The 55,669-nt window shown below is 69.5% G+C and carries 50 protein-coding genes (1 of these 50 cut by a window edge); 31 read left to right on the top strand and 19 right to left on the bottom strand.

Going from position 1 to position 55,669, the window contains the following annotated elements:
- The 5 genes in view from motA to flhB are tightly spaced (each overlapping or abutting the next) and all read left to right on the top strand, a layout consistent with a single transcriptional unit that may run on beyond the window.
- A protein-coding gene (gene motA / locus LOS78_RS18830) for a flagellar motor stator protein MotA (protein WP_230377779.1) crosses the window boundary here: on the top strand, positions 1 to 596 show its 3' portion. 271 nt of this gene lie to the left of the window's left edge; 596 of the gene's 867 nt are visible here — the last part of the coding sequence; its start codon lies off the left edge, out of view; it ends in the stop codon at positions 594 to 596.
- Entirely contained in the window at positions 593 to 880 is a 288-nt protein-coding gene (locus LOS78_RS18825) for a hypothetical protein (protein ID WP_230377778.1), read from the top strand. The genes motA and LOS78_RS18825 overlap by 4 nt, the downstream gene beginning before the upstream one ends.
- On the top strand, positions 877 to 2,964 hold the full coding sequence (locus LOS78_RS18820) for a flagellar biosynthesis protein FlhA (protein WP_230377777.1): 2,088 nt from the start codon (positions 877 to 879) through the stop codon (positions 2,962 to 2,964). Before LOS78_RS18825 ends, LOS78_RS18820 begins: the two co-directional genes overlap by 4 nt.
- Positions 2,961 to 3,719: a flagellar biosynthetic protein FliR gene (locus tag LOS78_RS18815; RefSeq protein ID WP_230377776.1), complete on the top strand. Its 759-nt coding sequence runs from the start codon at positions 2,961 to 2,963 to the stop codon at positions 3,717 to 3,719. The genes LOS78_RS18820 and LOS78_RS18815 overlap by 4 nt, the downstream gene beginning before the upstream one ends.
- Positions 3,716 to 4,819: a flagellar type III secretion system protein FlhB gene (gene flhB, locus LOS78_RS18810; RefSeq protein WP_230377775.1), complete on the top strand. Its 1,104-nt coding sequence runs from the start codon at positions 3,716 to 3,718 to the stop codon at positions 4,817 to 4,819. Before LOS78_RS18815 ends, flhB begins: the two co-directional genes overlap by 4 nt.
- 698 nt (positions 4,820 to 5,517) lie before the next feature.
- Here flhB and LOS78_RS18805 read toward each other — a convergent pair.
- Entirely contained in the window at positions 5,518 to 6,648 is a 1,131-nt protein-coding gene (locus LOS78_RS18805; protein ID WP_305802571.1) for an MFS transporter, read from the bottom strand.
- Positions 6,649 to 7,296: 648 nt separating this feature from the next.
- Between LOS78_RS18805 and LOS78_RS18800 the strand changes: the two genes are divergently transcribed.
- Entirely contained in the window at positions 7,297 to 8,406 is a 1,110-nt protein-coding gene (locus LOS78_RS18800) for a cytochrome P450 (protein ID WP_230377773.1), read from the top strand.
- Between the two features lie 325 nt (positions 8,407 to 8,731).
- Positions 8,732 to 9,274, top strand: coding sequence for a flavin reductase family protein (locus LOS78_RS18795; protein ID WP_230377772.1), 543 nt, complete (start codon positions 8,732 to 8,734; stop codon positions 9,272 to 9,274).
- Between the two features lie 230 nt (positions 9,275 to 9,504).
- Here the strand turns inward: LOS78_RS18795 and LOS78_RS18790 are convergent, their stop codons facing one another.
- The 4 genes from LOS78_RS18790 to LOS78_RS18775 all read right to left on the bottom strand — a co-directional run bounded on the left by LOS78_RS18790 (position 9,505) and on the right by LOS78_RS18775 (position 13,714).
- The gene (locus LOS78_RS18790; protein WP_230377771.1) at positions 9,505 to 9,756 is read right to left on the bottom strand and encodes a hypothetical protein; all 252 of its coding nucleotides are present in this window, start codon (positions 9,754 to 9,756) and stop codon (positions 9,505 to 9,507) included.
- 836 nt (positions 9,757 to 10,592) lie between these two features.
- Complete coding sequence (locus LOS78_RS18785; protein WP_028711566.1) at positions 10,593 to 10,847, bottom strand: hypothetical protein; 255 nt, start codon at positions 10,845 to 10,847, stop codon at positions 10,593 to 10,595.
- Between the two features lie 5 nt (positions 10,848 to 10,852).
- Complete coding sequence (locus LOS78_RS18780) at positions 10,853 to 12,412, bottom strand: S8 family serine peptidase (protein ID WP_230377770.1); 1,560 nt, start codon at positions 12,410 to 12,412, stop codon at positions 10,853 to 10,855.
- Between the two features lie 198 nt (positions 12,413 to 12,610).
- A complete protein-coding gene (locus LOS78_RS18775; protein ID WP_230377769.1) occupies positions 12,611 to 13,714 on the bottom strand; it encodes a glycosyltransferase 61 family protein in 1,104 nt (367 codons plus the stop codon).
- A 270-nt stretch (positions 13,715 to 13,984) separates the two neighbouring features.
- Between LOS78_RS18775 and LOS78_RS18770 the strand changes: the two genes are divergently transcribed.
- From LOS78_RS18770 to LOS78_RS18750, 5 genes are all read left to right on the top strand, one after another.
- Positions 13,985 to 16,033, top strand: coding sequence for a glycosyltransferase family 2 protein (locus tag LOS78_RS18770; protein WP_230377768.1), 2,049 nt, complete (start codon positions 13,985 to 13,987; stop codon positions 16,031 to 16,033).
- Positions 16,034 to 16,287: 254 nt separating this feature from the next.
- Complete coding sequence (gene selA / locus LOS78_RS18765; protein ID WP_230377767.1) at positions 16,288 to 17,676, top strand: L-seryl-tRNA(Sec) selenium transferase; 1,389 nt, start codon at positions 16,288 to 16,290, stop codon at positions 17,674 to 17,676.
- 152 nt (positions 17,677 to 17,828) lie between these two features.
- The gene (locus LOS78_RS18760; protein WP_230377766.1) at positions 17,829 to 18,707 is read left to right on the top strand and encodes a putative selenate ABC transporter substrate-binding protein; all 879 of its coding nucleotides are present in this window, start codon (positions 17,829 to 17,831) and stop codon (positions 18,705 to 18,707) included.
- A 9-nt stretch (positions 18,708 to 18,716) separates the two neighbouring features.
- Positions 18,717 to 19,376 carry an ATP-binding cassette domain-containing protein gene (locus LOS78_RS18755; protein WP_028711563.1) on the top strand — a complete coding sequence of 220 codons (660 nt, stop codon included), beginning with the start codon at positions 18,717 to 18,719 and terminating at the stop codon, positions 19,374 to 19,376.
- Entirely contained in the window at positions 19,342 to 20,901 is a 1,560-nt protein-coding gene (locus tag LOS78_RS18750) for an ABC transporter permease (RefSeq protein ID WP_230377765.1), read from the top strand. Before LOS78_RS18755 ends, LOS78_RS18750 begins: the two co-directional genes overlap by 35 nt.
- A gap of 4 nt (positions 20,902 to 20,905) precedes the next feature.
- Here LOS78_RS18750 and LOS78_RS18745 read toward each other — a convergent pair whose 3' ends face one another.
- Positions 20,906 to 21,811, bottom strand: a complete 906-nt coding sequence (locus LOS78_RS18745; RefSeq protein ID WP_230377764.1) for a LysR family transcriptional regulator — start codon at positions 21,809 to 21,811, stop codon at positions 20,906 to 20,908.
- A gap of 83 nt (positions 21,812 to 21,894) precedes the next feature.
- Between LOS78_RS18745 and LOS78_RS18740 the strand changes: the two genes are divergently transcribed.
- Positions 21,895 to 22,359, top strand: a complete 465-nt coding sequence (locus LOS78_RS18740; protein WP_230377763.1) for a PACE efflux transporter — start codon at positions 21,895 to 21,897, stop codon at positions 22,357 to 22,359.
- Here LOS78_RS18740 and LOS78_RS18735 read toward each other — a convergent pair.
- A complete protein-coding gene (locus LOS78_RS18735; protein WP_028711559.1) occupies positions 22,356 to 23,240 on the bottom strand; it encodes a LysR substrate-binding domain-containing protein in 885 nt (294 codons plus the stop codon). The two genes, LOS78_RS18740 and LOS78_RS18735, sit on opposite strands and share 4 nt — an antisense overlap.
- 104 nt (positions 23,241 to 23,344) lie before the next feature.
- On the opposite strand from LOS78_RS18735, the gene LOS78_RS18730 reads away from it, so the two are divergent.
- Positions 23,345 to 23,605: a hypothetical protein gene (locus LOS78_RS18730; RefSeq protein WP_230377762.1), complete on the top strand. Its 261-nt coding sequence runs from the start codon at positions 23,345 to 23,347 to the stop codon at positions 23,603 to 23,605.
- 4 nt (positions 23,606 to 23,609) lie between these two features.
- Here the strand turns inward: LOS78_RS18730 and LOS78_RS18725 are convergent, their stop codons facing one another.
- Positions 23,610 to 24,563: a GlxA family transcriptional regulator gene (locus LOS78_RS18725; protein WP_230377761.1), complete on the bottom strand. Its 954-nt coding sequence runs from the start codon at positions 24,561 to 24,563 to the stop codon at positions 23,610 to 23,612.
- 86 nt (positions 24,564 to 24,649) lie between these two features.
- Between LOS78_RS18725 and LOS78_RS18720 the strand changes: the two genes are divergently transcribed.
- From LOS78_RS18720 to LOS78_RS18690, 7 genes are read left to right on the top strand one after another with little or no spacing between them, the layout of a single operon-like run.
- The gene (locus tag LOS78_RS18720; protein WP_230377760.1) at positions 24,650 to 25,537 is read left to right on the top strand and encodes a 3-keto-5-aminohexanoate cleavage protein; all 888 of its coding nucleotides are present in this window, start codon (positions 24,650 to 24,652) and stop codon (positions 25,535 to 25,537) included.
- 44 nt (positions 25,538 to 25,581) lie between these two features.
- Positions 25,582 to 27,141, top strand: coding sequence for an ABC transporter substrate-binding protein (locus LOS78_RS18715; protein WP_230377759.1), 1,560 nt, complete (start codon positions 25,582 to 25,584; stop codon positions 27,139 to 27,141).
- The gene (locus LOS78_RS18710) at positions 27,138 to 28,592 is read left to right on the top strand and encodes a carnitine 3-dehydrogenase (protein ID WP_230377758.1); all 1,455 of its coding nucleotides are present in this window, start codon (positions 27,138 to 27,140) and stop codon (positions 28,590 to 28,592) included. The genes LOS78_RS18715 and LOS78_RS18710 overlap by 4 nt, the downstream gene beginning before the upstream one ends.
- On the top strand, positions 28,589 to 29,566 hold the full coding sequence (locus LOS78_RS18705; RefSeq protein ID WP_011751292.1) for an ABC transporter permease: 978 nt from the start codon (positions 28,589 to 28,591) through the stop codon (positions 29,564 to 29,566). Before LOS78_RS18710 ends, LOS78_RS18705 begins: the two co-directional genes overlap by 4 nt.
- A 4-nt stretch (positions 29,567 to 29,570) precedes the next feature.
- Positions 29,571 to 30,389 carry an ABC transporter permease gene (locus tag LOS78_RS18700; protein WP_028711553.1) on the top strand — a complete coding sequence of 273 codons (819 nt, stop codon included), beginning with the start codon at positions 29,571 to 29,573 and terminating at the stop codon, positions 30,387 to 30,389.
- Between the two features lie 3 nt (positions 30,390 to 30,392).
- Positions 30,393 to 32,009, top strand: a complete 1,617-nt coding sequence (locus LOS78_RS18695; protein WP_230377757.1) for an ABC transporter ATP-binding protein — start codon at positions 30,393 to 30,395, stop codon at positions 32,007 to 32,009.
- Complete coding sequence (locus LOS78_RS18690; protein ID WP_230377756.1) at positions 32,006 to 32,881, top strand: alpha/beta hydrolase; 876 nt, start codon at positions 32,006 to 32,008, stop codon at positions 32,879 to 32,881. Before LOS78_RS18695 ends, LOS78_RS18690 begins: the two co-directional genes overlap by 4 nt.
- Here LOS78_RS18690 and LOS78_RS22055 read toward each other — a convergent pair.
- The 7 genes from LOS78_RS22055 to LOS78_RS18650 all read right to left on the bottom strand — a co-directional run bounded on the left by LOS78_RS22055 (position 32,878) and on the right by LOS78_RS18650 (position 38,941).
- Entirely contained in the window at positions 32,878 to 33,879 is a 1,002-nt protein-coding gene (locus tag LOS78_RS22055; RefSeq protein ID WP_305802570.1) for a glycosyltransferase, read from the bottom strand. The two genes, LOS78_RS18690 and LOS78_RS22055, sit on opposite strands and share 4 nt — an antisense overlap.
- 130 nt (positions 33,880 to 34,009) lie before the next feature.
- Positions 34,010 to 34,171: a hypothetical protein gene (locus LOS78_RS18675; RefSeq protein ID WP_230377755.1), complete on the bottom strand. Its 162-nt coding sequence runs from the start codon at positions 34,169 to 34,171 to the stop codon at positions 34,010 to 34,012.
- A gap of 262 nt (positions 34,172 to 34,433) precedes the next feature.
- Positions 34,434 to 34,589, bottom strand: coding sequence for a hypothetical protein (locus LOS78_RS18670; RefSeq protein ID WP_198019304.1), 156 nt, complete (start codon positions 34,587 to 34,589; stop codon positions 34,434 to 34,436).
- 144 nt (positions 34,590 to 34,733) lie between these two features.
- Positions 34,734 to 36,251, bottom strand: coding sequence for a tripartite tricarboxylate transporter permease (locus LOS78_RS18665; protein WP_230377754.1), 1,518 nt, complete (start codon positions 36,249 to 36,251; stop codon positions 34,734 to 34,736).
- A gap of 3 nt (positions 36,252 to 36,254) precedes the next feature.
- Positions 36,255 to 36,749 carry a tripartite tricarboxylate transporter TctB family protein gene (locus LOS78_RS18660; protein ID WP_230377753.1) on the bottom strand — a complete coding sequence of 165 codons (495 nt, stop codon included), beginning with the start codon at positions 36,747 to 36,749 and terminating at the stop codon, positions 36,255 to 36,257.
- A complete protein-coding gene (locus LOS78_RS18655; protein WP_028711547.1) occupies positions 36,746 to 37,687 on the bottom strand; it encodes a tripartite tricarboxylate transporter substrate binding protein in 942 nt (313 codons plus the stop codon). The genes LOS78_RS18660 and LOS78_RS18655 overlap by 4 nt, the downstream gene beginning before the upstream one ends.
- A 174-nt stretch (positions 37,688 to 37,861) precedes the next feature.
- Positions 37,862 to 38,941, bottom strand: a complete 1,080-nt coding sequence (locus LOS78_RS18650) for an ABC transporter substrate-binding protein (RefSeq protein WP_230377752.1) — start codon at positions 38,939 to 38,941, stop codon at positions 37,862 to 37,864.
- Between the two features lie 78 nt (positions 38,942 to 39,019).
- Between LOS78_RS18650 and LOS78_RS18645 the strand changes: the two genes are divergently transcribed.
- The 5 genes from LOS78_RS18645 (at position 39,020) to LOS78_RS18625 (ending at position 44,036) form a co-directional block, all read left to right on the top strand.
- Complete coding sequence (locus LOS78_RS18645; protein WP_028716366.1) at positions 39,020 to 39,691, top strand: response regulator transcription factor; 672 nt, start codon at positions 39,020 to 39,022, stop codon at positions 39,689 to 39,691.
- Positions 39,688 to 41,118, top strand: a complete 1,431-nt coding sequence (locus LOS78_RS18640; protein WP_230377751.1) for a sensor histidine kinase — start codon at positions 39,688 to 39,690, stop codon at positions 41,116 to 41,118. The genes LOS78_RS18645 and LOS78_RS18640 overlap by 4 nt, the downstream gene beginning before the upstream one ends.
- Positions 41,119 to 41,252: 134 nt before the next feature.
- On the top strand, positions 41,253 to 42,347 hold the full coding sequence (locus LOS78_RS18635; protein WP_051416132.1) for a DUF475 domain-containing protein: 1,095 nt from the start codon (positions 41,253 to 41,255) through the stop codon (positions 42,345 to 42,347).
- Positions 42,348 to 42,437: 90 nt separating this feature from the next.
- Positions 42,438 to 43,379 carry a hypothetical protein gene (locus tag LOS78_RS18630; RefSeq protein ID WP_230377750.1) on the top strand — a complete coding sequence of 314 codons (942 nt, stop codon included), beginning with the start codon at positions 42,438 to 42,440 and terminating at the stop codon, positions 43,377 to 43,379.
- A 144-nt stretch (positions 43,380 to 43,523) separates the two neighbouring features.
- On the top strand, positions 43,524 to 44,036 hold the full coding sequence (locus LOS78_RS18625; protein WP_230377749.1) for an AmiS/UreI family transporter: 513 nt from the start codon (positions 43,524 to 43,526) through the stop codon (positions 44,034 to 44,036).
- Here LOS78_RS18625 and LOS78_RS18620 read toward each other — a convergent pair whose 3' ends face one another.
- From LOS78_RS18620 to LOS78_RS18605, 4 genes are all read right to left on the bottom strand, one after another.
- A complete protein-coding gene (locus LOS78_RS18620; protein WP_230377748.1) occupies positions 44,037 to 46,121 on the bottom strand; it encodes an NAD-dependent epimerase/dehydratase family protein in 2,085 nt (694 codons plus the stop codon).
- A gap of 9 nt (positions 46,122 to 46,130) precedes the next feature.
- Entirely contained in the window at positions 46,131 to 47,093 is a 963-nt protein-coding gene (locus LOS78_RS18615) for a glycosyltransferase family 2 protein (RefSeq protein ID WP_230377747.1), read from the bottom strand.
- Between the two features lie 98 nt (positions 47,094 to 47,191).
- Positions 47,192 to 48,376 carry an HPP family protein gene (locus LOS78_RS18610; protein ID WP_230377746.1) on the bottom strand — a complete coding sequence of 395 codons (1,185 nt, stop codon included), beginning with the start codon at positions 48,374 to 48,376 and terminating at the stop codon, positions 47,192 to 47,194.
- Positions 48,377 to 48,481: 105 nt separating this feature from the next.
- Positions 48,482 to 49,150 (bottom strand): GntR family transcriptional regulator, encoded by a 669-nt coding sequence (locus tag LOS78_RS18605; RefSeq protein ID WP_230377745.1) that lies wholly within the window; start codon positions 49,148 to 49,150, stop codon positions 48,482 to 48,484.
- Positions 49,151 to 49,483: 333 nt separating this feature from the next.
- On the opposite strand from LOS78_RS18605, the gene LOS78_RS18600 reads away from it, so the two are divergent.
- The 5 genes from LOS78_RS18600 to LOS78_RS18580 are packed head-to-tail and all read left to right on the top strand — an operon-like array spanning position 49,484 to position 55,656.
- The gene (locus LOS78_RS18600; RefSeq protein ID WP_028711536.1) at positions 49,484 to 50,719 is read left to right on the top strand and encodes an NRAMP family divalent metal transporter; all 1,236 of its coding nucleotides are present in this window, start codon (positions 49,484 to 49,486) and stop codon (positions 50,717 to 50,719) included.
- Between the two features lie 56 nt (positions 50,720 to 50,775).
- Positions 50,776 to 51,549 (top strand): LamB/YcsF family protein, encoded by a 774-nt coding sequence (locus tag LOS78_RS18595; RefSeq protein ID WP_230377744.1) that lies wholly within the window; start codon positions 50,776 to 50,778, stop codon positions 51,547 to 51,549.
- Entirely contained in the window at positions 51,546 to 52,337 is a 792-nt protein-coding gene (locus LOS78_RS18590) for a putative hydro-lyase (RefSeq protein WP_230377743.1), read from the top strand. Before LOS78_RS18595 ends, LOS78_RS18590 begins: the two co-directional genes overlap by 4 nt.
- Positions 52,338 to 52,339: 2 nt before the next feature.
- Positions 52,340 to 53,893 carry an urea amidolyase family protein gene (locus tag LOS78_RS18585; RefSeq protein ID WP_230377742.1) on the top strand — a complete coding sequence of 518 codons (1,554 nt, stop codon included), beginning with the start codon at positions 52,340 to 52,342 and terminating at the stop codon, positions 53,891 to 53,893.
- Positions 53,890 to 55,656 carry a biotin carboxylase N-terminal domain-containing protein gene (locus LOS78_RS18580; RefSeq protein ID WP_230377741.1) on the top strand — a complete coding sequence of 589 codons (1,767 nt, stop codon included), beginning with the start codon at positions 53,890 to 53,892 and terminating at the stop codon, positions 55,654 to 55,656. Before LOS78_RS18585 ends, LOS78_RS18580 begins: the two co-directional genes overlap by 4 nt.
- The last annotated feature ends 13 nt before the right edge of the window (positions 55,657 to 55,669 follow it).

Here is a 55,669-nt window from a genome sequence, read left to right as displayed (position 1 = left end):
CGCGGTCCAGCCCGGTCGAACTGGAGGAGCATATCGAGAACCCCGAATCCTCGCCGATCTTTCAGGCCTATCCCCGGATCATGGCCGACGAGAACGCGGTGACGCTGATCACCGACACCCTGCGCTCGGCCAGCCTGAACTACGACGATCCCTATCAGGTCGAGGAGATGCTGTCCCAGCGCATCGGCCTGATGAACGAAGAGGCCATGCATGCGCCGCATGCGCTTCAGAACATGGCCGATGCGCTGCCGGCACTGGGAATCGTCGCCGCCGTCCTGGGGGTGATCAAGACCATGAGCGCCATCGACCAGCCGCCCGAGGTGCTGGGCAAGATGATCGGGGGGGCGCTGGTCGGCACCTTCCTCGGCGTGTTCCTGGCCTATGCGATCGTGGCCCCCTTCGCCCAGCGGCTCGGGGCGGTGACGAAGCAGGATCAGGCCTTCTACGACGTGATCAAATCCGTGCTGGTTGCGGGCCTGCACCAGCACGCCACCAATCTTTGCGTCGAGGTGGGCCGCCAGTCGGCGCCGGAACATGTCCGCCCGTCTTTCGGGGATGTCGAGAACGCGCTGCGCGAGTTGAAGAGGGCATCGTGATCGCCGTCCTCATCCTGTCCGCGGCGCTGGCCGCCGAACCGGCCGGCGGCGCGGACTCGACCCGGGACGGCCTGATCCGCGAGGCGACGGGCTGGCTGCTCAACGGCGAATCCCTGCCGCGCGACATCGATGAAAGGCTGATGCGGCTGCCTCCGTCCGACCGGATCGAGGTGCTGATCTTTCTGCGCCGGTCGGGAATGCTGATCGGACCCGGCTGGACCGTCGACCGCCTGCTGGCGCCAGCCAAACCCACAGGAAACCAGGCCAGGGGAGCCCAGGAATGAGCATTGCCGAGACGGGCCAGGGCACGGGCTGGGCGGCGCGCCCGCTGATCATCACCGGCGTGCTGCTGCTGATCGTGCTGTCCATGGTGATCCCGATGCCGGCGCGCCTGCTGGACCTGGGAATCGCGCTTTCCATCGCCAGCGCCGCCTTGATCCTGGTCATGGCCTCGCTGGTCGAGAAGCCGACGGATTTCCAGGCCTTTCCGGTGCTGCTGCTGATCTCGCTGCTGATCCGGCTGTCGCTCAACATCTCGTCCACGCGGCTGATCCTGACCGACGGCCAGAGCGGGACCGCCGCCGCCGGCCATGTCATCCAGGCCTTCGCCGAATTCGTCGCCGGCGGCTCGCTGCTGGTCGGGCTGACCGTCTTTGCCGTGATCACGGTGGTGAACTTCATGGTCATCACCAAGGGCTCCGGGCGGATGGCCGAGGTCTCGGCCCGGTTCGCGCTGGATTCCCTGCCCGGCAAGCAGCTCGCCATCGACGGCGACCTGAACTCCGGCGCCATCGACCATGAGGAAGCCAAGCGCAGGCGGGCCCGCGAGCAGCGCGAGATCAGCTTCTTCGGCTCGCTCGACGGGGCTTCGAAATTCGTCAAGGGCGATGCCATCGCCGGCCTGGTGATCACGCTGATCAACCTGTTCGTCGGCCTGGCTGCGGGCGTGCTTGTGCACGGCATGCCGGTGGGCGAGGCGATGACCACCTATTCCAAGCTGACCATCGGCGATGGGCTGGTCAGCCAGGTTCCGGCGCTGATCACCTCGATGGCGGCGGCACTGCTGCTGTCGCGGGGCGGCGCCACCGAGACGACGGCCGACCTGCTGTCGCAGCAATTTCTCAGCAACTGGCAGGTGCCCTTCGTCAGCGGGGTCGGGATGCTGGTCATCGGCCTGGTTCCCGGCATGCCGACGCTGGTGTTCTTCGGCCTGGCGGCGGTGCTGGGCACGGCCGCGTGGTTCAGCCGCAGCCGCCAGGGCAAGCCCCCGCCGGACAAGGCCGCGATGCCAGAGCCGCAGGCCGTCGCCCCGGCCCCGGCGCGCATCGGCGACGTGCTGGACACGGACGAGATCTGCGTCGAGATCGGCGCGGGGCTGATCCTCGGCGCGCTCGATCCGGCGCGCGGGCTGGGCCAGCGCATCACCAACCTGCGGCTGCATATCGCCCGGACCTATGGGCTGATCCTGCCCGATGTCCGCATCACCGACGGCACCGGCTTCGAGGATGGCGAATATGTCATCCGCCTGCAGGGGGTGGTGCGCGGCAAGGGGGTTCTGCGGCCGCAGGGGGTGCTGGCCCTGGGCGCCGATTCCGCCCTGGAGGGGCTGGTCGGCGAAAGCGTGCGCGAGCCGGTCTATGGCAGCGCGGCGCGCTGGATCGCGCCGGACTGGCAGGACGAGGCGGCGATTGCCGGCGCCACCGTCGTGACCCCGATGGAGGTCCTGTCCACCCATCTGATGGAGGTGGTCAAGACCAACCTGCCGGCGCTGCTGACCATGTCCTCGATGCAGCGCATGATCCGCGAACTGGGCAGCGTTTCGGACGAGCACCGCGCGCAGCTGAACCAGCGGTTCTTCGACAGCATGGTGCCGGACAAGGTCTCGCCCGAGATGCTGCTGGCCGTGCTGCGCGGCCTGCTGGAGGAGCGTATCTCGATCCGCAACCTGGTGCTGATCACCGATGCGGTGCACGAGGCGCGCAATGCCGCCACGCCCGAAGCGGTCTATGAGCAGGTGCGCAAGCGGCTGCGCGGCCAGATCACCGAGCAGTTCCTCGACGCCGAGGGTCAGCTCGGCATCCTGCAGTTGCACCCGCAATGGGAGGCCGAGATCACCCGCGCCGAAGCCGAGGCGGCCCGGTCGGGGGCAAGCGCCATCCCGCAGATCCAGAAACGGCTGGCCGAGGCGGTGCAGGCCGCCTTGCGCGACCAGCGGCCGGGTCCGGAGGCGGTGCTGGCCGTGCCCGATCACCGCCGGCGCCTGGTGCGGATGATGCTGGCCTCGGCCGGGATCGCGATGCCGGTTCTGGGGCTGGACGAGATCGACCCGGCCGCGCAGGTGCGGCTGCTGGGCTCGGTCGAAGCATGAGCCAGCTGCTGGCAGATCCGCGCATGGCGGCCGCGCTGACCGCGCTGCTGCTGACCTATTGCCGCGCGCAGGCCTGCTTCCTGATGCTGCCGGTCTTTTCCGAGCGCGCCATGCCCGTCAGGCTGCGCGCCGCGCTGGCCATGGCGGTCACGCCGCTGCTGGCCGAGCATGCGCCGCCGCCGGGCGAGATCGGCGGCCTGCTGCCCCTGGCCGCCCTGGCCGGGGCCGAGATCCTGTCGGGGCTTGCCCTGGGCGGGCTGGTGCGGCTTTTCGCCAGCGCGCTGGACATCGCCGCGACGGCTATCGCCGCCACGGCCTCGCTGTCGCAGCTGGTTGGCGCCGCCAATGAATATTCGCCCCATCCGATCGGCAACCTGATGCATGTCGCCGGCCTGGCGCTGCTGATGGCGCTGGGCTTTCCGGTCCTGGCCTGCGACCTTTTGCGCGAAAGCCTGGTACTGCGGCCGCTGGGGGCCTGGCCGCAGATCCCGGACATCCTGCCTGGCGCCGTTTCCCTGACCCGGCAGAGCTTTGTCCTGGCCATGCTGCTGGCCGCGCCGTTCATCCTGGGCGGCTTTCTGTTCCAGGCGCTGTCGGGGATGATCAGCAAGGTGATGCCCGCCCTGCCGGTGGTCTTCATCGCCGCGCCGGGGGCGATCCTTCTGGCGCTTCTGGCGCTTGTCGTGCTGACGCCCACCATCCTTTCGGTCTGGGCCGAGGCCGTCCTGGCCATGATGGAAACCCTTCTCCGATGAGCCAGGACAACGACGACAAGCAATTCGACCCTACGGAAAGCAAGCTGCGCAAGGCGCGGCAGGAAGGCGACGTCCCGCGCTCGGCCGAGCTGCAATCGGCGCTGATGTATCTGGGCTTCTGGCTGGCGGCGCTGTTCGCCATGGGCTGGGCGGCCCCGGCCTGGACCGGCATGGCCGCCCGCGCCCTGGGCGGCGAGCCCTGGCCCGATGCCGAAGGCCGGGCGGTCGCCGATCTGGCGCGCGCCCTGGCCGGCCAGGCGGGTCTGGCCACACTGGCGGGGGTGGCGATCATGGCGGTGCCGGTGGTGCTGGGCATGGTGGTGCAACGCTCGGTCGTGCTGACGCCCAAGAAGCTGCTGCCCGACGTCAAGCGCATCAATCCGGTCAAGAATGCGGCGCAGAAATTCGGGAAAAGCGGGCTCGTGACCTTCTCGATCTCTCTGGGCAAGGCCCTGCTGGTGGGTGTCGGGGGGTGGTTTCTCTATGCCTCGCTGCTGTCCTGGCTGCTGAACTCCGGCGTCATGGCAGATCTGCAATGGGTCGAGGGGCTGGGGCTGATCCTGCGCCGGGCGGCTTTGCTGGCGCTGGGCATCGGCGCGATCTTCGCCGGCATCGACCTGATCTGGAAGCGGCGGGAATACCTGAAGCGGCATCGCATGTCCCGGCAGGAAATGCAGGACGAGCACAAGGAAAACGAGGGCGATCCCCACCTGAAGGCCGCGCGGCGGCAAAAGGGGGTCGACATCGTGCTCAGCACCATGCTGGCCGATGTGGAAAAGGCGGATGTGATCATCGTCAACCCCACGCATTACGCGGTGGCGCTGGAATGGAAACGCGGCAGCGGCCGGGCCCCGGTCTGCCTGGCGAAAGGGGTGGACGAGGTCGCCCGCCGCATTCGCGAGCGTGCGCATGAGCATCGGGTCCCGATCTGGTCCGATCCGCCCTGCGCGCGCGCGCTGCACGCCACGGTCGAGATCGGGCAAGAGATCAAGGCCGAGCACTTCGCCCCGGTCGCCGCCGCCATCCGCTTTGCCGAAGCCATGCGCAAGAAGGCGCGCGAGGGCTGGGGCGGCCTGCCGCGGCGCAAGGAGGGAACATGAGTCGCAGGCAGGACGCGCTTGGCGGGCTGGAACGCATCGCGCGGTTGAAGGCCGATCTGGAGATGCGGCGCCTTGCCGCCTTTCGCGCCCATGTCGAGGCCGCGCGCCATCGCGTCAGGCAATTGGAGGATGAGCTCGACACCCTCTATCGCACCGAGCGGCCGTTTTCGATCGCCGAGGCGCGGCTGGCCAATGCCCTGGCGGGCGAGCGCAGCCGGGCGTTGCTGAATGCCGAACAGGAGCTTGCCCGGCTCCTGCCCGGCTACGAGCAGGCGCGACAGGCTGCGGCGCGCGAATTCGGCCGGGCCGAGGCTGTCCACTCCCTGCGAAGGCAGCTGATCGCCGAGGCGCCAGAACAGGCTGCGGCGCGGTGCGCTGGCCGATCCTGCAGGGCCGGGCGGCGCCTTGGGCCCTGCGTCCTGTCCCGGCGCCGGATGATGCGATGCCGGGCCGATCTCCATGGCGATCCTTGCCACGATTTCCGAGGGACGAAGGCGTGGCGATCAGCGCCACCGATGCCGACTCCGATGCTTCTCGCAGCACAAAAGCGCGCAGTTCATCTTACGCAGCCCTTTGCCGGCGGCCGAGAGATCGCCGACGTTGCAGCGCGGCTTTCCCGGACCGGACGCCCGGCTTGCCGTTTCCCAGGCCAATGCCACCGATACGGGACAAAGCTTCCATTGACGCATCAGGATCTTCTACCCCTTCCGCGGCGCCCGGTGGCCGAGCCCTGTGCCAAGCGGCCGCCATCCGATCGCAGTGACCAGCGAGATACCGGCTGCGGCCACCCAGAATGGGGCGGTCAGGGCCGACTCGCGGGCGACCACCGCCTCGGCTGTGCGCACGACGATGCCGGACAGCAGCAGGCCAAGCGGCATCATCCCCCAGGCCAGCAGCCGGTAGAGGCTGTTGACGCGGCCGAGCAGGCGGTCGGGGATCATCCGCTGCCGGGACGAGACCGAAACCGTGTTCCACACCAGCCCGCAGAACTCGAAGATCGCAAGGATCAGGCCCAGCACCCACGCGCTCGGGACCAAGGCGATGGCTGCAAAGGCGGGAATCGAGGCGAAGAGCATCCATTGGGCCGCCGCTCCGGCACCCATCCGCCGCACGACGCGCTCGCCGATCAGTCCGCCAGCGATGCCGCCGACCGCCCCCGCCGCCAGCACCAGCCCATAGCCGGTGGCGGACAGGCCGAGATTCTCCTGCACATGCAGGATCAGGCCGATCTTCACCATCTGGGAAAACAGGTTCCAGAACCCGGTGAGCCAGGCGAGCAGCCCCAGGATCGGGGCAGCGCGCAGAAAAGCCATTGCCTCGGCCAGTTCACTGCGCCAGTTCCTCCTGTCCGCGTGGCGTGGCCGGAAGCTCCCCGCGATCCCCGCAACGATCAGCGCCGCAAGGCCGTGGCTCACGCCGTTGACGACGAACGGCAGCGGCAGCGCCATCGCCACCAGCATTGCGCCGAGCGGGGGGCCGACAAGCGCGTTGCCGGTCAGTTCCACGCTCCACAACCTGCCGTTTGCCGCCTCCAGCCGCTCATGCGGCACCAGCGAGGGCAGCATGGTCTGCGCGGCATTGTCGCGAAAGACCTCGGCCCCGCCAACGGTCAGGGCTGCAAGGATCAGCGCCGCGAAAGCAGGCATCGAGGAGACCCCGACCTGCGGCGCGTCCGCCAGCGGCAACGCCGACCAGAGCGCCACGGCCGCCCCGCCGAAACCCGCAGACCGAAGCACATCCATGCCGAGGATGAGCCTGCGCCGGTCGGCCCTGTCGGTGACGATCCCGGCCGGAATCGCGAAGATGGCCCAGGGCAACCGCAGCGCCACGGCAACCAGGGCGATCAGCAGCGGGTCACGCGTCAGCAGCGACGCCGTCCAGGCCTAGGCGACGGTAGCGATTCCGTCCGCCAGATTGGTCAGGCCGCTCGCCGCGATGAACCGCGGGAGCGGCCCGCCGCTGATCGTTGCGGGTGGCTGCCGAACATGCTGCCCCATGATCCCTCCCTCGGGCTTTCGGCCGGTTCCGCGGATCGTGCATCCTCAAATCCCCTGGAAATCAAGCCGAATGTCGCAGGCAGAAGGCAAAAAATCCCGCGGGCCTGACCGTCGGGCAGATGTCGGCACGCTCATCCTCGATCGGGAGCGATCCCCGACATGAACGATGCATGCTCGCGGCTTGAGCGCCATGCTTTTGCGCTGGGGATAGTGGAGACAGAAACGGGGAAAGGCGGCAGGAAGCCCTCCCGCATCGGGCGCACCGCGTGCGGCATCGGTCGAAGCCTGATTGGCGGGCATTCACACGCATGCCGGATGGTTCTGCCACGCCTCTTGCCCGGGCAGGGCCGGCGTCCTATCTTCCGGGGCGAAAGGACGATTACATGCATCAGTCGATCCGCAAGCGCTAAGGACCCGGTTTCCGGTTTCGCCACCCTGCCTGCCGGCGGGGGGTCTTCTTGCACTTGCTGGACTGATATCATGAAAACCTTCCAGACTTTCGACAATCCCGATGGCTGGGCTTCCGCCGCCGAGGCCTTCCGCGACGACTTCGCCGCCGGCGAGCGCATCCAGATCGCGCCATGGGGAGGCTATGCCATCCTGGGCCACCGGGAACTGGTCAGCCTCGCCCGCAATCCTCTGGCCGACGGCATGGCGCCCGATCCCGCCGCGATGGCGGAGACGCCCGCGCTGCTGGCGCTGCTCGACCGGGCGCTCTTCACCAAATCCGGCGAGGTCCATCGGACCGAGCGGGCCGCGCTGATCGCCGCCTTCAACACCGTGCCGCTGGCCGGCATCACCCGCGAAGCGGTGCGGCGGGCGCTGCCCTCCGGCCCGGCCAGAATCGACCTGAGGACCGGGCTGATCGCGCTGGTCGTGTGCCGGGTCTGGGGCGAGATCATCGGTCTTGACGCGACTGCGGCCCTGCAGATGGAGGATGCGGTGCGCGACCTGGCCCATGTCCTGTCCCTCTCGCCCGATCCGGCAAAGGCCCATCTGGCCGAAGCGGCGGCCGGCAGGGTGCGGGACCTGTCGCTGGCGGCGCTGGAGGGAGGGGCGCCCTTCTCGCGGAACCTGCGGGACCGGCTGGGCGACGGGCTGGCCGCCGACCTGATCGCCGGCATGGCCTTCGACGCGATCGAGTCCGCCGCCCTGGGCCTGGACGCCGCGCTGCGGGTGGCCTTCGCGCATCGGGGCCAGGTGACGCCGACGGCGCAATGCGCCAATGAATGCCTGCGCCTGGCCAGCTCCACCCCGATGACCATGCGGCTGGCGACGGGCAGGATTGCCCTGGGCGATCTGGTGGTGGAGGCCGGGGCCGTCCTGTCGATGGTCTGGGCGGCGGGCAATCACGACCCGCTGGCCTTCTCTGCGCCGGAACGGTTCGATCCCGATCGCGAGGGCGCGCGCGCGCTGATGTTCGGCATGGGCCAGCACGCCTGCCTGGGCCACGCGATCATCCGGGCGACCTTGGTGCAGCTGCTGGGCGTCCTGGAAACGCTCACCCCCGAGACCGGCACCCTGCCAGCGCGCTGGTCGCCATTTGCGAAGGACTATCTTCCCGCCCTCGGCATCCGTTTCGAGGGCTGATCGAGGGGGGCGGGTCGCAGCTTGGCCGTGGTTCTTTCCTTGGGGTGATGCAGATCGCGCCTTGCTTGCGCCGCACCTCGCCCGAGGGCCCGGCCTGACGGCTTTCGCCGCAGGGGCTGCGGCCGATGCGCGATTGGCAGCCCGCATCGGCCGTGCCAGAGTGAGGGCGGATGCGCCTTACAGAAGGGGGCGATGACGACCGCATGCAGCATGGTCCCCGCCGGCCGGATGGGCGCCACGCTCGTGCGGCGGGCCCCGTCTCGTCGCCATCCTCATGCGTCAGGTTGAAGGGAAGGCGGATGAGCGAAACAGGAAGGATAGCATCATGAAGGAACTGCCGCTGAGCCGCGCCTTCACCCTGATCGAGCCGGGACCGGTGACGCTGGTCACCACGCATGACGGCGCAAGGGACAACGTGATGACCATCACCTGGACCATGGTGATGGATTTCACCCCGCGTTTCGCCATCACCACCGGGCCATGGAACCATTCCTGGACAGCACTGCGCGAGACCGGGGAATGCGTGATCGCCATCCCGACGCTGGACATGATCGACACGGTGATCGGCATCGGAACCTGCTCGGGCGCCGAGGTGGACAAGTTCCAGCGGTTCGGCCTGACGCGCCTGCCCGCAACGCATGTCCGGGCGCCGCTGATCCGCGACTGCCTTGCCAATATCGAATGCCGGGTGGTCGATATCGTCGAGCGGCACGGCATCGTCGTTCTGGACGGGTTGGCGGCCTGGTTCGACACCAACCGCACGGAAACGCGAACCCTGCATGCGGTGGGCGACGGCACCTTCGTCATCGACGGAGACAGGCTCGACCGAAGGGAGGCGATGCGATCGAAGCTGCCCGAGGGGGTATAGGCAGAACCTTGCGGAGACAGTCGGCCCTGGCAGCAGGGCGCACGCGGTTTCCCCGAAACTGCCGCCTGAACCTGGCGCAGCGAAAACGGTCCGAAGGTCACCGCCTGTCCGCACCGCTGTTAAGCCCGGCCCGTTACCCATTGTTCGGAAAGGAAAGAATTGGTGACCAGCATCGTCGGAAAATCCGACGGCGCGCTCCCCGCCGTCCAGTTCCCGGGCGTTCGTTTTCGCTATGGTCTCATGCAGTCGCGGATGGGCGGATTGCCATGCATCGAGCGTGCCACGGCCTGGTCGAGCGCCGTCTTGTCCAGCCCATCGAATTGAGGAGCCGCCTCCTTGATCGCCCAGTAGAGCCGGCGCATCACCGGGCTGTCGCCCCGGCGCGCATAGCCCCTGGCATAGCGCGGCATCTCTGCCTTCGGCACATCGACATGGTGCTTTGCAGCCCCGGCGGCTGCAGGGTTTTGCAGCGCCTCGGGCATAGGGTTCGCCGAAGGCACGAGCGCCAATGCAGCCCAAGAAGCGGATGCTGATATTCGAACAGGACCGCTCGCCTTGGCCCGGCATGGGCTGCCGGTCCTGCAGCCAGCGCATCAGCGTGCCGTCGTCGCCTGCCTCGTCCGGCAACTGCTGCAGTAGGCCGCCGGTCTGCTGGGGGGCAAGATCCATCGGCGACACAGAGCCCATCGCGCTGCCTTTCAGTTCCGGCAGATGCACCGCGACGGGCGTGCGAACTGGCCGGACACCTGTACAGGGCCGAGGATTTTCTGTCGGTGCACCGTGCGGCGCTGCATCATCCCTTGCGCGGACAGGATCGCGACGCTGGTCGGTGCCGTGGCGGGAACCTCCGCGGCCCGGTGCTGATCGCGGCAGCCGGGATAGGCTTGGCCTCTTTCCGGGAACGGATCGCCGAGCGGCGGCTGAAGCAGCCGCGGATGACGTCCGCGGACCGGGGAGATCCTCGCCTAGGAAGGTCGGCGCCGCAAGCCGGTGCGCCGGGTGCTCTCGCCGGGGCGATCCCGATCCTGATCCCGAGGCAGATCGGCGGCTGAAGCAGGGAAGGGAGGGGAAATACGCCCGGCCCATGGCGCGCGAAATGACCGCCGCGCGGGCGTTTCGCCTGATCCCCTCCAGCCGAAGGCGCGACCGGCCGGCTTTCCCGGCATGGCGAAAAGGCGACCCGCCCAGGGCCGATGCCCGCGCCTTGCCGCCGCCGCTTCGGTCCGCCGGAAGCTGGCAGCGCCGGTTTCTCTGCCCGGGGATGCCGGTGCCGGCCGGGGCAAGGCCGCCGCCCCGCCCGCGGCCGGCCGGCGGCGCGTCAGCGCAGCTGCGCCTTGTGCGGGGGATTGAGCTTGAAGATCCGCTCTTGCGCCAGCCGCCAATGCGCCAGGTCACCGACGCATTTGCGCACCTCGCTCAGGCTGCCCTCGACCCGGATCGTGCCCGGCACGACCTCTTCGGCCGGCAGCGGCTTCAGATGGTCCAGCATCTCGGCCGTTTCCTCGCGGCTGGGATCGCGGTCGTCGGAATAGACGAGCATGCAGCTTTCGGTCTTCTTGCGTTGCGCCTTCATTGCCATCATCCTTGGCCCTGGTTCTGGTCGATCAGCCCCGCACCTTCGTATTCCGGGCCGAAGCCGATCGGAACGGCATGGCTGTTCGCCATCTTGATAATGTCGTCGGAACGCTGCTGGTTGCGCTCGGCCGACAGGAGTTCCGGGGTCGCAGACAGCAGCCGGGCAATCAGCCCCGCCACCGCGGGACAGGCCATCGAGGTGCCGTCCATCACCCCTTTCGAGGTCTTGCTGACCCAAGATATAATCCCCACGCCGGGCCCGATAAAGTCCACTTCCGGTCCGATATTGCTGAATCGGGCGAAAAAGCGGTCCCCGACGGGGGCGGGATCCGTTGCGACGTTGCGCCCGGTGATCGCGCCCTCGGGCCAGGCGTCCAGCACCCCGCCGGCCGAAACCGCCACCACCGTCCCCGAGCGCGCCGGGTATGAGACCGGCGACATGTAGTCGTTGCCCGAGGCGGCGACGCAGACCGCGCCCATCGCCCGCGCCCGCCGCACCTCGCGCGAGATCGAGACCGGCTCGGAGCCCTGGCCGAGGCTGAGATTGATCAGGTCGCAGCCGTCGTCGACGGCCTGGCGGATGGCGCGGGCGATGGCGAATTCGCTGGCCCCGCCCGCATCCTTTTCGAAGACGCGATAGGAATGCAGCGCGACCTCGGGCGCCACGCGCGCCACGATGCCCGCGACATGGGTGCCGTGCCCGGTGCCGTTGTCGAACCATTCGTCGGCGGGCTCGGTGCCGGTGGTGTTCAGCCCGCGTTCGAGCTTCAGCCCCTTCGCGGGATCGACCCCGGTGTCGACGATGGCGACGCGGACGCCGCGCCCGTCGGCCTTTTCCGCCGGCGCCAGCATCCGCGCAAGCCCGTCGGGGAAATCCGCCCGGATGGGCGCCAGCGACAGGGTCAGCTCGGTCGGGCCCTTGTCCCTGACCGCGATATCCTCGGCCCCGCCCGGCCAATGGTCCGCGAAGGGCTGGCAGATCACCGCGTCGATGCGGGTCTGCCCGGCCGGCAGCGCGGTGCGGTAGCGCCCGTCCCGGTCCGTCACCCCGTCCGAGATGCCGAAGCCGCGCCGGCTGTCCAGCACCACCACGACCGAGGCCCCGGCGACCGGCTTGCCGCTGGCCGCATCGACGCAGCGCAACTCGAGCTCCTTGGCCGAGCGAAAGGCCGAGGGCTTGGCCTCCTTGCGGATGATGTCCATCTGGCCGTAGCGCAGCGGGTAAAGCCGCAGCTCGCGCCGCACGCGCAGGCCGGGATAGGCGCGCTGCAATTCGCGCGCCTGCTCGGGCCTCATGCAGACCAGCGATGCCTCGTTCTCGCCGATCGAATCGATCAGCCGGATGCGGCCGACCTCGGTATCGAGCAATCTCAGGCGCGGCCGGATCGCGGGCGCCGAGCCCTCGCCGGCGCCCTGCGCCACGCTGCCCGCGGGCCGGGCGCCCGATGCCCGGAACAGCCGGTGATGCATGGCGCGGAACAGCCGGAAGCTGCTGGTCTCCATGCTGTCGTTGAAGACGTTGTCATCGGGGACGATGACATAGCGGGCGGTCTTTCGGGACATGCGCTTGTGCTCCTTCCTGCCACCGCAAGGCTACACCGCCCGGCCGGTTTCGCCAAAGAATTGTCCATCACGGCCCCGGCCGCCGCTTTCGCGGAGGGCCGGAACCATGGAACCGGGCTGGTTTGTCGAGAGGTGTCGACCAGGCCGGGGGCGGCGCGGGGGAATACGGGCCCCGGCCGGGCGGCGGCGGGTCCGGGTTCAGTCGGCGGGAGCGGGCTCCGGCACCGGCTTGCGGACGTATTTCGCGTTCATCCCGGCCTCGATGACCGCGATCTGCGCGGCGATCTCGTCCTCGGTCAGGTTGCGCCAGCCCGACGTGTCCTCGATGAGGCCGAGCGCCTTCAGTTCCTGCCCGACCTGCCCCAGATCCACCTCGCCCCAGGACGAGCGGCCGATGCGGGGCAGGCGTGCATGCACGTGATTGGCGACCAGACGGTCGATCACCGTCACTTGGCTGCCGCCGAAGGATTCGAGATGCTGCACGATGTCGTCGACCGCATTCATCGAGCGCCGCTTGATGATGGCGATCTGCTGATGGGGCTGGGCGACATAGGCCAGAAGATGCAGCGGCGACGCGTCGACCGAGATGATCTGCCGGGCGGCGCGATATTGCGCGACCTGCTCCTCCTTGCTGCAGCGATGCGGCAGCCAGATCCGGTAGCCCTCGCGCTCCAGAAGCGCCTCGATCAGCGTTTCGCCCAGGATGGTGCCGCGGTCAAAGGGCAGGTCGCGGCGCGAGATGTAGAGCTTTTCCGCACCGGCCGGCGCGACCTTCTCCGCCGCGCTGCGGGCGAAGGCGACAAAGCGTCCGCTGCCCGAGATCAGGTCCGGGCCCAGGCCGAATTCCTGTCGCGGCACCACCAGCCGCTCGACCCGCGTCGGCCCCTTGGCGACCCGGATCTCGGCCGAGATGCCCAGGGCGGCAAGCAGCGCGGTCTGGGCCTTGATCGCCGCATCGTTCACCGGCCCGGCCTTGGGGATGTAGAGCGCCGAGCGGGTTCCGAAGGCCGGATCGTCCAGCGCCCAGAGCCTGCCGGTCGATTCCGTGATGAAATGGCCGAAATGGCCAAAGAAGATGCCGCCGAAGACATGGGTGCCCGGAATGAACTCCGGCGCCTCGGGGGCGCTGTATTCGACCGGGGCGTGCCGGGGCCGGCCATGGGTCAGCGAGACCGCGATGTCGACCGGCCTGCCGTCCCTGTCGAAAACGCCCGAGGCGTTTTGCAGGCGGCCGTTCTCATCCTCGCTGGGCGGCAGAATTATCGCATCGTCAACAATGATATAATCAACTGATTCGGACATATGGGCACCTTGAACGGCTTTGGCGCCACATTAGCCACGCGCGCGGCCATCGGCCAGCGGTAAAGGGCCGCGCATGCCGGCACGCCCCCGGAAAGCCGCGGAACGCGCCGGCCCAGAGGTCGGCGAAACTTGACCGTGCCGCGGGAATGCGGGATCAATCCTGACGGGTCCGGCCCCCAGTAGGGCACCATCTGGAGAAGAAACCTCTTGGCTAGCGGCGCACAATCGGTTCGGCGGACAGGCGATCGGCTGCGGACGATCGTCTGCACGGTGAAGAACGAGGGGCCATTCTTTCTGGAATGGCTGGCCTATCACCGTCTGATCGGCTTCAACCGCTTCGTCATCTTCTCGAACGACTGCACCGACGGCACGCACGAGATCCTGCAGGCCCTGGACGGCGCCGGGCTGATCCATCACTTCGACAACAGCGAGCTGTCCACAGACTTGCCCGAGGACCCGCAGGTCCGCGCCTATACCCGCGCCAACCGCATGGAGATCGTGCGCGAGTCGGACTGGATCATGGTGATCGACGGCGACGAGTTCCTGCAGGTCAAGGTCGGGGACGGCACGCTGGACGCGCTGTTCGCGGCCATGCCCGACAACGCCGATGCCATCGGCCTGCCCTGGCGGATCTTCGGCTCGGGCGGGGTGATCGAATTCAGCGACCGGCTGCAGATCGACACCTTCCGCCGCGCCGCGCCGCTGGACTTCGCCCCCAGCCCCAACCATCTGGCGATCAAGACGCTGTTCCGCCCCGACCTTGTGCGGCGCTTCGGCGTACATCGCCCGGTCTACAAGGGCTCATCGGGCACGCCGCGCAATCCGCTGCTGTTCGTCAACGGCTCGGGCCAGGACGTCACCGAGCATTTCCTGCGCGGGCGCTGGTGCATGTCGCCGGCGCTGGCGGGGTTCGATCTCGCGCAGGTCAATCACTACATGATCCGGTCGCACGAGGTCTTCCTGATGAAGAAATGGCGCGGCACGGCGAACAGCGCCAATGCGCAGCGGATCAATTTCGAATATTTCGACAAGTACAACAGCAATCACGACGTCGATCGCGGCATGCTGCGCTGGGTGCCCGCCGTGACGCAGGAAATCGCAAGCCTCACCGCCGCGCTGCCCGAGCTGACGGCGCTGGGCCGGTCGGCCTTCGATCTTTATGCCGGCCAGATCGCCGAGCTGAAGTCCCGGCTGCTGCGGGAATCGCCGCAAGAGCACGACCGCCTCTTCGACCCCGAGGTGGTGCAGGCCGAGATCGAGGCGCAAGAGCGGCGGATCGCGAAGCTCCGCGCCACCGTGCCCGCCGCGGACCGGGTGCGGATGATGCCGCCCGAGCGGCCCTCGCAGGCCGGCCCGGCGCCGCAGGCCGGCAAGGGCGACGCCGCCGCCCGGGCCGCGGGCGGGGACGATGCCGCGCCGCCGCCCGTTCCGGCGGCACCCGGCTGGCTTCTGGAGCTGCGCGGCGATCCGGCGCGGCGCGGGTTCTTCCAGTCCTTCGAACAGACCGGGCTGCATTACGTCCAGCGCGACACCGACCAGCTGGTGATCAGCTTCGACAACCTGTCGGCGGTCAATATCGACCCCGTCGACCGCGAAAGCTGGGGCTACGGCTTCATCAGGAAGAACGGCTGGTCGCATCTGGGCGTCTTTGCCTATGCCGCGAAATGGTTCCGCGAGGATGCGCTGTTCGACTACCTGTCCGGGCTGGCGCGGGACGGGTTCTTTGCCCGGTTCCGGTCGGTGGCGCTGATCGGCACCTCGATGGGCGCCTATGCCGCCACCGCCCTGGCGCCGCTGGCTCCGGGCTGCACGGTGGTGGCGTTTTCCCCGCAATCGACGCTGAAGAAGGCGCTGGTGCCCTGGGAGAAACGCTTCAGCTCGGGGCGCAAGGCCGACTGGTCGGGCGATTTCGCCGACGGCGCCGAAGGCGCGCGGGCCGCGGGCAAGCTGTGGCTGGTCTACGATCCGCGCATCGAAGAGGACCGCCTGCATATCGAACGCTATCAGGGCGAGAACGTCTCGTTCCTGAGGGCGCGCTATGCCGGGCACAAGACGGCGCTGTTCCTGCGCCGGGCCGGCCTGCTAAGCACGGTGGTGCGCGAGGCGGTCACCGGCACGCTGACCGAAAGCCGGTTCTACGACCTCTATCGCCAGAGCCGCTCGATGCCCTGGTATCTGAACAGCACCGCGAACCGCATCGCCGAATCCGCGCATCCGCGGCGGCTGCAGCGGCTGGACGCCTATCTGAAGAAGGTCGAGAAGCCGCAGATTTCCCGCAACCTGCACGCCCGCTTCCCCGAGATCATGTCCTCGGCCTGATCCGCCGGGGCGGCGGCTTCGGCCAATGGCCGCCGTTCGTCACCAGGATCCGCGCGGTCTTGGCGTCCGGCGCCGCGACCATACCGGCCGCCGGCTCGCGCTGCCGAAGATGCGGCCGACCGTCTGGACATTTCCCCTGACCGGGCGAAGAGGTCGGATTGACAGGGCAGGGCGCAAAACCCAAGCTGGCCGGCGGGGTGAAATGCCTTTCCGCAGATGGCCCCCTGCGCAACCGCCGCCATTCCGAAGGATCCATGGACCCCCGCAGCGCCCTTCCCTCGATCGACAGGCTTTTGCGCCAGGCCGAGGCGCGGGAAATGATCGCGCATCACGGGCGCGACAATGTCGTCGGGATGCTGCGCGAATTGCTGCGGGACCGGCGCATGGCGGCGGGCCGCGGCGATGCGGCGGCGGGCGAGGGCGTGCTGGAGGAATGCGCCCGGCGGCTGGCCGCGCAGGCCCGGCCCTCGCTGCGGCCGGTGCTGAACCTCACCGGCACGGTCAACCACACCAATCTGGGCCGGGCGCTGCTGTCGCGCCGCGCCGCCGAGGCCGCCTTTCAGGCCATGGTCAATGCCACGAACTTGGAATACGACCTCGACGGCGGTGCGCGCGGCGACCGCGACAGCCATGTCGAGGCGCTGATCTGCCGGCTGACCGGGGCCGAGGCGGCGACGGTGGTGAACAACAACGCCGCCGCGGTGATGCTGATGCTGAACACCCTGGCCCTGGGGCGCGAGGTCGTCGTCTCGCGCGGGGAGCTGGTCGAGATCGGCGGCGCCTTCCGGGTGCCCGACGTGATGGCCCGCGCCGGCTGCCGCCTGCACGAGGTCGGCACCACCAACCGCACGCATCTGCGCGACTATGCCAATGCGGTGAACGATGACACCGCCGCCTTCATGAAGGTCCATGCCAGCAATTACGCCATCGAGGGCTTTACCGCCGAGGTGCCGCAGGCCGATCTGGCGGCGCTGGCCCGGCGGCACGGCATCCCCTTCCTGATCGACTTGGGCAGCGGCTCGCTGATCGATCTGGACGCCTTCGGCCTGCCGCCCGAGCCGACGGCGCGGCAGGCGATCCGCGACGGCGCCGACGCGGTGACCTTCAGCGGCGACAAGCTGCTGGGCGGGCCGCAATGCGGCATCATCGCCGGCTCGCGCGCGCTGGTGGACCGGATGCGGGCCAACCCGCTGAAACGGGCGCTGCGGGTGGACAAGATCATCCTGGCCGCGCTGGCCGAGACGCTGCAAAGCCATGGCGATCCCGAACGCGCCCGGGCCGAGGTCCCGACCCTGCGCCTGCTGACCCGGCCCCGGGACGAGATCCGCGCCTTGGCCGAGCGGCTTTGCCCGCAGGTCCGCGCCGCGCTGCAGGGCGCGGCCGAGGTCTCGGTCGTCGACTGCCTGAGCCAGATCGGCAGCGGCGCCCAGCCCGTGGACCTGCTGCCCAGCGCCGGGCTGGCCTTTGCCGAAACCGGCGCCGTCTCGGCCGCGCGCATCGCCCGGGCCTTCCGCGACCTGCCGCTGCCGGTGATCGGCCGCATCCACAGGGGGCAGTTCCTGCTGGATCTGCGCTGCCTTGAGGACCCGGCGCCCTTTCTGGCCCAGCTCGACCGGCTGCGCTTCGCGGGGCCGGCTGCGTGAATGCGGGCCATGCGCGGCGGAGTGCGGGCCGGCGGCAAGCCGGTCAGCCCCCCGGCGCCGCGCCTTGAGGCGGGCCGCCCGCCGTGGCAGGGAGGGCGCGCCGCAAGGGACGACGAGATGACGCAACCCGGTCCTGGACAGGAGAACGAGCCATGGAATTCAGCCTGAAACGCCGACAAGTCATCGCGGGCCTCGCCGCCTGCGCCGCGATCGCCCCCGGCCTGGGCCGCGCCGCCGAGGTGCTGCGCTTCTCGGCCATCCCGGACGAGGACGCGACGAAGCTGATGGGCCGCTTTACCAAGGTGGCCGAATACCTGTCCGGCAAGCTGGGCGTTCCGGTCGAATTCGTGCCGGTGAAATCCTATCCCGCCGCCGTGGTGGCCTTTCGCAACGACCAGATCCAGCTGGCCTGGTTCGGCGGGCTGTCGGGCGTGCAGGCCCGGCTGGCGCTGCCCGGCTCGGTCGCCATCGCCCAGGGCGAGGAGGACGCGGCCTTCGTCAGCTATTTCATCGCCAACAAGGCGGTCGGCCTGACCGAGAGCCCGGATTTCCCGCAGGCGGCCCAGGGACGCAGCTTCACCTTCGGCGCCAAGACCTCGACCTCGGGGCGGCTGATGCCGGAATACGAGATCCGGCGCAACACCGGCATGGCGCCCGAGGTGTTCTTTTCCCGGGTCGGCTTTTCCGGCGATCACACCAAGACCGTCGAGCTGGTGCAGAGCGGCGCCTACGAGATCGGCGCGGTCAACTTCACCGCCTATGACGACATGGTGGCCAAGGGCCAGGTCGATCCCGCCGAAGTTCCGGTCATCTGGCGCACGCCCTCCTATCCCGACTACAACTTCACCCTGCGCGGCGACGCCGACGACCGGTTCGGCGCAGGCTTTACCGAGCGGCTGAAAGCGGCGATCCTCGGCATGGACGATCCGGAGATTCTCGGTGCCTTTCCGCGCAGCAAGTTCATCCCCGCCAGCAACGCGGATTATGAGCCCATCGAAGAGGTCGCCCGGCAGCTCGACCTGCTGGACTGAGGCCGGCTGATGGTGGAACTGCGCGGGCAGACGCTGGCCTACGGCCCGACCGTGGTGCTGGAGAACGTGACGCTGGCGATCCGGCCCGGCGAGCGGGTGGCGCTGCTTGGCCGCAGCGGGGCTGGTAAATCCACCCTGCTGGCGGCGATCCGCGACAGCGCCATGGCGGCGGGCGAGGATGTGGCGCTGGTGCCGCAGGAAAACGGGCTGGTGCCGCAGCTGAGCCTGTTCCACAACGTCCATATGGGCCGGCTGCACCGGCATTCGGCCTTCTACAATCTGGTCACGCTGCTGCGCCCCTTTCGCCGCGACCGGGCCGAGGTGGCGGCGCTGGCGCGCGAGCTGGGGCTGGAGCCGCTGCTCGACCGCCCGGTCGAGCGGCTGTCGGGCGGCCAGCGCCAGCGCACGGCGGTGGCCCGCGCCATCCATGCCGGCGGCGGCTTCCTGCTGGCGGACGAGCCGGTCTCGGCGCTGGACGAGATGCAGGCGCCCGAGGTGCTGCGGGCGCTGCTGTCGCGCTTTCCGACCAGCGTGATCTCGCTGCACGATATCGGGCTGGCGCTGGCGCATTGCACCCGGCTGGTCGGGCTGAAGGACCGGCGTATCATCTTCGACCTGCGCACGGGCGAGCAGAATGCCTCCGACATCGACCGTCTCTACGCCGCTTGAGCCGCCGCGGCCGCGCCGGCGCGACAGGCCGCTGCGGCGGCTGCAGGTGGTGTGGATCGCGCTGACGCTGGCGGCGCTGGCGCTGTTCGCGGCCGATCTGCAGGTCAGCGCGCCCTCGCCCGGGGCGGTGCTGAAGGCGCTGGCGCTGGGCTTCGCGCGTCCCGATTTCCTGGCGCTGGAGAATCTGGGCCAGGCAATGCTGCTGACGCTGACCGTGGCCTTCGGCGGGGTCGCCATCGGCGCCGCGGCGGGCTTCGCCATGGCGCTGGCCTGGAACTGGCGGGCGGTCCGGGTGCTTTCGCTTTGCCTGCGCAGCGTGCACGAGCTGATCTGGGCGCTGTTCATCATCACCGTGACCGGCCCGGTGGCCATCGCGGCGGTGATGGCGCTGGCCCTGTCCTATAGCGGCATCTTCGCCAAGGTCTTCGGCGAGATCCTGGACGAGGCCGACCCCGCCCCGCGCGATGCCCTGCCGGGGCGCGGCCTGACGCTGTCCGGGCTGATCTATGCCAAGCTGGTGCCCAGCCTGCCGGCCTTCTGGAGCTATTTCTGCTATCGCATCGAATGCGGCATCCGCTCCAGCGCGGTGCTGGGCTTCGTCGGCCTGCCGACCCTGGGCTTCGAGCTCGACACGCTGTTCAAGCAGGGCCGCTACGACGGCGCGGCGGCGGTGCTGCTGCTGACCTATGCGCTGATCATCAGCCAGTCGCTGTGGCTGCGGCGGCGGCTGGTGCCGCTCTATGTGCTGGGGGCGCTGGCCTATCTTGCCGCGCTGTCGCCGGGCCAGGTCTCGGGCTTCGGGCTGTGGCAGCTTCTGGCGGTGGACATGGTGCCCGCGCCGCTGCGCGGCGCCGACCTGACGGCGGCGGGGACCTGGGGCGCCTTCGGCGACTGGCTCTGGCGGCTCGTCTCGCAGCAGGTCCTGCCGGGGGCCTGGGCCACGGTGCTGGTCAGCTATCTGGCCTTCGTGCTGTGCGGCATCGTCGCGCTTGTGGCATTCCCGCTGATCGTCACCGCGCTGGCCGGCCGGATCGGCGCCGGGCTGGGCCATGTGGCGCTGGTGATCATGCGCTCGACCCCGGAATACATGCTGGTCTTTGTCGGCGTGCAGGTGCTGGGCCCCTCGATGCTGCCGGCGGTGCTGGCGCTGGGGCTGCACAACGGCGCCATCATCGCCCATCTGGTCGGGCGGCAGGCCGAGGGCATGGTCCCGACCCTGCGCCCCGACCGGCCGGGCGGGGCCGGGCTTTATGCCTATGAGCTGGTGCCGCGCGTTTCCTCCGGGCTCATCGCCTATCTGTTCTATCGCGGCGAGATCATCCTGCGCGAAAGCATGATCCTGGGCATCCTGGGCATCGCCACGCTGGGCTTTTACGTGGACAGCGCCATCGCCACGCTGCGCTTCGATCGCGCCGCGCTGCTGGTGGTGGCGATGATCCTGCTGACGGCGCTGGCCGACTGGGCCTCTCGCGCGCTGCGCCGGCGGCTGAAGGTCGGCGCCGTCTCGACCCGGCCCTTCTGCTGAGGTCCTAGCCGGCGCCCGGGGCCGGAAAGCCGCTGATCCGCATGGCGGCAAAGCGTTCGCGCAGCCAGCGCGCGGCCGGGCCGCTGGGGCGCTGCTTGTGCCAGACCAGTTCCAGCGCCACCGGCCAGTCGGCGCCGTCGAATTGCAGCGCCGGGGTGACCAGATCGTCCCGCACCGGCGATTCCTCGATGATGTGGTCGGGCACCAGCGCCCAGCCGATGCCGCGGCGCACCAGTTGCAGGATCACCCAGTGGCTTTCCACCCACCAGACCTCGGCCGCCGTGCGCAGGCGCTGCTTTTCCGGTCCCTCGCTGCGCACCGCGACCATCAGCTGGCGGTGGCGCTTCAAGTCCTCCCAGTCCACCACCGTATGGGCCAGCGGGTGGTCCTTGCCGCAGACCAGCTTCAGCGGCACCCAGCCCAGCGTGTGGAAGGCGATCTCGGTCGGCAGCACCTCTTGCCGCCACATCACGCCGATATCGGCCTTGCCGTCCAGCACCAGCCGGCTGACATCCTCCATCATCGGGAACAGCAGCTCCAGCTCGACATGCGGGAAGCGCGCGGCGAATTCGGCGAACAGCGTCGCCAGCGGCTCTTCGGGATAAAGCTCGTCGATGGCGACGACCAGCCGGTGCTCGACATGCGCGGTCAGGCTGGCGGCGACGCCGATCAGGTGCTCGCGGCGGTCCAGCACCACGCGGGCCTCGGCCAGCAGCCGCTCGCCCGCGGGCGTCAGCACCGGGTTGCGTCCTTCGCGGCTGAACAGCGCCACGCCCAGGTCGTCCTCGAGATTCGAGACCTGGGTGCTGATCGCCGACTGCGCCTTGCGCAGCGCCCGGCCGGCGGCCGAGAACGAGCCGTGCTGCGCGGCGGCGACAAAGGCTTCCAGCTGGTCCAGCGTGACGGTCATCTATCTGCAAATCCGATGGTATCTAACTTTGTATTCTGGAAAATACAGATAGAAAGCGCAGCAAGCAACGATGAGGAATCACGATGACGATGCGCAGTTTCCCGGACCGGGTCCGCCACGCGGTGAGCTTCGAGCTGATCGGCCTGGCGATCGTCACCCCGCTGGCCGCCTGGATCTATGACAAGCCGGTGTTCGACATGGGCGTCGTCGGCGTCGGCGCGGCGACGCTGGCCACGGTCTGGACTTTTGTCTTCAACCTGGGCTTCGACCACGCCATGCGGCGCTGGGTCGGCCATGTCGGCAAGTCGCTGCGTCACCGGCTGCTGCATACCGCGCTGTTCGAGCTGGGCCTGCTGGTCATGCTGCTGCCGCCGATGGCCTGGTATCTGGGCATGACGCTGTGGCAGACGCTGCTGCTCGACCTGTTCATCGTGGCCTTCTATCTGGTCTACAACTTCGTCTTCAACATCGCCTATGACCGGATCTTCCCCCTGCCTGCCGCGCCGCAGGGTCGCGGGCGGGGTCACGGGCGCCGCCAGCCGGCCTAGCCCGGATCGCAGGCGATCTCGTCCAGCAGGAAGGCGCGGAACTTGCGGATCGCAGGACGGTTGCGGCGGCCCTTGGGATAGACCAGCCAGAAGCTGCGGCCGTTCTGCGCCACCAGCGGAAAGGGCTGGATCAGGCTGCCGGTCGCCAGCTCGAAGCGGAAGAAGCGCGGCGTCAGCAGCGCCACGCCGTAACCCTCCAGCGCCGCCCGCGCCTCGTGCAGGTCGGTCGAGAGCGTCAGGCCGGGCTTGGGCGGGGCCTCCCAGAAATCCACCCCCGCCTCGCGCATCCAGACCGCCCAGTTCGGGTCCACCCGGTCCAGCAGCGGCAGCTTCAGCAGGTCGGCGGGCTCGCGCAGCTCGTGCTTCCTGGCCAGCGCCGGCGACAGCATGGGGGTGTATTCGATGGGCATCAGGAAATGCTCCTCGACCCCCGGCCAGCCGCCCTCGCCGGCGCGGATGGCGACGGTGATGTCCTCGCGCCCGAAATCGACCAGATTGTCGCTGGTCTCCAGCCGCACCGCCAGGTTCGGGTGGTTCATCTGGAACTTGCCCAGCCGCGGCGACAGCCAGGCCCCGGCAAAGGTCGGCACGGTCGAGATCGACAGGGTCGAGACCGAATCCGCCGAGGGGTCGGCAAAGGCTTCGCGCAGCATGTCGAAGGCGTCGATGGTCGGACGGGCGAACAGCGCCCCGGTCTCGGTCAGCACGATCTCGCGCGGCTTGCGCAGGAACAGCGGCGTGCCGAGCCGTTCCTCGAGCAAACGGATCTGATAGCTGACCGCGGCCTGGGTCATGCCCAGTTCCTCGGCGGCGCGGGTGAAGTTCAGGTGCCGCGCCACCGCCTCGAAGGCGCGCAGGGCGGCAAGCGGGGGAATCGACATAAGCCTGCCTTATGGATGCTTGCCGAGGCTTTGTTGGTCATTGCCGTGGAAACCTAGCATGATCGAAGCGTGGATCAACCATGACCACCGAAAGGAGGGCAAAAATGTCCGATAATTCCGTATGCGATCGCCAACGCCCCTTCCTGCCGGGCCTGACCCGGCTGCTTTTCGGTGTGCTGCGCCGGGATAAGCCCAGCCTATCGCCATGCGAGGGGCGCATGGCGGCGCTGGACCATCCCGCGACCCGCAAGGCGCTGGCCGATCTGCCGGCGCATCTGCTGCGCGACATCGGTGTCGCCGACACGCGCAGCGACACGGCCGCCCCGCCGCAGGAAGGCGACGCGCTGCGCCGGCATCTGTGGTAAGGCGTCAGCCCGCCGCGCTTTTGCGCACGGTTTCTCCGAACTGCTTGCGATAGGCGCGCGCCAGCGTGGCGGGCGACGAAAACCCGGTGCGCGAGGCGATCTCGCCCAGCGTCAGCTTGGTCTCCAAGGCCAGCGCCCGGGCATGGGACAGCCGGATCTGCCGGTAATAGCCGCCGGCCGACAGGCCCAGATGGGCATGGAACAGCCGGTCCATGCTGCGCGGCGACAGCGCCGCGCGCTCGGCGATGCGGGGCAGGGGCAAGGGCTGTTCGGCGGTCTCGCGCATGGCGACGATGGCGCGCTGCAGCGACGGCGGCAGCGCGCTGTCGGTCATGCGGCTGGGCAATTGCCATTCCACCGGATCGGTGCTGCGGCCCATCACCCGGCCGAACATGTTCGCCACGTCGAAGCGCAGCGCCTCGCCCGCCTGCGCGCCGATCAGGTCCAGCGACCAGCTGAGCACGCTTTGCGCGCCGCCGCAGGTGACGATGTTGCCATCCGCGACATAGGGGTCCGCCACCACGGTGATTTCGGGGAAAGCCTCGGCCAGTGCCCCGCGCTCCATCCAGTGGATCGCGGCCCGGCGCCCGGCCAGCAGGCCCATGCGGGCCAGCAGCCACGCGCCGGTATCAAGGCCCCCCACCACCGGCAGCCCCCGCGCCTTGCGCAGCACCGCCTGCGCCGAATCGCGCTGCAGGTGGTCGCGCATGCCATAGCCCGAAACCAGGATCAGCGCATCCGTCGCCCCCACCCGTTCCAGCGGCAGATCGACCGAGATCGCCAGCCGCGAGGAACTGGTCACCGCCCCGCCGTCCAGCGAAGCGACCTGCCAGGAAAACAGCCGCCGCCCCGACAGGTCGCGCGCCGCCCGCAGGGGCTCGATGGCGCTGGCCAGCACCATGTTCGAGAAGCCGTCGAACAGCAGGAAGGTCAGGTGCAGCGGCGATTTTGGCGACATGGGCAAAGATTATGGCGTAAATTGCACATCATGCCAGCGGAATAGCTGTCAGGCTGCGGTGAAATCACATATTGCCGGAGCCATGAATGAACCGTGACGTCTTCATCACCTGCGCGGTGACCGGATCGGGGCAGAGCCACAAGAAGTCCGACCTGGTGCCGATCACGCCCCGCCAGATCGCCGAAGCCTGCATCGAGGCGGCGAATGCGGGCGCGGCCATCGCCCATGTGCATGTGCGCGATCCCCAGACCGGCGCGCCCTCGCGCGACCCGGCGCTGTATCGCGAGGTGGTGGACCGGGTGCGTTCCGCGGGCACCGACGTGGTGCTGAACCTGACGGCGGGCATGGGCGGCGACATCGTGCTGGGCTCGGCCGAGGCGCCGCTGCCGCTGTCGCCGCAATCCGACCTAATCGGCGCCAGCGAGCGGCTGGTGCATGTCGAGGAACTGCTGCCCGAGATCTGCACCCTCGATTGCGGCACGATGAACTTCGCCGAGGCCGATTACGTCATGACCAACACCCCCGGCACGCTGCGCGCCATGGCGGCGCGCATCCAGGCGGCGGGGGTGCGGCCCGAGATCGAGGTCTTCGACACCGGCCATCTGTGGCTGGCCAAGACGCTGGTGGAGGAGGGGCTGATCGACGATCCGGTGATGATCCAGCTGTGCATGGGCATCGCCTATGGCGCGCCCGCCGATCCCAACAGCCTGATGGCGATGGTGAACAACATTCCGCCCGGCTGGGTCTATTCCATGTTCTCGATCGGGCGGATGCAATTGCCTTACGTCGCGCAGGCGGCGCTGGCGGGCGGCAATGTGCGTGTGGGGCTTGAGGACAACATCTGGCTCGACAAGGGCGTGCCGGCCCGCAACGGCGATCTGGTCGAGCGGGCGGCGACGATCCTGAATGCGATGGGCTGCCGCATCCTCGGCCCGCAGGAGGTGCGCGACACGCTGAAGCTGACCCGGCGCTGAGCCGCAGGCCGAACCAATCCATAACACAAGACAGGGGGTCCACCATGAGCATCAATCTGACGAGTCGGGGGCTGACAAGGCGGGGCTTGCTGGCCGGCGCGGCGGGCATGGCGGCGGCGGGGCTGATCCTGCCGCGCGGCGCGCGGGCGCAGGAGGCGAAGCGCGGCGGCAGGCTGCGCATCGGCCATCTGGGCGGTGCGACCTCGGACACGCTGGACCCGGCGACCTATGCCGCCGGCCCGGTGGTGACGGCGATGCTGGCGGTCTGCAACAACCTGGTCGAGATCGACGCCAAGGGCCAGGCCGTGCCCGAACTGGCCGAGTTCGAGCCCGATGCCGAGGCCCGGGTCTGGACCTTCCGCCTGAAGGACGGCGTCACCTTCTCGGACGGGCGCAAGGTCACGGCGCGGGACGTGATCGCGTCCTTCGACCACCATCGCGGTGCCGATACCAAGTCCGGCGCCAAGGGCTCGCTGGAGCAGGTCAAGGAGATCCGCGCCGACGGCGACAATGTCGTGGTGTTCGAGCTGACCTCAGGCAATGCCGATTTCGCCTATCTGACTTCGGACTATCACTTCGTCATCATGCCGGCGAACGAGGACGGCACGCTGGACTGGCAGTCGGGCCTGGGCACCGGCGGCTATGTGCTGGAGAATTTCGAGCCCGGCGTGCGTATCACGCTCAAGCGCCGCGACGATTACTGGAAGCCCGACCGCGCCTGGTTCGACGAGGCGGTGCTGCTGACCATCAACGACGCCACCGCCCGGCAGAATGCGCTGATGACCGGCGAGGTCGATGTCATCAACTCGCCCGACCTCGCCACCCTGCACCTGTTGCAGCGCCGGCCCGGCCTGCAACTGGTCGAGGTGACGGGAACTGCGCATTACACCATGCCGATGTTCTGCGACCAGGCGCCCTTTACCGATCCGAACCTGCGGCTGGCGCTGAAATACGCTATCGACCGGCAGGAGGTGCTGGACAAGGTGCTGCGCGGCCATGGCCAGATCGCCAATGACAGCCCGATCGCGCCGGCGAACCGCTTCTTTGCCGCCGACCTGCCGCAGCGGGCCTATGACCCTGACAAGGCGAAACATTACCTGAAACAGGCCGGCATGGAGGGGCTGAAGGTCGAGATTTCCGCCTCGGACGCGGCCTCGGTCGGGGCGCTCGACATGGTGCAGCTGTTCCAGCAATCGGCCAAGGCGGCCGGGATCGAGCTGACCGTCAAGCGCGAGCCGGACGACGGCTATTGGTCCAATGTCTGGCTGAAGAAGCCCTTCTGCGTCAGCTACTGGAACGGCCGCCCGACCGAGGACGACATGTTCAGCCTGGTCTATGCCCGGGGCGCCGAGTGGAACGAGAGCCACTGGGACAACGAACGCTTCAACGAGTTGCTGCTGAAGGCGCGGGCCGAGCTGGACGACAGCCTGCGCGCCGAGATGTATCGCGAGATGCAGGGGCTGGTCTCCGAGGACGGCGGCACCATCATCCCGATCTTCGTGAACTATATCGACGTGGCCAATGACAAGGTGGCGCATGGCGAGGTGGCGTCGAACCGCTTCCTCGACGGCTGGAAGATCGTGGAACGGTGGTGGCAGGCATGAAGATCGCGGCAATCGGCGGCGGGGTCATCGGCGGCGGCTGGATCGCCCGCTTCATCCTCTCGGGGCATGACGTGGCGGTCCACGACCCCCACCCCGAGGCGCAGCGCATCGTCGGCGAGGTGCTGGCGAATGCCACCCGCGCCTGGGAAAGGCTGTTCCAGGCGCCGCTGCCCCGGCCGGGGCGCATCCTCTGGGCCGACTCGCTGGCCGAGGCGGTCCGGGACGCGGACTATATCCAGGAAAGCGTGCCCGAGCGGCTGGAGCTGAAGCACCGCATCATCGCCGAGATCGAGGCCGCCGCGCCCGGGACGGCGCTGATCGGCTCCTCGACCTCGGGCTTCAAGCCGTCCGAGTTGCGGCAGGGGGCGCGGCATCCCGCCCGCATCCTCGTCGCCCATCCGTTCAATCCGGTCTATCTCTTGCCGGTGGTCGAGGTCGTGGGCGGCGGCGCGGCGGCGGATCGCGCCTGCGAGATCCTGACCGAAATCGGCATGAAGCCGGTCCGGATCGCGCGCGAGATCGACGCCCATATCGGCGACCGCCTGCTGGAAGCCGTCTGGCGCGAGGCGCTGTGGCTGGTCCATGACGGCATCGCCACCACCGAGGAGATCGACGACATCATCCGCTTCGGCTTCGGCCTGCGCTGGGCGCAGATGGGCCTGTTCGAGACCTATCGCATCGCCGGCGGCGAGGCCGGGATGCGGCATTTCCTGGGCCAGTTCGGCCCGGCGCTGAAATGGCCCTGGACCAAGCTGATGGAGGTGCCCGACCTCGACGAGGCGCTGATCGACCGTATCGCCGGCCAGTCCGACGCGCAGTCGGGCCGGCATTCGATCCGCGAGCTGGAGCGGATCCGCGACGACAACCTGGTCGGCATCTTCCAAGCGCTCAAGGCGAACGACTGGGGTGTCGGCCAGACCGTGCGCGCGCAGGAGGACGGCTTCTATGCCCGCGCGCCCGTGCGGGCCGAGGGCTATCCGCTGCGCATCCATCAGGCCCGCGTGACCGGCGGCTGGGTCGACTACAACGGCCACATGACCGAGTTCCGCTATCTGCAGGTGCTGGGCGATGCGACGGACGCCTTCCTGATCCATATCGGGCTGGATGCCGATTACCGGGCGCAGGGCCGCTCGGCCTATACGGTCGAGACCCATATCCGCCACCTGGCCGAGGTGAAGGCCGGCGAGCTTTTGACCGTCGAGACCCGGCTGCTGGGCCATGACGCCAAACGCTTCCGCCTGCATCACGCCATCCTGCGCGAGGACGGCAGCGAGGCCGCGACCGGCGAGCACATGCTGCTGCATGTCGATACCGGCGAGGGCCGCGCCATCCCGATGCCGCCGGCGCTGCTGGAGGCGTTGGACCGGGTGGCCGCGCAGGACGGCGCGCCGCATCCCGACCATGCCGGCGCCGGCATCCGCCCGATCCGCCAGAAGGAGGCCACCGCATGAGCGCCGCCGAGGCCCGGCGGCGGCCCATCCTGAGGATGATCGCGGGCCGGCTGGGCATCGGGGTCTTTACGCTCTTCGTCATCTCGGTGCTGATCTTCCTGGCCGTCAGCCTGTTGCCCGGCGATATCGCCCAGCAGGTGCTGGGCCAGTCCGCCACGCCCGAGACCGTCGCCGCCTTCCGGCGCGAGCTTGGGCTGGATCAGCCCCTGGCCTGGCGCTATCTCGACTGGGTCGGCGGGGTGTTGTCGGGCGATTTCGGCCGCTCGCTGGCCAATGGCCGGCCGGTGGCGGACCTGCTGGCCGCGCGGCTGGGCAACACGCTGTTCCTGGCCGCCTATGCGGCGGTGATCGCGGTGCCGCTGGCGGTGGGGCTGGGCCTGCTCGCCGCTTTGTGGCGCGGCAGCTGGTTCGACCGCATCGCCAATGTGGCAACGCTGTCGGCGATCTCGTTTCCGGAATTCTTCATCGCCTATATCCTGATGTTCTGGCTGTCGGTCAGGATGGGCTGGTTCCCCTCGATCGCCGATCCCGGCGCCTCGCCGCGGCTGGCCGAGATGCTGGGCCGCGCCTTCCTGCCCGCGATCACGCTGGTCCTGGTGGTGACCGCCCACATGATGCGGATGACGCGGGCGGCGGTGGTCAACGTGCTGGGCGCGCCCTATGTCACCATGGCGCGGCTGAAAGGGGTGTCGCGCTGGCGCGTCGTCACCCGCCACGCCCTGCCGAACGCGCTGGCCCCCATCGTCAACGTGGTGGCGCTGAACGTGGCCTGGCTGATCACCGGCGTCGTCATCGTCGAGGTTGTCTTCGTCTATCCCGGCCTCGGTCAGCTGATGGTGGACAGCGTCACCAACCGCGACATTCCGGTGGTGCAGGCCTGCGCGCTGATCTTCGCCGCGGTCTATATCCTGCTGAACCTGCTGGCCGACGTTCTGGCGATCGCCACGAACCCCCGCCTGCTGCATCCGAGGTAAGCCCATGATCCGGATGCTGAAAACCATGCCGCCGACTGCGATCCTGGGGGTTCTGGTCATCGCCGCCTATGCGGTGATCGCGCTCTTCGCGCCGCTGCTGGCCCCCCATGCCGAGGCGCAGATCGTCGGCGCCCAGTTCGAGCCGTGGAGCGCCGCCTATCCCCTTGGCACCGACACGCTGGGCCGGGACATGCTGTCGCGGCTGATCTGGGGCGCGCGCAATACCGTGGGCGTGGCGCTGGTCACCACGGCGCTGGCCTTCGGCATCGGCGCCATTGCCGGACTGCTGGCGGCGGCGCTTGGCGGCTGGGTCGATCTGGCGCTGTCGCGGCTGGTCGACGTGCTGATGGCGGTGCCGGCGCTGATCCTGACGCTGCTGGCCCTGTCGGCGCTGGGGCCGGGGGTGGCGAACCTGGTCGTGGTGGTGGCGATCCTCGATTCCACGCGGGTCTTTCGCCTGGCCCGTGCCACGGCGATGAACGTCATGGTGATGGACTATGTCGAGGCGGCGCAGCTGCGCGGCGAGGGCACCTGGTGGATCATCAGCCGCGAGGTGCTGCCGAACATCTCGGCGCCGCTGATCGCCGAGTTCGGGCTGCGGTTCTGCTTCGTGTTCCTGACCATCTCGGCGCTCAGCTTCCTGGGCCTCGGCCTGCCGCCGCCGATGGCGGACTGGGGCGCGATGGTGCGCGACAATGCGGCGCTGATCACCTTCGGCGACATCACGCCGCTGCTGCCCGCCGCCTGCATCGCCGTGCTGACGGTCTCGGTCAATTTCGTGGTGGACTGGATGCTGCACCGCGCCTCGGGTCTGAAGGACTGAACCATGCTGCTGAACATCGAAAAGCTGAAGGTCGAGGCGCGGCGCGAGGAAGGCTGGACCCCGATCCTGCACGGCGTCGACCTGCAGGTCGCCCGGGGCGAGGTCGTCGGGCTGATCGGCGAATCCGGGGCCGGGAAGTCCACGCTGGGCCTTGCGGCGCTGGGTTTCGCGCAGGGCGGGCTGCGCTTTGCCGGCGGGCGGGTGATCCTCGACGGCACCGACCTGCTGCAATTGCCCGAGCGCCGGCGCCGCGCCTTTCGCGGCCGCCGGGTGGCCTATGTCGCGCAATCGGCGGCGGCAAGCTTCAACCCGGCATGGCGGCTTCTGGACCAGTTCTGCGAGGGGCCGGCGATCCACCACACGGCGGACCGCGCGGAATCCGAAGCCTTCGCGCGCCAGCTCTACGCCGCCATGCACCTGCCCGACCCGGAGCATTTCGGGCTGCGCTTTCCGCATCAGGTCTCGGGCGGGCAGTTGCAGCGGGCGATGGTCGCCATGGCCATGGCCTGCAAGCCCGACCTGATCGTCTTTGACGAGCCGACCACGGCGCTGGACGTGACCACGCAGATCGGCGTGCTGGCGGCGATCCGGCAGGCGGTCGAGACCACGGGCACGGCGGCGATCTACATCACCCACGACCTGGCCGTGGTCGCCCAGATGGCCGACCGCATCAAGGTCATGCGCCACGGCCGCGAGGTCGAGGACGCACCGACCCGCCGGATGATCGAGGCGCCGGCGCAGGAGTACACCCGCTCGCTCTGGGCGGTGCGCGAGTTCCGCCGGCCGCCGCGCACCCTGCCGCAGGCCAGCGCGCCGACGATCAGCATCCGCGAGGTGACGGCGGGCTATTCCTCGCTGGACGTGCTCAGCGAGGTCAGCTTCGACATCCCGCGCGGCGCCACCGTGGCGGTGGTGGGCGAATCCGGCTCGGGCAAGTCCACCACGGCGCGGGCGATCACCGGGCTGCTGCCGCCGCGCGCCGGCAGCATCGCGCTGAACGGCACGCCCCTGCCGCCGCGCCTGGCGCAGCGCAGGCTGGAACAGAAGCGGGCGGTGCAGATGATCTATCAGATGGCCGACACGGCGCTGAACCCGCGCCAGACCATCCGGCAGATCCTGTCGCGGCCCCTGCAATTCTACCTGGGCCTGACCGGCCGCGCGCGCGAGACGCGGCTGCATGAGCTGATGGAGCAGATCGAGCTGGAACCGGCGCGCTTCCTCGACCGCCTGCCGGGCGAGCTGTCGGGCGGGCAGAAGCAGCGCATCGGCATCGCCCGCGCGCTGGCCGCCGATCCTGAATTCATCATCTGCGACGAGGTGACCAGCGCGCTGGACCAGCTGGTGGCCGAGGGCATCCTGCGGCTGCTCAGCAAGGTGCAGGACGAAACCGGCGTCAGCTACATGTTCATCACCCATGACATCGCCACCGTCCGCGCCATCGCCGACGAAGTGGTGGTGATGAAGGGCGGCCGGGTCATGGACAAGGGCTTGAGGTCCGAGGTGCTGGACCCGCCGCGCCATGCCTATACCCGCGAATTGCTGGCCTCGGTGCCGCAGATGGACCCGGACTGGCTGACGCGCCGCATCGCCGAGGGCCGCATCGCCGAGGGCGCGGCATGATCCGCGATCCGCAGGTGCTGGACTTCATCGCCCGGACCGAGGCCGCCTATCCGCCCGAGGCGAACGCGGCCAGCGCCGCCGAGAACCGCCGCTTCTACGATGCGATGTGCGCTGTCTTTCGCGCCCCGCGCCCGCCCGGCCTGAAGGTCGAGGATCGCCGCATCGGCGGCGTGCCCTGCCGCGTCTATGGCGCGGAGACCCGCGTGGCCGTGGCCTATGTGCATGGCGGCGGTTTCGTGGTCGGCGGGCTCGACAGCCATGACGATATTTGCGCCGAGATTGCCGATGCCACCGGCTTGCAGGTCGTCGCGGTCGATTACCGGCTGGCGCCCGAGCATCGCTGGCCGGCGCAGATCGCGGATGTGCAGGCGGTCTGGGACGCGCTGGACCGTCCCGCCGTCATCGCGGGCGACAGCGCGGGCGGGTTGCTGGCCGCCGCGCTTTGCCTGTCGCGTCGCGGGGCGCGGCAGCCGCTGGGGCAGGTGCTGGTCTATCCCGGCCTTGGCGGCGACGGCAGCGCGCCCTCCTATCGCGAGAATGCCGAGGCGCCCCTGCTGCGGACCGAGGATCTGGCCGGCTATCACACCGCGCTGCATGGCAAAGGCCCCGTCGATCCGCTGGCGCGTCCCCTGCAGGCCGACAGCCTGGCCGGCTTGGCGCCGGGTTTCGTCGTCACCGCCGATGTCGATCCGCTGCGCGACGACGGGCGCGACTATGCGCGGCGGCTGCGGGTCGAGGGCGTCGCGGCGCATTGGCGCAACGAGCCGGAGCTGCCCCATGGCTATCTGCGCGCCCGCCGCCGCAGCGACCGGGCGCGGCGCAGCTTCCAGGCGATCCTGGTCGCGATCCGGCAATTCGCGGACCGGGCCTAGTCGCGCTTGCCTGCCAGCGCGACGATTTCCGAATGCGGGCGGTCCAGCCTCTGGTGCAGCCCGTCGCGGAAGGCGCGCTGCAGGATCCTGCGATAGCGCGCCGCGTCCGGGCCGTAATGCCGCGCCTTGCCGCGCCAGCGCAGCGCCAGCACCGGCAGAAGCGGCCAGAACCACGGTCCCGCCGCGACGCGATAGGCCAGCAGCGCGTTGCGATACATGTAATAGACCTTCCACATCGGCCGCAGCACCAGATGCCCGCCGGACTGGATCGAGCCGGTGTCATGCTCGAACCGGATCTCGGGCAGGAAGCCGATGCGCAGGCCCTTGCGGCGCATTTCCAGCGTATAAAGCTGGTCGTCGCCATAGATGAACAGCCGCTCGTCGGGATAGCCGGCGCGGGCGATGCTGGCGCGCGACAGGAACAGCCCGACAAAAGAGGTCATGTCGATCTCGACCGGTCCGCCGTCGGGGCCGTAATCGTCGTCGCCCAGGTGAAAGCCGCGCCGCCCGGCGCCGGCGAGGGTGCGCAGGAATTCCGGCAGCCGCCAGAACGGGTTGCGATAGGGCCGGTTCATCTCGCAGACTTGGCCCCCGGGCGTCAGCACCGCCGCCCCCAGCGCGTCCCAGCCCCGCAGGTCCAGGCTGCGGAAATGCGCGATCTGGCCCGGGGCGGGGCGGCCGTCGTCGTCCATCAGCACCACCCAGTCGGGGTCCAGCGTCTCGACCACCTGGCGCAGCCCGCGCGCGAAGCCGCCGGCGCCGCCCAGGTTGACCGGGTGATGCACGGCGATCAGCCGGGGATCGTTGATGCCGCCCAGATAGTCCCGCGTGCCGTCGCCCGAGGCGTTGTCGAAGACCAGCACATGATCCAGGTCCTGGGCCAGCAGGCGCGAGAGCGTGACGCGCAGCCGCTCCAGCCGGTCATGCGTGACGACCAGCGCCGCGATGATCTGGCGTGCGGGGACCGCGCTGGCGGGCGGAATCTGGTCTGGACGCATATCCGGTTCGCTGTTCAGGACTACGCCACGGATCGCCGGCCTGCGCCCGCCCCGGATCGTAATGAACAGCATACATATCGAAGGATAGCGTCCGGAACAAGCGCGCCCGCACCAGAGCGACGGGTCCGGTTCAGGCCGGGTCCGGGCGGCGGAGCCCAAGCGCCAGCATGGCCAGCGTCACGAGCCCCGAGCAGACATAAAGTCCAATCAGCCCGGCAGGGCCGATGCCGGCCAGACATCCCGCCATGGCCGCAAGCTTGGCGATCAGCACGGCAAGGATCAGGATCGGCATGCCGCCCCGTGCCCAGCCGGCCGGTTCCGCCGGACGCCATGCGTCCTTCCCGATGATCCCCGTCCCGATGATCCCCGTCCCGATAATCCTCGCCCTTGGTCCTGCCGCATGCCGTTTCCCGTCGATTCGCCCGTGTGCGAATCAAGCTATATCGGCAAAAGATTGACGGAGTCCTGACGGCGTGGCGTCAGCAAGGGGGCGGTTGGCGTGAAACCGCCGAGTCGCGGGCCGCCCCGCGACCGGGCGGGGCGCCTGATCGGGCTTACAGGTGGATCGCGGCGAATTTGGCTTCGTCGATGCCCAGGCGACGCAGGTCCGCGGCCGCCGGGCGGCGATGCGCTTCAGCCGCCGAGGCGACGGCGATGGCGGCCCGCAGGGTCGAAAGGGCCGAATGGATGGAATGGAAGGCGCGGTGCATTTTTCTGCCTGTCTGTATGATCGTTTCCGATGACAGACAGATGGGCGCCGCAGGCCCGTTCTGCAACGCAGCAAAAGGACAAGGCGGCCATGCCGCCAGAACATGGCAGGCCCCGGCCCTTGCGGGACCGGGGCGGTTTTTTGGTCAGTCCTCTTCGCCGGCGAGCTGGCTCAGCACCTCGCCCTTGCCGCGGGCGCGCAGGATCAGCGGCACGATCAGCGCCAGCGCGGCGATGCCCAGCAGCGCGGCCGCGATGGGGGACTGCACCAGCGTGGTCCAGTCGCCTTGGCTGATGGACAGCGCCCGGCGCAGCTGCTGCTCGGCCAGCGGGCCAAGGATCAGCCCGACCACGATCGGCGCGATCGGATAGCCGAAGAGCCGCATCACATAGCCCAGCACGCCGAAGCCCAGCAGCATCCCCAGCTCGAAGGCCGAGGGGTTGGCGCCGATGGTGCCCAGCGTCGCGAACAGCAGGATGCCGGCGTAAAGCCAGGGCTTCGGCACCGTCAGCAGCTTTACCCACAACCCGATCATCGGCAGGTTCAGCACCAGAAGCATGGCGTTCGCGATCAGGAGCGAGGCGATCAGCCCCCAGACCAGCGTGGGGTTGGTGGCGAAGAGCAGCGGGCCGGGCTGCAGCCCGAACTGCTGGAAGCCCGCCAGCATGATCGCCGCCGTGGCCGAGGTCGGCAGGCCCAGCGTCAGCAGGGGCACCAGCGTGCCGGCGGCGCTGGCGTTGTTGGCGGCCTCGGGTCCGGCCACGCCTTCGATGGCGCCTTGGCCGAATTCCTCGGGGTGCTTGGTCAGCTTCTTCTCGGTGGCATAGGACAGGAAGGTGCCGATCTCGGCCCCGCCGGCCGGCATGGCGCCGATGGGAAAGCCGATGAAGGTGCCGCGCAGCCAGGGCTTCCAGGACCGCGCCCAGTCGCGCGCGCTCATCCAGATCGAGCCCTTGACGGCCGTCACCTCGTCCTCCTGCTGGTTGCGCTGGCCGGCGATGAACAGCGCCTCGCCCACGGCGAACATGGCGACGGCCATGGTGGTGACTTCGATCCCGTCCAGCAGCTCGGGCGTGCCGAAGGACAGCCGCGCCTGCCCGGTCAGCTGATCGATGCCGACGCAGGCCAGCGCCAGGCCCAGGAACAGCGAGGTCAGCCCGCGCAGCGCCGAATCGCCGAAGGCGGCCGAGACGGTGACGAAGGCCAGTACCATCAGCGCGAAATATTCGCGCGGACCGAAGACCAGCGCCAGCTTGACGATGCTGGGCGCCAGGAAGGCCAGAAGCAGCGTCGCGATGAGCCCGGCGATGAAGGACCCGATGGCCGCGGTGGCGAGCGCCGGCCCGCCGCGGCCCTTGCGGGCCATCTTGTTGCCTTCCAGCGCGGTGATGATCGAGGCGCTTTCGCCCGGCGTGTTCAGAAGGATCGAGGTGGTCGAGCCGCCATACATGCCGCCGTAATAGATGCCGGCGAACATGATGAGCGAGCCAGCCGGGTCCAGCCGGTAGGTGACGGGCAGCAGCAGCGCCACGGTCAGCGCCGGACCGATGCCCGGCAGCACGCCGACGGCGGTGCCCAGCGTCACGCCGATCAGCGCGTAAAGCAGCATCATCGGCTCGGCGGCGGTGCCGAGCCCCTGCAGCAGGAATTCGAATGCGCTCATGGTTCAGCCCCGCGGAAAAGCCAGATGCTCAAGCGGCCCGGCGGGCAGGTGCAGCATCAGAAGTTGCGAGAAGACGACCCAGACCACGAAGGCGAAGACGATGCCGACGGGAATGGTCATCGCCAGGTTGCGCTTGCCGAAGGCCCGGGCGGTAAAGCCGAAGAGAATGCCGGTGGCGATGGAAAAGCCGGTCGTGTGCAGCAGCATCAGCTGCAGGGCCAGGCCCGCGACGATCCACAGCACCGGCGCGGCGTTCTGCGGCGGGCGTTCGGGGAAATCGCCGCGCAGCGCCTCGATGGCGGTCCAGACGGCCAGGCCCAGCAGGCCGAAGCCGACCACGCGCGGCACGCTGGCCGGGCCGATGCCGGAATAGCCGCCCAGATCGGCCAGGCGCGCGCTGTCCCACAGCATCACGCCGCCGGCCACCACCAGCCCGGCGGCGATGATCAGCGCCGCCGTATCCCGGCGGCGCGGCGATTCATGGCGGTGCGCGCTCATTTCACCAGACCGATGTCCTTGAGGATCGCCTCGGTTGCGGCGACGTCCTGTTCCAGCTGGGCCTCGAATTCCGGGCCGGCCAGATAGGTGTCCATCCAGCCCTTGTCGGCCAGCTGCTTCTGCCAGCTTTCCGATTTCGCCATCTTCTCGATATCGGCGGTGACCTTGGCCTTCTGCTCGTCCGAGAGGCCCGGCGCGGCGGCGACCATGCGCCAGTTTTCCAGCACCACGTCCAGCCCGGCCTCTTGCAGGGTGGGCGCATCGACGCCCTCCAGCCGCTCGGGCGAGGTGACGGCCAGCAGCCGCAGCGTGCCGGCCTGGATCTGGGCCTCGAACTCGCCCAGCGAGGAAATGCCGGCCGTCACCTGGTTGCCCAGGATCGCCGCCAGCGCCTCGCCGCCGCCGGAATAGGCGATATAGTTGATCCTGGTCGGATCGACGCCCGCCGCCTTGGCGATCAGCCCCACGGCGATATGGTCGGTGCCGCCGGCCGAGCCGCCGGCCCAGCTGACCGCGCCGGGATCGGCCTTCAGCGCCTCGATCAGCCCGGCGATGTCCTGGATGGGCGAGGCGGCGGGGACCACGATCGCCTCGTATTCGCCGGTCAGCCGGGCGATGGGCGTCACGTCCTTGAGCGAGACGGGCGAGTTGTTGGTCAGGATGGCGCCGACCATCACATAGCCGCCGACGATCAGCGCATCGGGATTGCCCTTGTTCTGGCTGGCGAATTGCGCCAGCCCGATGGTGCCGCCGGCGCCGGGCACGTTCTGCACCTGCACCGAGCGCGACACGCCCTCTTCCTGCAGCACGGTCTGCATGGTGCGCGCGGTCTGGTCCCAGCCGCCGCCGGGATTGGCCGGGGCGATGATGGTGTAATCGGCCATGGCCGGCAGGGCCGTGGCCGCCGCGAACAGGCTGGCGAGAACGAATTGCTTCATGGTCTTCCTCCGCATCGACCGGGCGCGTCCGCGCCGGTCCGGTTATCCGTTTTTCCGGTTCTGGCCCGCATCTCTCCCGGAATGCGGGCGGCTCCTCCGCGGGTCCGCGCGCAGGCGGGCCCGGTGCCTTTCCAGCACAGAAAGCTGTCACGGACCTGACATCGCGGCGAAAAACTATTCCCCGGCCAGCGCCTTGTTCCAGCGCGCCAGCAGCCTGGCCCGCGTCGCCTGGTCCAGATAGGCCAGAAGGCCGGGGCTGACCGGCACCGGCTTCAGCCGCAGCCCGGCCAGATCCTGCATGCCGCCCGCCGGGCCGGGCTGGCCCGCCACCTCAAGGCTGACGGCCGACAGCCGCAGCGTTCGGGACAGCAGGCTCTGGCCCTCGGGCGACATCAGGAAGGCCAGGAAATCCGTCCCCAGCCCCGGCTGGCGCGCCGCCGTCGGCACCAGCGCCACGCGCGAGACGACCACGGTGAAATCGCGCGGCAGGATCACGCCCACCTCGGGATGCTGGCGCGCCCAGTCGGCGGCATAGGAGCCGAGCAGGTTGTAGCCCACCGCCAGCCGCCCGTCGGCGATCCGCTCCAGCAGCTCGGCCGAGGTCGGGAATTGCTGCACGCCGGCGCGGCCCATCGCCTGCACCACCGACCAGATGCCGGGATAAAGCTCCTGGTCGCGGGCCAGGAACAGATAGCCCACGCCCGAGCGCGCCACGTCATAGGTGCCGATCCGGCCCTGCGCCTCGGCCGGATGTTCGGCCATCCAGCGGATCAAGGCGGCGCGGGTGGCGGGCGGCTCGTGATCGGCGAAGCTGGGCTTGTGATAGGCAAAGACCGCCGGCTCGAAGGTCAGCGCATAGGCGGTGTCGCGCCAGTTTGCCCAGTTGGGCCAGCCGGGCGTGTCCGGCGTCGCGACCGGCCGGGCGTAGCCGTCATTCGCCAGCTTGACCTGCAGGTCCATGGCCGAGGAAAAGGCGAAATCCGCCGTGCCGCCGCCCGCCTGCGTCTCGGCGACGATGCGGTCGTGCAGCTCGGTCGTCAGCAGGTTCTCGTAGCGCACGGCGACGCCGGGATGGATGCGCTGGAAGGCGGCGATCAGCGGCGCGGCCAGATCGTCGTCGAGCGAGGAATAGACCGACAGCTCGCGCCCGTCGCCGGCCGGGGCGGGAAACAGCGTCACCTGGGCCGATGCGTCGCCCGGCCACAGCGCAAGGGCGGCGGCGATGGCTGGCATAAGGCGGGCAAGCAGGCGCATGATCGGCGACTTTGCCAAAGCGGCAGCCCGTTCACAAGTCCGCCCCGCGCCGCTAGGCTGCAGGCGAGGGGGAAAACCATGCGCATCCTGCTTGTCGAGGACAACCTGTCGCTGGCCGAGGGGCTGACCGCCCTGCTGCGGCAATCGGGTTATGCGGTGGACGTGGTGCATGACGGCGCCTCGGCCGAGGCGCTGGCGGCGGCGGAAAGCTTCGACCTGGTGATCCTGGACCTGAACCTGCCGCAGATGGACGGGCTGGAGGTGCTGCGGGCGATGCGGGCGCGGCGCAATCCGGCGGCGGTGATGATCCTGACCGCGCGCGGCGCGCCCGAGGAGCGGGTGCGCGGCCTCGACCTGGGTGCCGACGACTATCTGATCAAGCCCTTCGACATCGGCGAGTTCGAGGCGCGCATCCGCTCGCTTCTGCGCCGTCAGGCGGGGCTGCGCAACTCCACCGTCAGCTTCGGCGATCTGGTGCTGGACCAGACGGCGCGCAGCTTCCTGCTGGCGGGGCAGCCGCTGGACCTGCCGGCGCGCGAACGCGGGCTGCTGGAGCTGCTGATCATGCGCGCCGGCAAGGTGGTGGCGCGCGAATCGATCGTGCAGTCGCTGACCTCGCTGGAGGACGACCTGTCCGCCAATGCCATCGAGCAATATGTCAGCCGGCTGCGCAAGCGGCTGGCGCCGGCGGGGCTGACGGTCCGGACGGCGCGCGGCATCGGCTATTTCCTCGACCGGGCGGCGCCTTGATCCGGCGGCCGTTTTCCCTGCGCCGCCGCCTGCTGGCCTGGCTGCTGCTGGCGACGCTGGTGCTGGGAACCGCCGCGCTGATCGACACCTGGCGCGAGGCGGTGCGCATGGCCAATGCGCTGGCCGACCGGGTGCTGGCCGGTTCGGCGCTGGTGATCGCCGAGCGCGCCTCGCTGGACGATCAGGGCCGCATCGCCATCGAAATCCCCTATGGCGCGCTGGAGATGCTGAGCTCCGCCGCGCAGGACCGGGTCTTCTATCGCGTGGACGGCCCGCCCGGCCATATCGTCACCGGCTATGGCGACCTGCCGATGGCCCCGGCGCGGCAGGGCGGCGAGCCCGCCTATGCCGACGGCGCGTTTCGGGGCGAGCCGGTGCGGGTCGCGAGCCTCGCCCGCGCCGCCTCGACCGGCATCGACGAGGTGCCCTTCGTGGTGACCGTGGCCGAGACCACCAATGCCCGGCGCGAGCTGACGCGGGCGATCCTGATGCGTTCGGCCCTGCGGCTGGTGCTGATGATCGCCGGCGCGGCGCTGATCGTCTGGATCGCGGTGACGGTGTCGCTGCGCCCGCTCTACCGGCTCAGCGAGGAAATCGCCGCGCGCAGCCCTGACGACCTGAGCCCCATCGGGACGCCGGTGCCTTCGGAGGTGCGGGGGCTGGTCGGCACGGTGAACTCGTTCATGCGGCGGCTGGGCGCGGCGCTGGACGGGATGCGCAACTTTACCGGCAATGCCGGGCATCAGCTGCGCACGCCGCTGGCCGTGGTGCGCACGCAGCTGGCGCTGGCGGCGCGGGCCGCCACCCTGTCCGAGGCGCAGGCCGCCGCCAGCAAGGGCGACGCCGCCGTGGCCCATGCCGAGCGCATCCTGGCGCAGCTTCTGCTGCTGGCCAAGGTCGATGCCGCCGAGGGCGCCGGCCGGGGCACGGTCCTGGACCTTGCGGCGCTGGCGCGCGACCTGACCGCCGAGCATATCCCCGCCGCCGCCGAGGCCGGCATCGACCTGGGCTTCGAGGGCGCGGGGCCGGTGACGGTCCGGGCCGAGCCCCTGCTGCTGGGCGAGGCGCTGAGCAACCTGATTTCGAACGCGCTTCTGCATGCCGGCCGCGCGGCGGTGGTGACGGTGCGCGTCCGGCGTGATGCCGGCGAGGCGGTGCTGGAGGTCGAGGACAACGGCCCCGGCATCCCGCCCGAGGCCCGCGCCGCCGCCGTCAGCCGATTCGCCCGCGGCCAGACCTCGGGGCCGGGCATGGGGCTGGGCCTGCCGGTGGCGCTGGAGATCGCCGGCCTGTTCGGTGGCCGGCTGACCTTGGCCGAGGGGGCCGACGGACGCGGGCTGCTGGCGCGCATCACCCTGCCGGCGGCGGCCCCGGCCCGGTCCGTGCAAGAAAATGCCGGGATCGGCACGGAACCCTTGCAATCGTGACCCGGATTCGCCATCTTTTGCGCGTTCGCGTCTTCGTGAACGCAGTTTGATGGCCGGGCCCCTCTGGCGGACGTGGCGGCACGTCCGTGATGTCGGCATCGATCTTTGACCAGCCGCCTGGACTTGTTCTTAACATGCAGCAAGGAAACAACCCGTCCGCGGGGGGCTCGACGAATGGAACCCATCGTCCGACCCTGCACTATTTCAAGTGGTCCTTCATCGTCACCGTGCTTGGCCTCGCCCTGGGCGCGGTGCTGGGATGGCAGACGACCGGAACCGTCGGCGGCACGCTGACGATCTTTTTCATCTGCGCCGTGCTGGCGGTGCTTGAAATCTCGCTTTCCTTCGACAACGCCATCGTCAACGCCAACAAGCTGAAAGAGATGACCCCGAAGTGGCAGCGCCGCTTCCTGACCTGGGGCATCCTGATCGCCGTCTTCGGCATGCGGATCGTCTTTCCGCTGCTGATCGTGGTCATCGCCGCCAATATCGGCCCCTGGCAGGCGATGGTCCTGGCCGCAAGCCAGCCCGACGAATATTCGCGCATCATGCACGAGGCGCATCTGCCCATCGCGGCCTTCGGCGGCACCTTCCTGATGATGGTCGGCCTCAGCTTCTTCTTCGACCACGAAAAGGACGTGCATTGGGTGCGCTGGCTGGAACATCGCATGCAGCGTTACGCCACCGTCCGCGGCATCGAGGTGGCGGTGGTGCTGGTCACGGTGCTGATCTTCTCGCGCTTCCTCGAAGGGGCCGATTCGCAGGTGTTCTTCCATTCCGCGATCTGGGGCCTTCTGACCTTCCTGCTGGTCGAGGTGCTGGGCGGCCTGCTGGACAGTTCGCAAGAGGCGATGCAGGCTGGCGCCAAGGGCGGCATCGGCGCCTTCCTTTATCTGGAAGTGCTGGATGCCTCCTTCAGCTTCGACGGCGTGATCGGGGCCTTTGCGCTGACGCATAACCTGTTCGTCATCGCCATCGGCCTGGGCATTGGCGCCATGTATGTGCGCTCGATGACCATCATGCTGGTCGAGCGCGGCACGCTGGCCGAATACCGCTTCCTGGAACACGGCGCCTTCTACGCCATCATCGCGCTGTCGGTGATCATGTTCGTGCAGCCCTTGGTGCATATCCCCGAGGTCATCACCGGCCTGGGCGGCGCGACGCTGATCGGCATCTCGTTCTGGTCCTCGATCCGCTGGAACCGCAAGAACCACGCGGTCGAGGCATAAGCACTGCCTGAAAAGCCTGTCGGCCGCCGCCTTTCGGGGCGGCGGCCTTTTTGCTATCCCTGATCCCGTGGTTCGGAACGAGGGATGGACATGCGTTACCTGCTTGCCCTGCTGGTCGTCGTCGCGCTTGCGGCGCTGTTCTACTGGCGCCATGCGCAAAGGGCCGGGGCGGTGCCGGATGACGGCGCCGATGTGCAGGCGCTTTATCAGGCGGGCCGGGCGCTGCCGCAGGGACCGCTGCGGGTCTATCACCTGGGCCACAGCCTGGTCGGGCGCGACATGCCGGCGATGCTGGCGCAACTGGCCGGGCAGGGGCACGATTACGCGCTGCAGCTGGGCTGGGGCACGGCGCTGCGCGAGCATTTCCAGGGCCCCGACGCGATCAACGGCTACGAGCAGGAAAACGCCACCCCCCGCCACCGCGAGGCGCATGAGGCACTGCAAAGCGGCGATTACGACGCCTTCGTCATGACCGAGATGGTGCGGCTGCAGGACGCGATCCAATACAAGGAAAGCCGCCTCTATGCCGGGAAATGGGCGGCCGAGGCGGCGGCGGCCAATTCCGAGGCACAGATCTTCCTTTACGAAAGCTGGCACGCGCTGGACGACCAGCCGGACTGGCTGTCGCGCCTTCCCGACGACCTGGAGACGATGTGGAAGCCCGCCCTGCTCTGGCCCGCCGCCCGCGCTGCCGACAGGCCGGTCTGGCTGATCCCCGTGGGGCAGGTCATGGCCCGGCTGGTGGCCGAGGCCGAGGGCAAGGGCGGCATCGCCGAGATGACCTCGCGCGAGGATCTGTTCGCCCGCAATCCCGACGGCTCGCTGGACAGCATCCATCCGAACGACCTGGGCTCCTATCTGGTGGCGCTGACGCATTACGCGGTGCTTTACGGCAAAAGCCCGGTCGGGCTGCCGCATCAGCTGCTGCGCGCCGATGGCAATCCGGCCGAGGCCCCCTCGCCCGAGCTGGCGCGGCGCATGCAGGAGCTGGTCTGGGAAGTGGTCAGCGCCGAGCCGCTGACCGGCCTCTGACCCGCACGGAATCCAAATTCTGCTTTTACGGATCGTTGAAAACATTCCCATTGATCCGACGGCGATTCTGCCCTCTTGGCAGGCATGGCTGATCGCATTCCGGGCAATTGCCCGATCCGCGGTCAGGCTTGCGCAGGAGGTCCAATGCTTACCGGGTTCGTGTTGTTCTATGTCGGCGCCGTGCTGTTTCTCAACGGCCTCTGGCTGATGGGCCGGATCGCCGATCGCGAGATCGTCGTCATCAACATCGTCACCGCGCTGGTTTCGGGCGCGGCAGTGCTGCACGACGCCTTCGGCGCCGGGGCCGGCGCCGCCAGCATCCGCAACGGCGCGCTGAGCCTCTTGTTCTGCACCACCTATCTGTGGGTCGCCTATAACCGGTTCAGCGGCGCGGACGGGCGCGGCCTGGGCTGGTTCAGCCTGTTCGTCGCGGTGACGACCGTGCCGGTCTGCCTGCGCGGGCTGGCCGAAGCCGCGACCGCGACCGAACTTTGGCTGGCGGCGAACTGGGCCGTCTGGGGCGTGCTGTGGTTCCTGTATTTCCTGCTGCTGGCGCTTGGCCGCCCGATCCAGCGGCAGACCGCCTGGGTCACGCTGCTGGCCGGGATCTTCACCGGCTGGCTGCCGGGCTTCCTGCTGCTGGACGGGCTGATCTGATCACCAGAACAGATGCGCCTCGTCGATGGCGCGGCGCCAGAAGGCGTCGCGGTCGGCCTCGGGCGCCCAGCCCAGCAGGCGCTTGGGCTTGGCATTGTCGAAACGCGACAGGTGCCCGCGCGACTTCCAGTCCGCCAGCGAGGCGGGCGCCGCGCCCTTCTTGCGCAGGGCATGGCGCTTCAGCCCCTGCTTGACCGCATCGACCGCCCAAAGCGCGGTCAGGTTCGAGCCGCTGACCTTCAGCCGCGCCCCGGTGCGGCGGTGGATGGCGTCGAAATAGTCGCGGCCGGAAAACATCGGCTCGCCGATCAGGTTGAAGCTTTCGCCGATGGCCTCGTCGCGCTCCATCATCGCGATCAGCCCGTCCGAGACGTCGTCGGCCAGCACGAAGGGCAGGATGTTGCGGCCATTGCCCCACAGCCGCACCGCCCCCGCCCCGTGCCAGCGGCCGATGCCCCAATGCTGCAGGGGCCCGCCGTCGCCCAGCACGATGCCGGGCCGTGCGATCACCAGCCGCAACCCCTGCGCCTGCATCGCGATCAGCCGGCGCTCGCCCTCGGCCTTGGACCGGGCATAGATGTTGCGGCTGTCCATCTCGCCGAAATCGCTGGCCTCGGTGATGGCCTGGGCCGGGTCGGACATGTCGTATGAGGCGATGGTGCCGGTATGGACCAGCCGCCCGATGCCGGCGCGGATCGCGGCGCGGCCGATGCGCTCGGTCGTGGCCACGTCGTTTTCCAGCGCCGCCTGCCAGCTCTTGTCGGTGGATTTCGCCAGGTTGAAGACGCAATCCATGCCCTGCATGGCCTGGACCAGCCCGTCCTCGTCGCGCAGCGACACGGCCAGCGTCTCGACATGGTCGGCGATGTCGGGAAAGGGACCGTTGCGGCCGCGCGACAGCACCCGCACGTCGTGGCCGCGCTGGACCAGCCGCCGGGTCAGGTTGCGGCCGATGAAGCCGGTGCCGCCGATCACCATGACGCGCGGCCGCGGCGTGCCCACGGGCCGGGCCGGGACCGGCGGCAGGGCGGGCAGGCGGGCCAGCGCATCCTCGATCCCCCGCATCACCGCCCGGGCCGAGGCGGGCGCAAAGCGCGGGTCGGGCTGCCCGGCGCGGATGCCGTCGTAGAAGGCGGCGATGGTGGCGCGGAAGCTCAGCCCATAGGGGCTTTTCTGGTTCAGCGAGGCGGCCTGGCGGAAGGCGTTGCGCAGCCCCTCGCGCAGATGCGCCCCGGCGCGGGACAGTTCCTTGATCAGCGGGTTCAGCACCAGATCGGCGGTGTTGTCGCGCGTGACCACCAGCGCATCCGCCGCATAGTCCAGCCGCGCCATGCCCGAGGAGCCGCGCAAGCTGACCGAACGGTCGTCGAAGGTCTCGACCAGCGACAGGGCGATGGTCACGTCCACCTTGCCGGCGCGGGCCAGGATGCGCCAGCTTTGCGGCCGCTCTTCGCCGCCGGGCAGGGTGATCCATTGGCCCAGGCTGACATGCTCGACCTCCAGCGGGCCGAACAGGTCCACCGCGAACGAGAAGGGATGCGCGCCAAGCTCCAGCAGCAGGTTCTGCGTCTGCCGCAGCATCCACAGCCCGTAAGGCCCCGAGCGCAGCGGCACCAAGGGCAGCGCCCAGTTGATCTGCGCGGCCGAGACCAGGCCCAGATCACCCGCCTGCACCGCCTGCTTGAGCCGGCCGTAGCCGGGCAGGCCCAGAAAGTTGTGGCAGGCGCCCAGCTGGCGGCCGGCGGCCCGGGCCGCGGCCTCCATCTCGTCGATCTCGGCGACGGACAGAGCCACGGGCTTCTCGACCAGCACATGCAGGCCGGCGCCCAGGCATTTCACCGCCAGATCGCGATGCAGGTTCGGCGGCGTCAGGATATGCACCAGGTCGCAGACCCCGGCGGCGATCATCTGATCCAGGTCGGCAAAGGCCGCGACGCCATGGCTGGCGGCCAGCGCCTCGGCCGCGTCGATGGCGGGGTCGCAGATCGCGACCAGCCGCGCGCCCGGCGCGGCCTTGATCGCATCGGCATGCCACGAGGCGATGTAGCCGGCCCCCAGAATGGCGACGCGCAGGTCCGAGGTCATGGCAAGCTCCTATTTATACTCGATAATACGCATGGCGTCGCCCTTGCGGCGGCGCCGGTGGTAAGTCATCATTCCCAAAAGGTTAGGGATCTTGGCCAGCGTTAGCAGCGCGGCCTGCCCCGCCGCCATCGGCCGGCCCTTCAGCCCCTCGAGGGTCTTCCAGAAGGACAATGCGTAAAGCCCCAGCACCGCCAGCGAAAGCCAGAGGCTGGTAAACAGCCCCAGCAGGAAAAGCAGCGGCAGCGCCAACCCATAGACCCAGACCCGCATCTGCTCGCGCCGGAAATGCGGCGGGTGCATGCGGCCCACCTGCGCGAAGCCGTGGCCGTTGCGGATGGTGCGCTGCCACCATTGGGAAAAGCGGGTCATGTCGGCATCGTGCCAGGTCATCTGCACCGGCAGGCGCTGCAGCTTCCAGCCGGCCTTGCCCAGGCGCAGGCAGAATTCGTCGTCCTCGGCCGCGATCACCGCCGGGTCGAAGCCGCCGATCTCGCGGAAAGCCGCGACGCGCACCATCATGTCGCCGCCGCAGGCCACGATCGGGCCGGCGGGCCGGTGCCAGTCCACCTCGCACATCTGGTTGTAGACCGTGGCCGTGGGGTGGATCTCGGAGCGCCAGCCGGTGACGAGGCCCAGCCCGGGGTCGTCCTGCATGGCGGCGATACCGGCCTCCAGCCAGCCGGGCTCGACCCGGCAGTCGCCGTCGACGAATTGCACCAGGTCCAGCGTGCCGCCGGCCAGCAGCGCGTCGAACCCGGCATTGCGGGCGCGGGCGGCGGTAAAGGGAACCGAGCTGTCCAGCTCGACCACGGTGACGCCCAGGCTGCGGGCGAAACCGACGCTGTCGTCGCGCGAGCCGCTGTCCACATAGACCACCCGCTCGCAAAGCGGCACCAGAGAGCGCAGGCAGGCTTTCAGCCGCTCGCCCTCGTTGCGGCCGATCGCCACGGCGCCGAGCGTGGGACGGGTCATGATTCCCCCAGGGTTGTTCCGGTCAGGGAAACCTATCCCTGCCGGGCCGCTTTCTGCAATGCGGCGCGGCCTGTCGTTATCGGCATGTCCGGGCGGGATCAGGGTGCCGGCAGGTCCTGCCGCAGGCTCTGGCGGGCCAGGGCCGAGATCAGGTCGGTCTGGGTGACGATGCCGACGATGCGCGGCCCGTCCAGCACCGGCACTGCGTCGCATTCGCCCGAGGCCAGCATCGGCAGCAGCGCCCCGATGGGGGTATCGGGCGCGACATGCGGCGGGTCGGTCTGCATGATCTCTCGCGCGCGGGTCGGCATGCCGCGCCTGGGGTTCAGCAGGTCCGACATGGCGACGGAAAACCGCCGGTCGTGGCGAAAGGCGTCGTCGCGGGCGCGGCGGATCAGGTGCAGCTGGAAGATCACGCCCAGGAACCGGTCGCCATTCTCGACCACCGGAAGCGAGGTGAAGCCGTGCCTGCGGAAGATGTCGGCGACGCGCACCAGCCGGGTCTGCGGGCCGACGGTGACCAGGTCCCGCGACATCACGTCCGCTGCGGTCAGCGGTCCGGTGCGGTGGGTGGCGGCCTGCAATTCCGCGGCGCCGATCAGCCGGGCAAGGTCCTCGACGCCCAGGTTCAGCGACTGGCGATAGCGTTGCAGGATCTCGGTCAACTCGTCCTTGGACAGGCCCAGCCGCTCCATCGCCGGATGGTCGGCGGTGCCATGCGGCCCCGGCTCGTCGAACTGGCGGAAGGGATAGCGCCGCCCGGTCAGCCGCGCATAGATCATCGCCAGACCGACCAGGGCCAGCGTGCCGGCCAGCACCGGCGCCAGCACGAAGTGGAAGCCGAGCTCGCGGATCGCCTCGGGGTTCAGCGCGGCGGTCATGGCGACCGCGCCGGCGGGCGGATGCACGGCGCGCAGCAGGATCATCGCGGTGATGGTGATGCCCACCGCCAGCGCGACGCAAAGCGCCGCGTTCGGCGTCATCATGCAGGCCAGCACCCCGACGGCCGCGGCGACGCCGTTGCCGACCACCGCCGACCAGGGTTGCGCCAGCGGGCTGTTCGGCACCGCGAAGACCAGCACCGAGGTCGCGCCAAAGGGCGCGATCATGTAAAGCCCCAGCCGCAGGTCGGTCGCCGGAGACAGCAGGAACAGGCCCGAGACGCCCAGCCCCACCAGCGCCCCGATCCCCGCCCGCAGCGCCTCGCGCGGCGAGCCGGGCGCGATCGCCGGGCCGAGGGCCTGCGTGATCTGGTGCAGCACGGCCCCGGCCGGTCTGGTCATCTGATCTGTCCTTCGCGCCTGCCCGGAAAACGGGCTTCCGATGTGCTTAATTGTCGCAGGAACGGGCAGGGCGCAAGTCCCCGGTAGGGCTGACCTGGGGCGCCGTCAGCCCAGCCGGGCAAAGGCCTCCAGCACGGCGCGCTCGGACTGGGTCAGGTAATCCTCCAGCATGCGGGCGGCGCCGGCCGGGTCGCCGGCCTCCAGCCTGCCCAGAATCTCGGCATTGCGCGAAATATAGGGGCGGTGCAGCAGCTCGGGGCTGTCCAGCAGGCCGAAGGCCAGCCGCAGCTCGGCAATGATCTGGGTGAAGAACTGGATCAGCCGCGGGCTGTCTGTCAGCGCCACGATGGCGGCGTGGAATTCCATGTTGGCGCTGCCGACGCCGCGCCAGTCGGGGATCGCCTGCAGCGCCTCGGCCCGCGCGACTGCGGCGCGCATCCGGGCCACGGCGGCATGGCCGGGCCAGGCCTGGGCCAGGGCCGGCACCTCGATCAGCCGCCGCACCCGGTAGATGTCCAGGATCGAGGCCATCGAGGGCACGGCGACGAAGACGCCCCGGTTCGGCTCGTGCCGCAGGATGCCCTCGCGCGTGAGCAGGCGGAACACCTCGCGCAGCGTATTGCGCGAGATGTCCAGCTCGGCCGCCAGCCGGGCCTCGGACAGGCGCTGGCCGGGCACCAGCGCGCCGCCGGTGACCTGATCGCGCAGCCGGGCGGCGATGCCTTCGGCGAGGCTGGCGGCGGGACTGGGGGCGGGTTCGCGGGCTTCCGCCATCGCGGCAGGTTCCTTGGTCATGGGGGCGGATATCGTCAGGGCGTCGGTGCGGTTTCGCGGATCGGCCGATCTTGGCCGAGAGGCCGGGGGCAAGGCAAGGCGGCCCGCGCCGATTCGTCCGGTTTTCGGCATCCTGAAGGGACGGTGGCCGCCGCCCGAGCGGGCAGGACGGGCCGGAACTGCCGATGATCTGGGCAGATTATCCCTGCTTTGCAGGCATGTTGTTCAACAATTTAATCATACATGTCAAATTATCGTTGACGGATTGTCTTGTTGAATTCACAGTCGAGCTATTCCCAAGACGCACTCCACCCTTGCAGCAGGAGCAGACCGATGGCCGAATCCGTCACCTCCCCCTCTGCCGCCTCGGCTGCCGCGCGCGGCGGTTTCATGGCGGCGATCTTCCTGATGGCGACTTCGGCCATCGGGCCGGGCTTCATCACCCAGACCGCGACCTTCACGGCAAAGCTGGGCGCCGCCTTCGCCTTTGCCATCCTCGCCTCGATCGTGATCGACTTCGTGGTGCAGCTGAATATCTGGCGCATCACCGCGCTGACCCGGCGCAACGCCTCGGACACCGCGAACGCGGCGATTCCCGGCGCGGGCTATCTGCTGGCGGTGCTGGTGCTGGTCGGCGGGCTGGCCTTCAACATCGGCAACATCGCCGGGGCGGGGCTGGGCCTCAATGCCATGTTCGGGCTGGACCCCAAGATCGGCGGCGCGCTGTCGGCGGCGCTGGCCATCGGCATCTTCCTGTCGCGCCGGGCCGGGCTGCTGCTCGACCGCTCGCTGATCGGGCTGGGCCTGCTGATGATCGGCATGACGCTGGTCGTCGCCCTGGTCTCGAACCCGCCGGTCGGCGATGCGATGCGGCAGATGGTGCTGCCCGAGATCGTCGATTTCGCCACCATCACCACCATCGTCGGCGGCACGGTCGGCGGCTACATCACCTATTCCGGCGCGCACCGGCTGCTCGACAAGGGGCTGGTGGGTGAGCAGAACCTCGCCGCCGTCACTCGCGCCTCGCTGACCGGGATCGCGGTTACGGGCGTCATGCGCTTCATCCTGTTCCTGGCCATCCTGGGCGTCGTCGCCTCGGGCGTGACGCTGGACCTGTCCGGGCAGGCCGCGAACCCCGCCGCGCAGGCCTTCGCTGTGGTGCTGGGCGAATGGGGCATGCGCATCTTTGGCCTGATCTTCTGGGCCGCCGCCATCACCTCGGTCATCGGCGCGGCCTATACCTCGGTCAGCTTCCTTGTCGCTTTCCGCACCATGGGCGACCGCGACCGCAACATCGCCACGGTGATCTTCATCGCCATCTCGCTGGCGGTCTATCTGTCGCTGGGCACCGCGCCGGCCGCCATCCTGGTCTTCGTCGGCGGCTTCAACGGGCTGATCCTGCCCATCGGCCTGACCATCTTTACCTATGTCGGCTTCGCGCGGGCCGACCTGATGGGCGGGCATGTCTATAACCGGCCGCTGCTGATCGCCAGCGCCGTGGTCTGTGCGCTGACCTGGTATATGGGCTTCAACTCCATCGGCCCGATCTTTGCCTTCCTGGCCGCCTGAGCCATGATCGCGGCAGGCCCTCGCGGGCCCGCCGCCCCAACGTCCCGGAGGAACACATGACCCGCAACATCGACCTGAACAGCGACCTGGGCGAGGGCTATGGCGCCTGGAAGATGGGCGACGACGCCACCATGCTGGGCATCGTCAGCTCGGCCAATGTCGCCTGCGGCTTCCATGCCGGCGACCCGCTGACCATCCTGGCCACCGTGCGCGAGGCGGCGGCGCGGGGCGTGGCGGTGGGTGCGCATGTCTCCTATCCCGACCGGGTGGGCTTCGGCCGCCGGCCGATGGACGTGACCCATGCCGAACTGGTCGCGGATGTGATCTATCAGATCGGGGCGCTGCAAGGCATCTGCGCCAGCGCCGGCACCCGCGTCAGCTATGTCAAGCCGCATGGCGCGCTTTACAACACCATCGCCGTGGACCCGAAACAGGGCGCGGCGGTGATCGAGGGCATCCGCGCCGTCGATCCGGGGTTGGCCATGATGGGCCTGGCCGGGACGCAGATCCTGCGGCAAGCGGCCGAGGCCGGCTTGCCCACCATTGCCGAGGCCTTCGCCGACCGCGCCTATCGTCCCGACGGCCAGCTGGTCTCGCGCCGCGAGGCCGGGGCGGTGCTGCACGACCCCGAGGCCGTCGCCGCCCGCATGCTGCGGCTGGCGACCGAGGGCGAGATCGAGGCGGCGGACGGCTCGACCCTGCGCCTGCAGGCCGACAGCATCTGCGTGCATGGCGACAGCCCCGGTGCCGTCGCCATGGCCGCCCGCATCCGCGAGGTGCTGCTGGCGGGCGGCGTCTCCATCGCCCCGGCTGCGGGGGGCGCGGCATGACCCTGCTGCCCGATCCCGCCTCCGCCCGCGCCGCCCGGCTGGCCTGCCGCGAAGGCGCGCCCCGTCCCACGGCGGGCATGGCGCCGGGGTTCACCCAGTGCAACATGATCTCGCTGCCCAAGGACTGGGCCTGGGATTTCCTGCTTTACGCGCAGCGCAACCCCAAGCCCTGCCCGGTGCTGGACGTGACCGATCCCGGCAGTCCCCGCACCGCGCTTGCGCCCGATGCTGACCTGCGCACCGACATCCCGCTTTATCGCATCTGGCGCGACGGCGTGCTGGCCGAGGAGACCCCCGACGCCAGCGCGGCTTGGGCCGAGCATCCCGATCTGGTGACCTTCCTGATCGGCTGCTCGTTTACCTTCGAGACGCCCCTGCAGCAGGCCGGGATCGAGGTGCGCCATATCGCGCAAGGCTGCAACGTGCCGATGTTCCTGACCGACCGCGACTGCCGGCCGGCGGGGCGGCTGCATGGCAAGATGGTCGTCTCCATGCGGCCGATCCCGGCGGGACGGGTGGCCGAGGCGGCGATGATCTCGGGCCGCACGCCGGCGGTTCACGGCGCCCCGGTGCATATCGGCGCGCCCGAGGCCCTGGGCATTGCCGACCTGTCGCGTCCCGATTTCGGCGACCCGGTGCCGATCCGGCCGGGCGAGGTGCCGGTGTTCTGGGCCTGCGGCGTGACCCCGCAGGCGGCGCTGATGGCGTCGAAACCGCCCTTCGCCATCACCCATGCGCCGGGCTACATGTTCATCACCGACGTGCCCGACACGCATTGGCAGGTGTGACCATGCGCTTCCTGCCCATCGGACCCCGGACCCTGCTGGCGGAACTGGACGACCTAGACCAGACGCTGGCGCTGTTCGACGCGCTCTTGGCCGATCCGGTGCCCGGCGTGGCCGAGATCGTCCCGGCCGCCCGCACGCTGATGATCCGCACCGCGCCGGGCACCGCCGCCGACGCGCGGTTGGCCGGCGCGGTCCTCGCCCGCCAGCCCGCCCCCGGCACGCCGCCCAATGCGCGCGCCAGCGAGACGGTCGAACTGCCCGTGACCTATGACGGCGAGGATCTGGCCGATGTCGCCGCCCATATGGGCGTGACCGCGGCCGAGGTGATCGCCGCCCATCAGGAAACCACCTGGCAGGTGGCCTTCTGCGGCTTCGCGCCCGGTTTCGCCTATATGACCTGCGACGATGCCCGCTTCGACCTGCCGCGCCGACCGGCGCCGCGCACCCGCATCCCGGCGGGTTCGGTGGCGCTGGCCGGGCGCTTCTGTGGCGTCTATCCGCAGGAAACCCCGGGTGGCTGGCAGCTGATCGGCCGCACCGAGGTGCCGATGTGGGACCTGTCCCGCGACCCGCCGGCGCTGCTGCGCCCCGGCGTGCGCTGCCGCTTTGTCGCGCGCAGGGCCGAGGTCCACGCCTCGGCCGCCGTCCCGCAATCGCAGCCCCAGCGGGGCCTGCGCGTGCTGTCCACCGCCTTTCCCATCGTCTTTGAGGACGAGGGGCGGCCGGGGCAGGGCGGGCAGGGTGTCTCGGCCTCGGGCGCGCTGGACATGGGCGCGGCGCGCCGGGCCAATCGCGCCGTCGGCAACCCTTCGGACGCGCCGGTGCTGGAGATCACGCTGGGCCCCGTCCGCCTGCAAGCCGACCAGCCGATGACTCTGGCCCTGACCGGTGCGGCGCAGGCCAGCATCGCCGGCCATGCCGTGCCACGCGGCGCGGCATTCGCCGTGGATGCGGGCGACGAGATCGCCATCGACCCGCCCGGCGCGGGCATGCGCAGCTATCTCGCCCTGCGCGGCGGGTTCCGGGTCGCGCCGGTCCTGGGCTCGGCCGCCACCGATACGCTGGCCCATGTCGGGCCGGGGCCGATCACGGCGGGCGCGGTGCTTGCCCCCGCGAACCGTCCCGCCGTCGCTGCAGCCGCCGCGGAAGCCGAACCCGCCTTGCCGAAACCCGGCGATCTGGTCGAGCTGCCGGTGACGCTCGGCCCCCGCACCGACTGGTTCACGCCCGAGATGGTCCAACATTTCCTGACACAGGAATGGCTGGTGACGCCGCAAAGCTCGCGCGTCGGCATCCGCCTGCAGGGCGATGCGGTGACGCGCGAGGACGCGCGCGAATTGCCCTCGGAAGGGACCGAGACCGGCGCCATCCAGATCCCGCATTCCGGCCAGCCGGTGCTGTTCCTGGCCGACCATCCGCTGACCGGCGGCTATCCGGTCATCGCCACCCTGCGCCCCGAGGCGCTGGACCTGGCCGGGCAGATCCCGCCCGGCGCCCGCATCCGCTTTACCGCCAGCGCCGATTTCGCCCCCATCACGCCAGAGAGGCCCGCATGACCATCTTTGCCACCGGCCCCACCCGCCCCATCCGCCGCCTGCTGATCGCCAACCGGGGCGAGATCGCCGTCCGCGTGATCCGCGCCTGCCGCGACGAGGGCATCGAAAGCGTCGCCGTCTATGCCGATGCCGACCGCGACGCGATCTTCGTGCGCATGGCCGACCAGGCGCAGGCTCTGGGGGGCGACAAGCCCGCCGAGACCTATCTGGATGCTGGCAAGATCATCGCCATCGCCCAGGCGGCGGGGGCCGACGCCATTCATCCGGGCTATGGCTTCCTGTCCGAGCGTGCCGAATTCGCGCAGGCGGTGCAGGATGCCGGGCTGATCTGGATCGGCCCCGATCCCAAGGTGATCGAGGCTTTGGGCGACAAGATCGAGGCCCGCCGCATCGCCGAGGCGGTGGGTGCGCCGCTGGTCGCCGGCACCCCCGGCCCGGTCGAAAGCGCCGCCGAGGCGCTGGCTTTCGCCAAGCAGCACGGCCTGCCCATCGCCATCAAGGCCGCTTTCGGCGGCGGCGGGCGCGGCATGAAGGTCGCCTGGCGGCTGGAGGAGGTCGAGGAGCTGTTCGAATCCGCCACCCGCGAGGCGCTGACCGCCTTCGGCCGCGGCGAATGCTTCATCGAGCAGTTCCTCGACCGTCCGCGCCATGTCGAGGCGCAGGTGCTGGCCGACAAGCACGGCACCGTCAAGGTGATCGGCACCCGCGACTGTTCCCTGCAGCGCCGCAACCAGAAGCTGGTCGAGGAGGCGCCGGCGCCTTGCCTCACCGACGAGCAGCGCGCCCGCATCCACGACTCGGCCCGCGCCATCTGCGCCCATGCCGGCTATTCGGGGGCGGGGACGGTGGAATACCTGCTGTCCGCCAATGGCACGATCTCGTTTCTGGAGGTGAACACCCGGCTGCAGGTCGAGCATCCGGTGACCGAGGAAACCACCGGCATCGACCTGGTGCGCGGCATGATCCGCGTGGCGCAAGGCGCAAGGCTGGCCGAAGAGACGGTGCCCGAACCGCGCGGCCATGCCATCGAGTTCCGCATCAATGCGGAAGACCCGGCCCGGGGGTTCCTCCCCACTCCCGGGCCGGTCGAGGTCTTCGATGCGCCCTCGGGGCCGGGCATCCGCATGGATAGCGGCGTGGCGCAGGGCTCGGTGGTGCCGGGCAGCTTCGATTCGCTGATGGCCAAGCTGATCGTCACCGGCGCGACCCGGCAGGAGGCCCTGCAGCGCGCCGAACGGGCGCTGCGCGAGTTCCGCATCGAGGGCGTGGCCTCGGTGCTGCCCTTTGCCCGCGCCTTGCTGGCCCAGCCGGATTTCCGCGCCGAGGACGGGGATTTCCGCGTCCATACCCGCTGGATCGAGACCGATTTCGCCGAGGCGCTGGCCGAGGCGGTCGCCCCCCATGCCCGCGTCGCGCCGGCCGCGCAGGTGCCGCTGCTGCGCCTTGCCGTCGAGATCGACGGCAAGCGGCACGTGCTGGGCCTGCCCGCGAACCTGCTTTCGGCCTTGCCCGCCGGCGGCGGACCCGTCCCGCAACCCGCGTCCGAGGCGGATGAGGCGCTGCTGACCGCCCCGGTCCCCGGCACGCTGACGCTGTGGCAGGCCGAGGACGGGACAGAGGTCGAACAGGGCCAGGTCGTCGCCGTCATCGAGGCGATGAAGATGGAGACCCGCATCGAGGCGCATCGCGCGGGCAAGCTGACCCGGATCGCCGCGCCGGGCGAGGTGCTGGGATTCGGCGCGGCCCTGGCGCGGATCGGCTGAGCCGCTTTGACAT

The sequence above is a fragment of the Paracoccus sp. MA genome (assembly GCF_020990385.1).
GTDB lineage: Bacteria > Pseudomonadota > Alphaproteobacteria > Rhodobacterales > Rhodobacteraceae > Paracoccus.
Note: the sequence above shows the minus strand (reverse complement) of the source record. Positions and strands in the feature narration are given on the sequence as shown.

What these genes read in the sequence shown, in the direction of transcription:
- LOS78_RS18785 (WP_028711566.1), bottom strand. Translation starts at nt 10,847, where the DNA reads ATGAAGGCGCAACGCAAGAAGACCGAAAGCTGCATGCTCGTCTATTCC.
- flhB (WP_230377775.1), top strand. Translation starts at nt 3,716, where the DNA reads ATGAGCCAGGACAACGACGACAAGCAATTCGACCCTACGGAAAGCAAG.
- LOS78_RS18775 (WP_230377769.1), bottom strand. Translation starts at nt 13,714, where the DNA reads ATGTCCGAATCAGTTGATTATATCATTGTTGACGATGCGATAATTCTG.
- selA (WP_230377767.1), top strand. Translation starts at nt 16,288, where the DNA reads ATGGACCCCCGCAGCGCCCTTCCCTCGATCGACAGGCTTTTGCGCCAG.
- LOS78_RS18605 (WP_230377745.1), bottom strand. Translation starts at nt 49,150, where the DNA reads ATGGCGGAAGCCCGCGAACCCGCCCCCAGTCCCGCCGCCAGCCTCGCC.
- LOS78_RS18670 (WP_198019304.1), bottom strand. Translation starts at nt 34,589, where the DNA reads ATGCACCGCGCCTTCCATTCCATCCATTCGGCCCTTTCGACCCTGCGG.
- LOS78_RS18660 (WP_230377753.1), bottom strand. Translation starts at nt 36,749, where the DNA reads ATGAGCGCGCACCGCCATGAATCGCCGCGCCGCCGGGATACGGCGGCG.
- LOS78_RS18780 (WP_230377770.1), bottom strand. Translation starts at nt 12,412, where the DNA reads ATGTCCCGAAAGACCGCCCGCTATGTCATCGTCCCCGATGACAACGTC.
- LOS78_RS18760 (WP_230377766.1), top strand. Translation starts at nt 17,829, where the DNA reads ATGGAATTCAGCCTGAAACGCCGACAAGTCATCGCGGGCCTCGCCGCC.
- LOS78_RS18730 (WP_230377762.1), top strand. Translation starts at nt 23,345, where the DNA reads ATGTCCGATAATTCCGTATGCGATCGCCAACGCCCCTTCCTGCCGGGC.
- LOS78_RS18630 (WP_230377750.1), top strand. Translation starts at nt 42,438, where the DNA reads ATGCGTTACCTGCTTGCCCTGCTGGTCGTCGTCGCGCTTGCGGCGCTG.
- LOS78_RS18815 (WP_230377776.1), top strand. Translation starts at nt 2,961, where the DNA reads ATGAGCCAGCTGCTGGCAGATCCGCGCATGGCGGCCGCGCTGACCGCG.
- LOS78_RS18675 (WP_230377755.1), bottom strand. Translation starts at nt 34,171, where the DNA reads ATGCCGATCCTGATCCTTGCCGTGCTGATCGCCAAGCTTGCGGCCATG.
- LOS78_RS18705 (WP_011751292.1), top strand. Translation starts at nt 28,589, where the DNA reads ATGAGCGCCGCCGAGGCCCGGCGGCGGCCCATCCTGAGGATGATCGCG.
- LOS78_RS18590 (WP_230377743.1), top strand. Translation starts at nt 51,546, where the DNA reads ATGACCCTGCTGCCCGATCCCGCCTCCGCCCGCGCCGCCCGGCTGGCC.
- LOS78_RS18755 (WP_028711563.1), top strand. Translation starts at nt 18,717, where the DNA reads ATGGTGGAACTGCGCGGGCAGACGCTGGCCTACGGCCCGACCGTGGTG.
- LOS78_RS18600 (WP_028711536.1), top strand. Translation starts at nt 49,484, where the DNA reads ATGGCCGAATCCGTCACCTCCCCCTCTGCCGCCTCGGCTGCCGCGCGC.
- LOS78_RS18585 (WP_230377742.1), top strand. Translation starts at nt 52,340, where the DNA reads ATGCGCTTCCTGCCCATCGGACCCCGGACCCTGCTGGCGGAACTGGAC.
- LOS78_RS18635 (WP_051416132.1), top strand. Translation starts at nt 41,253, where the DNA reads ATGCAGCAAGGAAACAACCCGTCCGCGGGGGGCTCGACGAATGGAACC.
- LOS78_RS18715 (WP_230377759.1), top strand. Translation starts at nt 25,582, where the DNA reads ATGAGCATCAATCTGACGAGTCGGGGGCTGACAAGGCGGGGCTTGCTG.
- LOS78_RS18620 (WP_230377748.1), bottom strand. Translation starts at nt 46,121, where the DNA reads ATGACCTCGGACCTGCGCGTCGCCATTCTGGGGGCCGGCTACATCGCC.
- LOS78_RS18615 (WP_230377747.1), bottom strand. Translation starts at nt 47,093, where the DNA reads ATGACCCGTCCCACGCTCGGCGCCGTGGCGATCGGCCGCAACGAGGGC.
- LOS78_RS18800 (WP_230377773.1), top strand. Translation starts at nt 7,297, where the DNA reads ATGAAAACCTTCCAGACTTTCGACAATCCCGATGGCTGGGCTTCCGCC.
- LOS78_RS18700 (WP_028711553.1), top strand. Translation starts at nt 29,571, where the DNA reads ATGATCCGGATGCTGAAAACCATGCCGCCGACTGCGATCCTGGGGGTT.
- LOS78_RS18740 (WP_230377763.1), top strand. Translation starts at nt 21,895, where the DNA reads ATGACGATGCGCAGTTTCCCGGACCGGGTCCGCCACGCGGTGAGCTTC.
- LOS78_RS18745 (WP_230377764.1), bottom strand. Translation starts at nt 21,811, where the DNA reads ATGACCGTCACGCTGGACCAGCTGGAAGCCTTTGTCGCCGCCGCGCAG.
- LOS78_RS18610 (WP_230377746.1), bottom strand. Translation starts at nt 48,376, where the DNA reads ATGACCAGACCGGCCGGGGCCGTGCTGCACCAGATCACGCAGGCCCTC.
- LOS78_RS18645 (WP_028716366.1), top strand. Translation starts at nt 39,020, where the DNA reads ATGCGCATCCTGCTTGTCGAGGACAACCTGTCGCTGGCCGAGGGGCTG.
- LOS78_RS18655 (WP_028711547.1), bottom strand. Translation starts at nt 37,687, where the DNA reads ATGAAGCAATTCGTTCTCGCCAGCCTGTTCGCGGCGGCCACGGCCCTG.
- LOS78_RS18820 (WP_230377777.1), top strand. Translation starts at nt 877, where the DNA reads ATGAGCATTGCCGAGACGGGCCAGGGCACGGGCTGGGCGGCGCGCCCG.
- LOS78_RS18720 (WP_230377760.1), top strand. Translation starts at nt 24,650, where the DNA reads ATGAACCGTGACGTCTTCATCACCTGCGCGGTGACCGGATCGGGGCAG.
- LOS78_RS18580 (WP_230377741.1), top strand. Translation starts at nt 53,890, where the DNA reads ATGACCATCTTTGCCACCGGCCCCACCCGCCCCATCCGCCGCCTGCTG.
- LOS78_RS18750 (WP_230377765.1), top strand. Translation starts at nt 19,342, where the DNA reads ATGCCTCCGACATCGACCGTCTCTACGCCGCTTGAGCCGCCGCGGCCG.
- LOS78_RS18795 (WP_230377772.1), top strand. Translation starts at nt 8,732, where the DNA reads ATGAAGGAACTGCCGCTGAGCCGCGCCTTCACCCTGATCGAGCCGGGA.
- LOS78_RS18665 (WP_230377754.1), bottom strand. Translation starts at nt 36,251, where the DNA reads ATGAGCGCATTCGAATTCCTGCTGCAGGGGCTCGGCACCGCCGCCGAG.
- LOS78_RS18725 (WP_230377761.1), bottom strand. Translation starts at nt 24,563, where the DNA reads ATGTCGCCAAAATCGCCGCTGCACCTGACCTTCCTGCTGTTCGACGGC.
- LOS78_RS18625 (WP_230377749.1), top strand. Translation starts at nt 43,524, where the DNA reads ATGCTTACCGGGTTCGTGTTGTTCTATGTCGGCGCCGTGCTGTTTCTC.
- LOS78_RS18710 (WP_230377758.1), top strand. Translation starts at nt 27,138, where the DNA reads ATGAAGATCGCGGCAATCGGCGGCGGGGTCATCGGCGGCGGCTGGATC.
- LOS78_RS18595 (WP_230377744.1), top strand. Translation starts at nt 50,776, where the DNA reads ATGACCCGCAACATCGACCTGAACAGCGACCTGGGCGAGGGCTATGGC.
- LOS78_RS18735 (WP_028711559.1), bottom strand. Translation starts at nt 23,240, where the DNA reads ATGTCGATTCCCCCGCTTGCCGCCCTGCGCGCCTTCGAGGCGGTGGCG.
- LOS78_RS18690 (WP_230377756.1), top strand. Translation starts at nt 32,006, where the DNA reads ATGATCCGCGATCCGCAGGTGCTGGACTTCATCGCCCGGACCGAGGCC.
- LOS78_RS18695 (WP_230377757.1), top strand. Translation starts at nt 30,393, where the DNA reads ATGCTGCTGAACATCGAAAAGCTGAAGGTCGAGGCGCGGCGCGAGGAA.
- LOS78_RS22055 (WP_305802570.1), bottom strand. Translation starts at nt 33,879, where the DNA reads ATGCGTCCAGACCAGATTCCGCCCGCCAGCGCGGTCCCCGCACGCCAG.
- LOS78_RS18650 (WP_230377752.1), bottom strand. Translation starts at nt 38,941, where the DNA reads ATGCGCCTGCTTGCCCGCCTTATGCCAGCCATCGCCGCCGCCCTTGCG.
- LOS78_RS18790 (WP_230377771.1), bottom strand. Translation starts at nt 9,756, where the DNA reads ATGCCCGAGGCGCTGCAAAACCCTGCAGCCGCCGGGGCTGCAAAGCAC.